Genomic DNA, 42458 nt, shown 5'->3' with positions numbered 1-42458 from the left:
GAGTCAAGCAATTTTTTGCTTTTTCTTTTCAGAATCTCTCGCTGCCGTTTCAGTGTTCACCGCGCTTTGCGTTGTCTTGTTCCCGGTCAGTGGATGCGCATTATAGGGAGTCAGAAAAATCTGGCAACCCCTTTTTTGCATTTTTCTTTCGTTCGCGTTTTTTTTAGCCAAAAAAGAAGTTATAAGCTAAATTGCCCCCGATGATTGACTATTTCAGCAGCAATTTGTCCTTTACTCACGTAATATAGATATCCAAGAAATAAGATTTGAGATGAATTATGGAATTAAGTAAGCAACAAACGGCTTCGCAAAAAAATCGTTCTTATATTATTGCAGAAAATCTGGGCCAACAGATTTTAACAAGCGCCTATTTGCCTGATTCCATTTTACCAAGTGAATTAGAGTTATCAGAAAAGTACCAAGCCAGCCGAACAGCAATAAGAGAAGCCATTAAAATATTAGCCGCTAAAGGCCTGGTATTAGCACGCCCCAAAATAGGGACTCGTGTTATGCCCTCATCAAATTGGAATTTTTTGGATCAAGATTTATTAACTTGGTGGGCAAATAGCGAAGAACAATCCGTTGTGATTAAACATTTCAAAATTGTTCGCCTCGCAATTGAACCCCAAGCTTGTTATCTTGCAGCTATACATGCAACACCCGAGCAGAAGCAATCTTTACAGCTTTTAGCGAATGAAATGTTGTTACTCGCAAAAGAGTTCGATAGAGAACGTTGGGTAAAAGTGGATTACTATTTTCATTTAACGATTTATAAAGCCTGCGCAAACCCTTTTCTAATCTCTTTTGCTAATTTATTTCGTTCTATTTATCAACGTTATTTTGATGTCATTACTGACAATGAAGTTATCGAAGTTGATATCCACCAGCAATTAGCGAATGCCATTATCCAAGGCCAAAGTACCAAAGCTCTCGATTTTTGCTATAAGCTATTAACAGTAAACGAAAAATAACCTAACAAGATAACTACCCCTAGCGGGCTTTAACTTTTTAGATAGGTACTCGATGTTCAAAACAGCCAAAAATATGTCTGGCCTTCCATGGATTGCGGCAATGGCCTTTTTCATGCAGGCGCTTGATGCCACTATTTTGAATACGGCTTTACCTGATATTGCGAAAAGCCTTCATCATTCTCCCCTTGCAATGCAATCTGCCGTTGTTAGCTATACATTGACGGTAGCATTGCTAATTCCTATTAGTGGATGGTTTGCTGATCGGTTTGGTACTCGCCGTATCTTTATTTTAGCCGTTTCATTATTTTCTTTCGGTTCTTTACTTTGCGCCCTTTCTCCATCATTGAATTTTTTAGTGACTTCTCGGGTTATTCAAGGAATTGGTGGCGCAATGATGATGCCCGTTGCTCGATTAGCGTTAATACGAGCGTATCCACGTAGTGAGTTATTACCGATATTAAACTTTGTGACCATCCCAGGATTAGTCGGACCAATATTAGGCCCACTGTTAGGTGGTATATTGGTTACTTATGCCACATGGCATTGGATATTCATTATTAATATTCCTATTGGCGTTTTAGGTATTTTTTATGCTCTAAAACACATGCCTGATTTTAAAATGCCAAAACGAAAATTTGATACGCTCGGATTTTTATTATTTGGTTTTGGTTTAGTCATGCTTTCCGTTAGCTTGGATTTATTTGGCGATAAAGCGCTACCTACTTCTATCCCCGCAGCGATTACTGTTGGCGGTTTTCTTTTCTTATTATTGTATGTTTTCCATGCAAGACGTATTAAGCATGCAATCATCCCATTAAATTTATTTAAAACTCGCACATTTTCGATTGGTATCAGTGGTAATGTTGCTACGCGTCTAGGTACAGGCAGTATTCCATTTTTAATGCCATTAATGCTACAAGTTGGATTTGGTTATGAAGCGGTTGTCGCTGGGATGATGATGGCCCCCTTGGCTATTGGCTCAATAACAGCAAAATCAGGGGTTACAAAAATTCTCACTAAATATGGGTACCGTAATACGTTATTTGTGATCACTGTAATTATTGGGTTTATGATTGCCCAGTTCTCATTGCAATCCCCAAGTATGTCTATTTATTTATTAATTGTGCCATTATTCATATTAGGAATGGTCATGTCAGTTCAGTTTACTGCGATGAATACCATTTGCTTGGCGGATTTAACAGACAATAATGCAAGCGCAGGAAATAGTATGTTAGCCGTCACCCAACAACTATCCATTAGTTTTGGCATTGCAGTGAGCGCCGCGATATTGAATTTCTATGATGGTCAACCTAATAGTAATACCGTGGATAATTTCCACTATACCTTTATTACTATTGGTTTGATTACACTGGTTTCCGCTTTTGTCTTCTTATTATTAAGTAAAACCGATGGTGATAACTTAATTAAAGGAAAAACCAAGAAAGCTAAGAATTCACCTTCTTAACAGACTGGCGCTCAATCAACTCAGGGGTGAGTACTAACACACTGGTCTCTGCCTCTGGGTTATCCATTCGATAAATCAGTTGATTAACCGCTTGTTGCCCTAACTCATCTTTTGGTTGATGAATGGTTGTTAATGGTGGGATCATATAAGAAGAAAGATCGATATCATCATAACCGACAATCGAAATATCATCCGGCACTTTCATTCCCTTCTGGAATATTGCCTGATAAGCCCCAACTGCCATGGCATCATTACCCGCGAAAATAGCTTGAGGTGGGATAGGTAATTCAAGTAATACATTCATTGACTCAAATCCACCAGCGAATTCAAAGTCACTGAAAATCAGATAATCTTCATTAATTTCAATACCAGAATCATTCATAGCCTGAATGAAACCTTGGTGACGGGCTCTTGCTGGTGATTTATCTTGCGGCCCTGCAATGCAAGCAATACGAGTGAACCCTGCATTAATTAGGTAACGAGTAGCCATTTCGCCCCCTAAAAATGAGTTATCTTGGATAACATCACCGCCAGATTCAAATGGCGACCAGTCCATCATTACCGTCGGTACCGCAGGATAACGAGCCAGTACCTCTTTTGATGGCCCTTGAACTTCAGTACACATGATCAATAACCCATCAACCCGCTTTTGTAGTAGGGTTTCTAAACTGTGATTCATCCGTTGAAGGTCACCTTCTGTGTTGCACAAAATCAAGCTATAACCACGCTCGTAGCAACTCCGTTCTACTCCTCGTACCACTTCCGCATAAAATGGGTTGTTGCTGGTTGTTAGCAACATTCCAATAGTATTCGTGCGATTCATTTTTAAGCTTCTCGCCAATGCCGAAGGGGCGTAATTTAGCTCTTCAATTGCATTTTTAACGCGCAGAGTAATACTCTCGCTAACGTAGCGATTTTGATTGATAACGTGAGAGACGGTGGATGTCGACACACCCGCAAGGCGAGCCACATCTTTCATTGTTGCCACAAGTTAATCCTATTGAGCTAAAAATTGATCAATTTCTTTACGCCATGGAACCGAAGGCTGAGCTCCTGGGCGCGTTACTGCTATCGCCGCCGCCGCATGGGCAAAAATAATGGCATCTTCATCAGCCTTACCTTCTAGTAAAGCGGTAACGTATGCCCCATTGAATGTATCACCTGCCGCAATAGTATCCACTGCTTTTACGCGAAACCCCGCAATTATTTTACCTTGTACGCCTTTTTCGCTATACCAAACCCCGCGAGCCCCCAAAGTAATCATCACTTTACTGATCCCTTTTTGGTGTAATACTTCTGCCGCGGCTTGGGCACCTTGGTCATCATTAACGGCAATTCCCGTTAAATGTTCCGCTTCCGTTTCATTCGGGGTGATAATATCCACCAGCGTTAGTAATGAGTCTGGTAATGATTGTGCTGGAGCGGGGTTTAAAATGACTTGAGTATTGTTTTTCTTTGCAATTTCAGCAGCCATCTGAACAGTTTCAATCGGTGATTCAAGCTGCATTAAGACGGCATCTGCTTCAATAATTTTTTGTTGATATTGCATGAGTCTCTGAGTTGTTAGTTGCGCATTGGCACCCGCATTGATACCAATGATGTTTTCCCCTTGTTGATTGACATAAATCAGAGCAACACCGGTCGTTTCCTCTTTAACTGCATCAATGCATTCCGTTTTAATATTATCGAGATGAAGCTGTTTTTTTATACTTGCACCGATATCGTCATCACCCACACAGGCTATAAAGGTTATGTCAGCACCACTACGACCAGCAGCTACAGCTTGGTTTGCCCCTTTTCCACCAAAGGCAACTTGGTAACTGTCGCCACGAACAGTTTCACCTGGCTGTGGGAATTGCTTAACATTCAAAATATGATCAGCATTAATACTACCTAGAACTACCAGTTTTGCTGTACCCATAACATTTATATCCTTTTCATTGTGACTTTATAACCACAAAACCAATAAACCGCCGCAAATGCTATCGCGGCGGTTATTTTATCTTATTGTTTTACCACTAATTCCAATTCAACAGGAACAGTTGCTTCAACTTTTTCGCCTTTTAAGACTTTATCGGCAATCTGCACGCCGACAATACCAATTTGATCAGGACGCTGTGCGATTGTTGCGCCTAATTTACCGCCTTCTACGGCTTTAATACCATCATTCGTACCATCGAATCCTACAACTAAAACATCAGTACGACCTGCAGTTTGCAGCGCTCTTAATGCTCCCAGTGCCATTTCGTCATTTTGAGCAAAGACGGCTTGAACCGCTGGATGTGCAGTAAGCAGGTTTTGCATGACGTTAAGGCCTTTGGTTCTGTCAAAGTCCGCAGGCTGACTCGCCAGTAAATTAAATTTGTGCTCTTTCGCACCCGTATTAAAGCCTTCACCACGTTCACGCGCGGCTGAAGTACCTGAAATCCCTTCTAGTTGAATAACTTTGGCTTCGCTGCCTGTTTTTTGTGCAATATAATCCGCCGCCATTTTACCGCCCATACGGTTATCTGAAGCAACGTGACTGACTACCTCACCTTTATTCGCAGCTCTATCTAAGGTAATAACAGGGATTTTTGCTTTGTTTGCCATTAAGATAGAGTTACCCACTGCATCAGAATCTGTTGGGTTGATTAGCATCAATTTAGTTCCACGAACCGTTAAGTCCTGGACGTTTGCCAATTCTTTGGCGGGATTATCTTGTGAATCTAAGACAATCAGCTCATAGCCCAGTCTGTCCGCTTCTTTTTGTGCACTATCTTTCATCGTGACAAAGAAAGGGTTGTTCAGTGTTGAAATCACTAACGCAATACTGTCTTTTGCCATCGCATTAACACTAACGGTTGCACTCAGTGCAACAGCTGATAACAATGTAGCTAATTTATTCAGTTTCATAATCGTTTTCCTGTAGGGTTATTTTTTATTATCAACAAGTACCGCAAGTAAGATGACGACTGCTTTGACAATCATCTGATAGTTAGACGAAATACCTAATAAGTTTAAGCCATTGTTTAAGAAACCAAGGATCAATGCACCAATCAACGTGCCAACAATACGCCCTTTTCCGCCTGCAAGGCTTGTACCACCGAGTACAACCGCTGCGATAGCATCCAATTCATACCCATTACCTGCCATGGGTTGAGCCGATGACAAACGTGCAACTTCAATCACACTTGCCAGTGCCGCCAGCAAACCACATAAGGCATACACAATAATTTTGATGCGATCGACGTTAATGCCTGATAAGCGAGTTGCCGCTTCATTGCCACCTAGCGCATAGATATAACGGCCTAATCGAGTGTGGTGCAACATGTACCATGCCGCAGCAAAAACAATGATCATTAACCAAACTGGGGTAGGAATACCTAATGGGCGACCAATACCAAACCAACCAAATAAATCTGCATTATCACTAAAACCTGTATTAATTGGGCTTCCATCGGTATACACACGAGTAACACCGCGCAATAAAAGCATCATCACTAATGTTGCAATAAAGGCTTGAACTTTCCCTTTCGCGACAATAACCCCAGTGCATGCACCAATTGCTGCGCCAAGTGTTAGAGCGCCAGCAACAGCAACTAAAGCATTAACTTCAGCGCCCACCATCGATGCGGCGACTGCGCCAGTCAGTGCAAGTAATGAGCCCACCGACAGGTCAATCCCTGACGTTAAGATAACCAACGTCATGCCTACCGCCATGATGGCGTTAACTGACGTTTGCTGCAAAATATTGAATAGGTTATTCACCGTAAAAAAATTAGGGCTTAATGTTGATACGATAGCAATTAAGACTAATAGCGCAATTAACGATTTTTGCTCCATCAGCCAAGCTTTGCTGAACCAGCGTTTTGATGATGCAGTTGTTGAACTCATACTGATAACTCCTGAACTGAGCCGTAATTTTTACCCACTGCGGCAGCCATTAAGGCTTCCTGAGTCGCGTCTTTGGCTGTGAACTCACCGCTGATATGACCTTCGTGCATCACCAAAATGCGGTCACTCATTCCAATCACTTCAGGCATTTCTGAAGACACTAAAATGATGCTCAGCCCTTCTTTCTTAAATTGGTTAATTAGCTGATAAATTTCTTTTTTTGCCCCGACATCAACACCACGCGTTGGTTCATCAAGGATCAATACCTTTGGCCTGGTCATCAACCCTCGGGCAATAGCCACTTTTTGTTGATTTCCACCAGAAAGGTTGCCAATGATTTGGTTCATCGATGGGGTTTTTATATTGAAAAGGCGAATAAAGTCGCTGACCGTTTGTTGCTCTTCACCGTGTTTAAGCGAGCCACCCACACGGCTGAAATAACGCAAAGCTGTCAACGACATGTTTTCTTTGACTGACATGCCTAACACTAATCCATCACGCTTACGGTCTTCTGAAATATACACAATGCCACTGTTTAGGCCATCTTGCGGGGTTTTCAAGTTGACAGGTTTGCCTTCCAGTTTTATCGTGCCTGATTTCTTAGTGGCTGCACCATAAATAATTTTCATCAGTTCGGTTCGCCCTGCGCCCATTAACCCTGAAACACCTAAAATTTCACCACTTTTTAAAGTGAAACTGGCGTTTGTTACTCCAGGACCTGAAACATTTTCGAGCTGTAAACGGGTACCACCTGCTTGAACATCTACACGTGGGTATTGGTCTTCAAGTTTTCTTCCCACCATCATTTCAATCAGTTTTTCTTCTTCTAATTCGCTAACGGGTTTTTCGCCAATAAACTGGCCATCACGAAACACTGTGACATCATCGCAAATTTCAAAAATTTCTTTTAAACGGTGAGAGATATAAACAATACCGCAGCCTTGTGCTTTTAAGTCTTCGATAACGCGGAATAATGATTCAGTTTCCGTATCAGTGAGGGCATCTGTCGGCTCATCCATGATGATCACTTGGGATTGAAAGCTGAGAACTTTAGCAATTTCGACCATTTGCTGCTCACCAATCGAAAGCTCGGCAATGGTTTGGTGGCTATCATAATCAAGGTTAAGACGTTTTAGCAGTTTGTCCGATTCACTGAACATTTTTTTCCAGTCTATTTTGCCAAACGCACTAACAAACTCGCGCCCAAGGAAAATGTTTTCTGCAATAGTCAGCTCAGGGATCAGGTTTAATTCTTGGTGAATAATACCAATACCCGCTTCTTGGGAACTTTTAGGCCCATTAAACGCCACTTCTTTGCCTAGAAAGCGAATTTTACCTGCGTCTTTTTGATAGATCCCCGTAAGCACTTTCATCATGGTTGACTTACCAGCCCCATTTTCCCCCACCAGCGCCATGACTTTTCCTGGGTAGACATTTAATGTCGCACCGCTGAGTGCTTTCACACCCGGAAATGATTTATCGATACCGATAAGTTCTAATAAAGGTTGCATAGTCACCTCAGAAAGTCACACCAGAACAGAGGATTACATTCGCAAATGGCGAACATTCCCCTGTTCTAATGACCGCTTTGCTGTCATGCGTCAGCTGTTTAAAGTGTTCATGACTACAATAGATAATTTCGATTTGATTGCCTTGCACAGTTTGTAGGTCGTTCAAATGCGTTAAAATTGCCGTTTTCATGGTGGGATTCATCGCGCTAATTTCTTCAGCAATAATGGCTTTTTCGACCTGCATTTCTTGCGTAACCACCCGTAAAACAGCCATGAAATCGGGTAACCCTTGCGTTATTGCTAAATCAATCCGCTCAGGTCCCGCTGAAATGGGCAAACCTGCATCTGCCAGTGTGATTTGGTCGGTATGACCTAATTTCGCAATCACTGAAGTAATATTGGCATTAAGCAGAACACCTTTTTTCATTTTTTCACCGCCATTTCTGATAAGCGAAACGTTTCGCTTATCTAATCATAGTTTAGATGAGTCACAACTCAATATTGATAATCGATATTTGTGATCGCTATCGAAACGTTTCGTTGACTCTGGAAAAGATTAAAAACAATAACTTATTGAATCACTTATAGCTGAATCGTTTTTTCTTGTTTTTTGGGGTACATCAAAGAAAAATGGAAAAAATGGTCGCAGTATGTAATAAAAGGAATTGATAGCCTTTATCAATAACTCTCCAATAGAAAGGAACTGTTATGCAACTTGCTGAGCGTATCGCCCAACTGAGTAATTACCTTGAAAGCGGTTTGTATGAACGCCAACAGGCAATACGCTTGTGTTTACTAGCCACACTCAGTGGTGAAAGTGTCTTTCTATTAGGCCCTCCAGGGATTGCTAAAAGCTTAATTGCGCGAAGAATGAAATATGCCTTCCGTCATGCCCATGCATTTGAGTATTTAATGACGCGCTTTTCGACCCCTGAAGAAATTTTCGGGCCGTTATCCATTCAAGCCTTAAAAGATGAAGGACGCTATGAACGCTTAACTAAAGGCTATTTACCTGATGCTGAAGTGGTTTTCTTGGATGAAATCTGGAAAGCTGGTCCAGCTATTCTCAATACACTATTAACGGCTATCAATGAGCGCAAATTCCGTAATGGTGATGAAGAAAAAGCTATCCCCATGCGTTTGCTCGTCACGGCTTCAAACGAATTGCCTGATGCAGATAATAGTTTAGAAGCTCTTTTTGACCGCATGTTAGTGCGTATCTGGCTTGATAAAGTACAGGAAAAACAAAACTTTCGTGCATTATTAACAGGAAAATCATCATTAGAAGAATCTCAAATCCCTGAGCATTTAAAAATCAGTGATGAAGAATATCAACAATGGCAACAAGAAATCCCCAAAATTACGCTGCCCGATCACTGTTTTGAGCTAGTCTACCAGCTGCGCCAGCAATTGGATGCTACTGACAAGCAAGTTTATGTCTCGGATAGACGTTGGAAAAAAGCCGTTTATTTATTACAAGCAAGTGCATTTTTTAATGGCCGTAGCAGTGTTTCTCCCCTTGATATTGTGCTTTTAAAAGATTGCCTGTGGCACGATATGCAATCCATGAATGCATTACCGCAGTTAATTCAATCACTTTTACAAGAAGAGGGTTGGCAGCAGCGTAAATTCACCCGTGAAATTGAGCAAATTTACCAACAGTGGATGTCATCTACGCAAGATCAAAACAGTCAAGATGCCTTTAAAGTAAATAAAAACAATGCGATGTTTGCCCGCAAGGCCTCATATGTGCTGCCTGAGCATGTTCAGGAAGGACGGATTACGCTGTTTTTACATCGTCCATTGCAATTGCATAATATGAAAGTGACATTTGTTACCACAGACAAAAAAGCACTCACTTTATTTTTAAATAAAGGTACGACGTTATCCGCACATCTAAATGGTATTGGTTTTGCACAAGAAATTGCCGCTGAGGTGAATAATTTAAATCAGGTACAGTTATTAGATATAAGCCATCAATCATCAACATTATATATCCAAGATAAAACAGCGGCACAACCCCCCACATCAAATAACCAAGAATGGTTAGATAAGCTGGATAACATTCAATCTGATATCCAAGGCGCTCGCTATCAATTTGAAAAACAGCAACCCAATCTTTTTATTGAACCCCATTGGTTGGCAGATATTGAGCAAAGTTTTCTACAACTTTCAGAGAAATTAACGCAATTACGTAACCAGATCACAGGGAAAGTGGCTGAATAATTATGATGAGTTTAGCCACTCTAGAGATGCTGCTTTCGGTTAATGAAAGCCAACTAATTGAAGAGATTATTATCTCGCTTCTTGCTACACCTCAATTAGCGGTGTTTTTTGAAAAACATCCTCGTTTAAAAAAAGCATTGTTAAAAGACTTGTCCAGTTGGAAAACAGACCTGAAACAACGCTTACAAGATGCGTTAGTTCCCGCACAACTTTCTGAAGAGTTTGAACTGTACCGACAATCCCTTGGTATCTCAACGGATGCTTTTTTTACGCGACTTCCTTCTGTAATAGAAAGACTTAACCAAATCGACTCGCCGTTTTACCGAGAAGCAAATCAATTACAAAGTGGTAAAATTGAAAATCGCAGTGCAAGGCAAGCTTTGTTTGTACAAAAGTGGCGAGTCAGCTTAATTTTACAAGTCACCACCCTGCATAAAGAGTTATTAGAGCAAGAAAAAGAGCAATTGCTGGCGGAATTGCAACGCAGGTTAGCCTTGAGTGGAAATTTAGAAGATATTTTGGGTGAAAATGAACGGGCAGCAGGACGTTTGTGGGATTTAAGCAAAGGGGTGAATATGACCTCCGCTTATAATGACCAGTTATTAAATCGCTACAGTGAATTTTTACGTCAGCAACCTGAACTCGAAAAAATAGCTCAATTATTAGGGCGCAGCCAAACAGCACAAGCTATTCCTGATGATAGTGTGGTGTTAGAGCCAATGACGATCATGGAAAAAGTGCCTGAAACAGTACCAGAGCAAGTTAATGGCTTAAACCAAAGCGATGATATTTTGCGTTTATTACCCGCGGAACTTGCGATGTTGGGTATTGAAGAAATTGAATTTGAATTTTATCGAAAATTACTGGAAAAACAGCTATTAACTTATCGATTACAGGGAGATAGCTGGCAAGAAAGAAAAGTACTACGCCCCATTACACATCACCATGATGAAGAGCAACCTAGAGGGCCATTTGTGGTGTGTATTGATACATCAGGCTCAATGGGCGGGTTAAATGAGCGTTGTGCAAAGGCATTTTGCCTTGCGCTAATGAAAATTGCGTTAGCCGATAACCGTGCGTGCCATGTGATGCTGTTTTCTACGGATATTGTGCATTACGATTTATTATCTGCAGATGGGCTGGAACAATGCATTCGGTTTTTACATCAAACATTTAAAGGCGGAACAGACCTCGCAGCATGTTTGCAAGAAACAACTGTCAAACTAGAGTCTAAGCAATGGATGGATGCCGATGCCGTGGTCATTTCTGATTTTGTAGCTCAACGTTTGCCCGATGAACTCATTCAAAAAATAAAAACGATGCAGAAGAAAGGGAAATACCGCTTCCATGCGGTATCGGTGTCAAATTATGGGAAACCCGGCATCATGAAGATCTTTGACCATATTTGGCGTTTTGACACCGGGTTAAAAAGCAGGCTTTTACGCCGCTTTAGTCGCTAATTACAGCATACCTTCAACAGATTCTTGCATGTCTGGCGCCCAAACACCGCATTGAACTTGGCCAATGTGCTGGCGTTGCAGAAGTAGCATCACTAAACGGGATTGGCCAATACCACCACCAATGGTTTGTGGCATTTCACCTTTAACTAGCGCTTGGTGCCACTCTAATTCCATCCGTTTTTCATCTTGTGTCAGGCTTAATTGACGTGTTAAGCATTCAGGGCTAACACGGATCCCCATGGAAGACAGCTCAAATGCGTCTTGTAATACAGGGTTCCACACAAGGATGTCACCGTTTAAACCACAAAAACCGTCTTCGTTTTCTGTTGTCCAGTCGTCATAGTCTGGTGCACGTACATCGTGTGATTCACCGCTGGATAACTTACCACCGATACCAATAAGGAAAACAGCACCAAGTTCCTTCGCGATTGCGCGCTCACGGCCTTTAGCATCAAGGTCAGGGTAGCGCTGTAACAGCTCTTCACTGTGGATAAAGTGAATTTGGTCTGGCAGGAACGGTGCCAGTCCAAACTCTTTACTTACGGCAGCTTCTGTTTCTTTTATTGCCTTATAGATTTTACCCACTGTCTGTTTCAAATAAGGAAGTGTACGTTCCTCATCTGCCATCACTTTTTCCCAATCCCACTGATCGACATAGACGGAGTGGATTGGGGTTAAGCGATCTTCGTCCGGACGTAACGCTTTCATATGCGTATAGAGTCCTTGGCCTTCACTGAAACCAAAACGACCTAACGTTTTACGTTTCCATTTAGCCAATGAGTGCACCACTTCAAAGGTCGCACCTGGGATTGATTTCACTTTTACTTGAACCGCTTTTTCACTGCCTGATAAGTTATCTTGTGTACCATCACCAAGACGACTCAGGATAGGCCCTTGAACTTCAATTAGACCGAGTTCTTTTTCAAGTAAACGTGAGAAATAGGATTTTACAAAACTAATTTGTTGCTGATGTTCAATGAATGACTTGTCCATAATTTTTTACCCATAATTTGTTTGCTGTATTAGCTGATGTATAGATTAAGCAACAAAATGAGGTATAAATTCAATATCCATCATTAAAAAAAGCCTTTACTATTTATTTTATTTAAAAAAATAGGTATAAAAATGAATAATCGTTAAAATAGAGGTGGAATAATGCCAGAAAATTATCAAATCGATAATCTCGATCGTGACATACTTCACGAATTAATGAGAAATGCACGTACGCCTTATGCAGAATTAGCCAAAAAATTTGCAGTAAGCCCTGGGACTATTCATGTCCGTGTCGAAAAAATGAAACAAGCAGGGATCATTAAAGGCACCCGTATTGATATAAACCCAAAACAGTTAGGTTTTGATGTCTGCTGCTTTATTGGCATTATTTTAAAAAGTGCAAAGGATTACCCAACAGCATTAAAAAAATTGGATGCCTTAGAAGAAGTGGTCGAAGTGTATTACACAACAGGTCAATACAGCATTTTCATTAAGGTCATGTGCAAATCAATTGATGCCCTGCAAGACGTACTTATCAACAAAATTCAAACAATTGATGAGATTCAATCTACGGAAACCCTGATCTCCTTACAGAACCCGATCTTACGTACAATCACCCCTTAGAAAAAAAAATGATATAACCACATTATCCACAGGTAGATCCCAGCTCATTCACAGCGTACAATAGCGCCCTATTATTGTGAAAGAGAATCACCATGACAAAAGTAACCTTAATAAGTGGCAGTACAATGGGCAGTGCAGAGTATGTTGCTGAGCACATGGCTGAGATTTTAGATGAACTTGGTTATGAAACAGATATTCAACATGGTCCAGAGCTTGATGATTTAACACTTGAAGGCATTTGGCTGGTGGTGAGTTCGACTCACGGAGCAGGTGATCTACCTGAAAGTATTCAACCGTTCTTTGATGCTATAGAAGAAAGCTCACCAGATCTCAGCCAAGTGATGTTCGGTGCTGTTGGGATCGGTAGCTCGGAATATGACACTTTCTGCGGTGCGATCCATAAACTAGATACCCTATTAAGCGAAAAAGGGGCTAAACGGATCGGTGAATGTTTTGAAATAGACATCCAAAAACACGAAATCCCAGAAGATCCCGCAGGGGAATGGGTTAAAATTTGGGCAAACGAACTATAGTTTGGTCAAAATAGCATCAGTCAGCTGTGGATAACTCAGGGTAGATCCCTTTATTAACCCGTAGTTATCCAGAGTATAAGTTTTAGGGTGACCAAGGCCTGTGCATAAGTACCCATTTTGATCCCAGCTTATACGCAATTGGATCACGGATCATTCACAGTATATGATCCTTTACACTTTTATGATCTTTAAAGTGAAAATCCACTTATCCACAGAAACCGATGATCCTAATAAAAGATCTAATAAAGAGATCTTTAAATAAAAAGATCTTAATATTATATAGGGGAGAAACCTAAGCTTGGTCTCTTCCTCAAACTTGAGTAGAATTCTCTCCTCAAATGCACATCAGCATTTTCTAACGTTTAAGGTTCACACATGTTTTATCCAGAGCAATTTGACGTCATCGTAATTGGTGGTGGTCATGCCGGTACTGAAGCAGCAATGGCAGCTGCACGTATGGGGCGTCAAACCCTATTACTGACTCACAATATTGATACATTGGGCCAGATGTCTTGCAACCCAGCCATCGGTGGGATCGGTAAGGGGCATCTGGTCAGAGAAATTGATGCTCTTGGTGGTTTAATGGCCACAGCAACTGACAAAGCTGGCATTCAATTTAGAACATTAAATGCCAGCAAAGGCCCTGCTGTTCGAGCTACTCGAGCACAAGCAGACCGCGTTCTCTACCGCCAAGCGGTTAGAACAGCTTTAGAAAATCAACCTAATCTAATGATTTTCCAACAACCTGTTGAAGATTTGATTGTTGAAAACAATCAAGTTACAGGAGCAGTTACTCGCATGGGCTTAAAATTTAAAGCCAAAGCAGTCGTCCTAACTGTTGGAACTTTCTTGGATGGAAAAATTCATATTGGGTTAGAAAACTACAGTGGCGGTCGTGCAGGTGATCCACCATCAATTTCCCTTTCTCAGCGTTTAAGGGAATTACCATTACGTGTTAACCGTTTAAAAACGGGAACACCACCACGTATTGATGCAAGAACGATTGATTTCAGTCAGTTAGCTCAACAGCTAGGTGACGACCCAATGCCCGTATTTTCATTCTTAGGTTCGCAAGATCAACATCCACAACAGATGCCTTGCCATATCACCTACACCAATGAAAAAACACATGATGTGATCAGAAATAACCTTGATCGTAGCCCAATGTATGCAGGGATCATCGAAGGGATCGGCCCTCGCTATTGCCCATCGATCGAAGACAAAGTGATGCGCTTTGCGGACAAAGACTCACACCAAATTTTCTTAGAGCCAGAAGGTTTAACGAGTAACGAAATCTATCCGAACGGGATTTCCACCAGCTTGCCTTTTGATGTTCAAATGCAGATCGTGCACTCAATGAAAGGGATGGAAAATGCAAGGATCATTCGTCCTGGTTATGCAATTGAGTATGATTTCTTTGACCCGCGCGATCTCAAACAAACTCTGGAAAGCAAATTTATTAATGGCTTGTTTTTGGCTGGCCAAATTAATGGGACAACAGGTTACGAAGAAGCGGGTGCTCAAGGGTTACTTGCAGGCTTAAATGCTGCACAACATGCCTTTGGCTTAGAAGGCTGGTTCCCACGCCGTGACCAAGCATATATGGGGGTTCTGGTTGACGATCTTTGTACACTCGGCACTAAAGAACCGTACCGTATGTTTACATCACGTGCAGAATACCGTTTGATGCTACGTGAAGATAACGCAGATTTACGTTTAACAGAAAAAGGCCGTGAGTTAGGCTTAGTCGATGATGTTCGTTGGGCTCATTTTAATAACAAAGTGGAACTGATTGAAAAAGAACGTCAACGTTTGAAAGACATTTGGGTTCATCCTAAATCGGATAACCATACAGAGATTGATGACATCTTAACAGTGCCTTTATCCAAAGAAGCTAACGGTGAAGATTTATTACGTCGTCCTGAAATGACTTACCAAATGTTAACTACGCTAAACTTATTTGCGCCTGCAATTGATGATCCTCAAGCCGCTGATCAAGTTGAGATTCAAGTTAAATACGAAGGTTACATTGCGCGTCAGAAAGAAGAGATCGAAAGACAACTGCGTAATGAAAACACCTTGTTACCTGTTGATCTTGATTACAAACAAGTGAAAGGCTTATCTAACGAGGTGATGGCAAAGCTAAACGATCACAAACCAACATCGATCGGTCAAGCTTCGCGTATTTCGGGGATTACCCCTGCCGCAATCTCTATTTTACTTGTATGGTTGAAAAAGCAAGGCATGCTACGCCGGAGCGCTTAACATGGATTTATTATCAAAACTCAATCAATTGCTTGCCAAAACAGATATCGATTTAACGGAAAAGCAAAAACAGCAGTTAGTTGATTACGTTGGGTTATTAGTTAAATGGAACAAAGCCTATAACTTGACCTCCGTGCGTGATCCACAACAAATGTTAATTCGTCATATCATGGATAGCATAGTGGTGAACGGTCAACTCAACGGGAAACGGTTTATTGATGTTGGAACGGGCCCTGGCTTACCAGGTGTTCCTTTGGCTATTGTTCGACCTGATGCCCATTTTGTTTTATTGGACAGCTTAGGGAAGCGTGTACGCTTTTTAAAACAGGTTCAACATGAGTTAGGACTAACTAACATCGAACCTGTTCAATCACGAGTTGAAGAGTACCCTGTTGGAAATGGTTTTGATGGTGTTATTAGCCGCGCATTTGCATCACTGAACGATATGCTAAGCTGGTGCAATCACTTACCGTCATTGGAAGGACGTTTTTACGCACTTAAAGGCATCATTCGTGATGATGAGATGGTTCTGCCAGAAGGGTTTGCTATCGAATCTATCACTGAACTTCAGGTACCTGAACTTGATGAACAACGCCATTTAGTTAAAATTTCGATGAAATAAAGTTGCTTTCTATCAAATTATTTTATCTTTTAGAGCGATAGCCGAATGTTGAAAAACGGGCGGCTATTTTTCGTTTTAAGCAAATAACAAAAACTCGAATTTTACGCATTATTTACACGGTAATAACGAATAAGTTTCAAAAATAATACGTTGAACGGAAAAAGTGAATGTAAATGCCTATTTTAACTTAATCGATTTAGCTAATAAAATAGTTAACAGTGAAATATTTGATTTATAGATTCATTATTTAGCTTAAAAAATGTATTTCTTAATTATTTGATTTACAGATTAAATCTAATTTTTTTTGTGAAGAAAGTTGAAGTAATAAATAAAGCGAATAAATCTAAATGTGATTAATGTCACAATTAAGTGAATGAATGTAGCAATTCATTAACTATTTATTAATTATTACAGCGACAATTCTGCGCTATCTCGAAAAAATTAAATATTTATTCACCTTTTCGCTACTTACTGATTGAATTCATTTCGCCTGCCCGTATAATTTGCACGTTTTTGTCTCTTGACACATTTACGCAAAGGCAGTTTTATACAACACTTAGCGTTTCTGAGGCTGAGAAGAGCTGGGAGTATACAAAAAGTTATGTCTGTATCCCTTTATGACAACAAGCATGCTGTAAAGCAGTTGTCTGTTCAGTTTATAACTTTAGTGATCCTCAGTGGGGCTTTCTGTGCAAATAGTATAGAATGGGGGGCCTCTGCTCTTGCTGGTGGGTTAGCATGCTGGTTACCAAATATCGTATTTATGCTGCTAGCACAATTTCAGAAAGCAAAAGAAGAGGATGAACCTGTCCGCATTGCCTGGTTCTTAGCATTAGGAGCAGGGCTAAAGGTTGTTACAACTATCGTTGTTTTAGTTGTTGCTTTCGGTGTGTTCAAAGCGTCATTAACACCACTGGGTTTGACCTATTTAGCGGTGCTAATTGTTCAGATTGTTGCACCAGCCGTTTTTAAACGGTAAGTATTTTTAAACTACAAAAGGGTAAGAGGCATCATGTCTGCATCAGGAGAAGTGATGACTACAGAGGATTACATAGGCCACCATCTGAGAAACCTTCAGTTGGACCTGAGTACCTTTAAGTTGGTCGATCCCCACGCTAGTCCAACATTTTGGACGTTGAACATTGACTCGCTTTTTTTCTCAGTAGTTCTCGGGGCTCTGTTCCTGTGGCTATTTAGAAGAGTTGCAGCCAATGCGACTAGTGGCGTACCCGGTAAGTTACAGACTGCAATAGAACTGATCATTGGTTTCGTTGATAACTCAGTCCGTGATATGTATCACGGTAAGAGCAAAGTTATTGCTCCTTTAGCATTAACGGTGTTCGTCTGGGTATTCTTAATGAACCTGATGGATTTACTCCCAATTGATTTCCTTCCGTATATTGCTGAGCATTATCTCGGGTTACCTGCACTACGTGCAGTACCAACCGCAGATGTTAGTGTCACTCTATCGATGGCTATTGGTGTGTTTATCCTAATCCTCTTTTACAGTATCAAGATGAAAGGAATTGGCGGATTTACTAAAGAGCTCACAATGCAGCCTTTTAATCATCCTGTCTTCATTCCAGTCAACTTGATTCTTGAAGGGGTAAGCCTGCTGTCAAAACCTGTATCACTCGGTCTGCGACTGTTTGGTAACATGTATGCAGGTGAATTGATCTTTATTCTTATCGCGGCTCTGCTTCCGTGGTGGTCACAGTGGTTGTTAAGCCTACCTTGGGCTATCTTCCACATACTGATTATTACGCTACAAGCCTTTATTTTTATGGTTCTGACTGTTGTCTATCTGTCGATGGCATCTGAAGAGCACTAATTTTATTAATCAATAATTGTATTAACTGAAACAAACTGGAGACTGTCATGGAAAACCTGAGTATGGATCTGCTGTACATGGCTGCCGCTGTGATGATGGGCTTAGCGGCGATCGGTGCTGCGATCGGTATCGGCATCCTAGGTGGTAAATTTTTAGAAGGTGCTGCTCGTCAGCCAGATTTAATTCCTCTGCTGCGTACACAGTTCTTTATCGTAATGGGTCTGGTCGATGCTATTCCGATGATTGCTGTTGGTCTGGGCTTGTATGTAATGTTCGCTGTTGCCTAATTAACGTAGAACATTAATTCACTAATGAATAAGAGGTATTGTCTGTGAATCTAAATGCAACAATCCTCGGCCAGGCTATCGCGTTTGTCCTGTTTGTTTGGTTCTGTATGAAGTATGTATGGCCACCGATTATGGCGGCCATTGAAAAACGTCAAAAAGAAATTGCTGACGGCTTGTCTTCTGCAGAACGTGCTAAAAAGAACCTGGAACTGGCGCAAACCGACGCAACCGACCGACTGAAAAAAGCGAAAGCTGAAGCTCAAGTCATCATTGAACAAGCGAACAAACAGCGTGTTCAAATGATTGATGAAGCAAAAGCAGAAGCAGAAGCAGAACGTGCAAAAATCGTCGCACAAGCGCAAGCTGAAATTGATGCTGAGCGTAAACGTGCACGTGAAGAGTTACGTAAACAGGTTGCGATGCTTGCTATCGCAGGTGCCGAGAAGATCATCGAACGTTCCGTGGATGAAGCTGCTAACAGCGACATCGTTGATAAACTAGTCGCTGAACTGTAAGGAGGGAGGGGCATGTCTGAAATCGCTACTGTAGCTCGCCCCTACGCCAAAGCAGCTTTTGACTTTGCTGTGGAAAACCAAGTTGTCGAAAAATGGCAGAATATGCTGGCCTTCACCTCACTGGTGACGCGCAACGAACAGGTTGGTGAGCTGCTTTCTGGTTCTATTGCACCAGAAACATTAGCTAAAACGTTTATCTCTGTTTGTGGAGATGAAATTGACGAGCATGTTCAGAATCTGATTCGTGTTATGGCAGACAACGGGCGTTTAACGACGCTGCCAGAAGTATTAACCCAATTTATTCAATTGCGTGATGCTCTGGAGTCAACCATTGAGGTTGATGTTATTTCTGCTAACGAACTGAGTGAACAGCAGTCAGCTAAAATTTCTGCAGCGATGGAAAAACGTCTGTCACGCAAAGTTAAGCTGAATTGCAAAATTGATAAGTCTGTTATTGCTGGAGTGATCATTCGTGCTGGAGACCTTGTCATTGACGGGAGTATCCGCGGTCGCTTAGAGCGTTTAACTGACGTCTTGCAGTCTTAAGGGGACTGGAGCATATGCAACTGAATTCCACCGAAATCAGCGAACTGATCAAACAGCGTATTGCTCAGTTCGATGTTGTGAGTGAAGCTCACAATGAAGGTACGATTGTATCCGTTAACGACGGTATCATTCGTATTCACGGTTTAGCCGAAGTCATGCAGGGTGAGATGATCGCACTGCCTGGCAACCGTTACGCTATCGCATTGAACTTAGAGCGTGACTCTGTTGGTGCGGTCGTCATGGGTCCTTATGCCGACTTGGCAGAAGGCATGAAAGTTAAATGTACTGGTCGTATTCTTGAAGTTCCAGTAGGCCGTGGCCTGTTAGGACGTGTTGTGAATACACTGGGTCAACCAATTGATGGTAAAGGTCCTGTTGATAACGATGGCTTCTCACCTGTAGAAGTTATTGCACCAGGCGTTATCGATCGTCAATCCGTTGATCAACCTGTACAGACTGGTTATAAATCAGTCGATGCGATGATTCCAATTGGTCGTGGTCAGCGTGAGCTTGTCATCGGTGACCGTCAAACAGGTAAAACTGCTTTGGCAATCGATGCAATCATCAACCAACGCGACTCAGGTATCAAATGTGTGTACGTGGCTATCGGCCAGAAAGCGTCTACTGTTTCTAACGTAGTTCGTAAACTGGAAGAGCACGGCGCACTGCAAAACACTATCGTTGTTGTTGCTACAGCATCTGAATCAGCTGCTCTGCAATACTTAGCACCATATGCTGGTTGCGCGATGGGCGAATATTTCCGTGACCGCGGTGAAGATGCACTGATCGTATACGATGACCTGTCTAAACAGGCTGTTGCATACCGTCAAATTTCACTGTTGTTACGTCGTCCACCAGGACGTGAAGCTTACCCAGGTGATGTTTTCTATCTGCACTCACGTTTACTTGAGCGTGCTGCTCGCGTTAACGCTGAATACGTAGAAAACTTTACGAAAGGTGAAGTTAAAGGTCAAACAGGTTCACTGACGGCTCTGCCTATCATTGAAACCCAAGCTGGTGACGTTTCTGCATTCGTACCGACAAACGTAATTTCGATTACAGATGGTCAGATCTTCCTGGAATCTAACCTGTTTAACTCTGGTATTCGTCCAGCGGTTAACCCAGGTATTTCAGTATCTCGTGTTGGTGGTGCTGCTCAGACTAAAATCATTAAGAAACTGTCTGGTGGTATCCGTACTGCACTTGCTCAGTATCGTGAACTTGCAGCGTTTGCTCAGTTTGCTTCCGACCTCGATGACGCGACTCGTAAACAGTTAAGTCATGGTCAAAAAGTTACTGAACTGCTGAAACAGAAACAGTATGCACCAATGTCAGTAGCAGAGCAGGCACTGTCTCTGTTCGCGGCAGAACGTGGATTCTTGGATGATGTTGAGTTAGCGAAAATTGGTGCGTTTGAAGCTGCTTTAGTTTCTTTTGCACAGCGCGAGCATGCTGACCTTATGAACGAAATTGGCCCGGCTGGTAGCTATAACGATGATATCGAAGGCAAGTTGAAAAAACTGCTCGAATCATTTAAAGCAACTCAGTCCTGGTAATACTATTCGGCCCGAATTTTTAGGGCCGTCTGGTTAATAAGGAGAAGCAGAAATGGCCGGCGCAAAAGAGATACGTTCCAAGATCGGAAGTGTACAAAATACACAAAAGATCACTAAAGCGATGGAAATGGTCGCTGCGTCCAAAATGCGTAAAACGCAGGAACGCATGGCGGCCAGCCGTCCTTATGCAGAAACCATGCGCAGTGTGATTGGTCACCTAGCGTTAGGTAATCTGGAATATAAACACCCATATCTCGAAGAGCGTGAAGTTAAGCGTGTCGGGTATCTGGTTGTTTCAACAGACCGCGGTCTGTGTGGTGGCTTGAACATTAACTTGTTCAAAAAACTACTTGCGGACATGAAGTCATGGTCTGAGAAAAACGTTCAGGTTGATTTGGCTTTAATCGGTTCTAAAGCGGTTTCATTCTTCGGTTCTGTGGGCGGTAACGTCGTAACACAAGTCACCGGAATGGGGGATAACCCAACGCTTTCGGATTTGATTGGTCCAGTTAACACTATGCTACAAGCCTATGATGAAGGGCGTTTGGATAAACTGTATGTGGTGACTAACAAGTTCATCAATACAATGTCTCAGGAGCCAACTATTCTTCAATTACTGCCATTGCCTGCAAGCAATGACGAAACATTGAAGAAGAAGTCTTGGGATTATATATACGAACCCGATCCTAAGGCGTTGCTGGATACCCTGCTACGTCGTTATATCGAGTCGCAGGTTTATCAGGGCGTCGTTGAAAACCTGGCTAGTGAGCAGGCCGCACGAATGGTAGCGATGAAAGCCGCTACTGATAATGGTGGAAACCTGATCAAAGAGTTGCAGTTGGTTTACAACAAAGCTCGTCAGGCCAGCATTACTCAGGAGCTTACCGAAATCGTTTCGGGTGCTTCCGCGGTTTAACAGCTAGGTTTACGAATTACGTAGAGGATTCAAGATGGCTACTGGAAAGATTATCCAGGTAATCGGCGCCGTTGTGGACGTCGAGTTCCCTCAAGATGACGTACCAAAAGTGTACGACGCTCTTGAGGTTGTTAACGGTAAAGAAAAACTGGTGTTGGAAGTTCAACAACAGTTAGGCGGTGGTGTTGTCCGTTGTATCGCAATGGGGACATCTGATGGCCTGAGCCGTGGTTTACAAGTAGTAAACTTAGAGCACCCAATCGAAGTACCAGTAGGTAAAGCAACCTTAGGACGTATCATGAACGTTCTGGGTCAGCCTATTGATATGAAAGGTGATATCGGCGAAGAAGAGCGCTGGTCAATTCACCGTGCTGCACCAAGCTACGAAGAGTTAGCTAACTCAACAGAACTGCTGGAAACCGGTATCAAAGTAATGGACTTAATCTGTCCGTTCGCGAAAGGTGGTAAAGTTGGTCTGTTCGGTGGTGCGGGTGTTGGTAAAACAGTAAACATGATGGAACTGATCCGTAACATCGCGATTGAGCACTCAGGTTACTCTGTGTTCGCGGGTGTTGGTGAGCGTACTCGTGAAGGGAACGACTTCTATCATGAAATGACCGATTCAAACGTTCTGGATAAAGTATCACTGGTTTATGGCCAGATGAATGAGCCACCAGGAAACCGTCTGCGCGTTGCGTTGACTGGTTTGACTATGGCTGAAAAATTCCGTGACGAAGGTCGTGACGTACTGCTGTTCGTTGACAACATTTATCGTTACACCTTAGCAGGTACTGAAGTATCAGCACTGTTAGGTCGTATGCCATCAGCGGTAGGTTATCAGCCAACGCTGGCGGAAGAGATGGGTGTTCTGCAAGAACGTATAACCTCAACTCAAACGGGTTCTATCACATCCGTACAAGCAGTTTACGTTCCTGCGGATGACTTGACTGACCCATCACCAGCAACAACCTTTGCTCACTTAGACGCAACGGTAGTTCTGAGCCGTCAAATCGCATCTCTGGGTATCTACCCAGCGGTTGACCCTCTGGATTCTACTAGCCGTCAGTTAGACCCACTCGTCGTTGGTCAAGAGCACTATGATGTTGCACGTGGCGTTCAGTCTATTCTGCAACGTTACCAAGAACTGAAAGATATCATTGCAATTCTGGGTATGGATGAACTGTCTGAAGAAGACAAACTGGTTGTTGCTCGTGCTCGTAAGATCCAGCGCTTCCTGTCTCAACCATTCTTCGTTGCTGAAGTATTTACCGGTTCACCAGGTAAGTTCGTTTCCCTGAAAGACACTATCCGTGGCTTCGGCGGTATCCTGAACGGTGATTACGACCACCTGCCAGAACAAGCGTTCTATATGGTTGGTACCATTGAAGAAGCTGTGGAAAAAGCGAAAAAGCTTTAATCCAGCTGACAGGAGGTTGATATGGTAGCTGCAATGACATACCACCTGACTGTAGTAAGTGCTGAAAAACAAATGTTTGAAGGCCTAGTACAGAAAATTCAGGTGACAGGTAGTGAAGGTGAGCTGGGGATTTATCCACAGCATACCCCGCTGCTGACTGCCATAAAACCGGGCATGGTACGTATTACCAAGCAGTTTGGTGAAGAAGAACTAATTTACCTCTCTGGCGGTATTTTAGAAGTTCAACCAAACGGTGTTATCGTACTCGCTGATACAGCGATCCGTGGTAAAGATTTAGACGAAGCTCGTGCAGTGGAGTCTAAACGCAAAGCGGAAGAACACGTCCGTAAAGCACACGGCGATGTTGATTATGCTCAGGCATCGGCAGAACTTGCAAAAGCAATAGCGAAACTTCGAGTCATCGAGTTAACTAAAAAGCTAATGTAATGATAGCGGTATAGTAAAAAAAGCCAGTTGGTTAATCCTAACTGGCTTTTTTATTTGAGCGAAATATGTAGTATTTTAGATAGGAAATAGGTTTACTTTCATCCCAAAGTTGGAGTTTCAGGAAAAATGACTGTGCAAAGAAAAAGTGTCGTAATTTTAGCTGCCGGTAAAGGCACACGGATGTATTCAGATTTGCCTAAAGTTTTGCATTTACTTGCGGGCAAACCAATGGTTCAGCACGTAATTGATACTGCAAAATCAATTGGTGCATCAGATATTCATCTGGTATATGGGCATGGCGGTGATTTACTGAAAGAAAAACTGGGTGAGCAGAATTTAAATTGGGTTCTGCAAGCAGAACAGCTCGGTACTGGGCATGCAATGCAACAGGCGGCACCAAGTTTCCAAGATGATGAAGATGTGGTCATGCTGTATGGCGATGTGCCTTTGATTGCGAAAGACACGTTAGATCGCCTGATTGAAGTTAAGCCCCAAGGCGGCATTGGCTTACTGACCGTGATTTTAGATAACCCAACGGGTTACGGGCGTATCATCCGTGAAAATAATGAAGTTGTCGGTATTATTGAGCAAAAAGATGCGACTGAAGAGCAACGTAAAATCCAAGAGATTAATACTGGGATCATGGTTGCAAGCGGTAAAGATTTCAAACGTTGGTTGGCTCAATTGAACAACGATAATGCGCAAGGCGAATACTACATCACGGATATTATTGCTCTTGCTCATAAAGAAGGTAATAAAGTGGCGACTGTTCACCCAAGCCGTTTAAGTGAAATGGAAGGGGTTAATAACCGTCTGCAACTGGCCGCACTTGAGCGTGTTTACCAGAAAGAACAAGCAGAAAAATTGCTACTTGCGGGGGTGATGCTAATCGACCCTGAGCGTTTTGATATACGCGGCACACTGACCCATGGGCGTGACATTATTATCGATACCAATGTCATTATCGAAGGGAATGTGACGCTCGGTAACAATGTACAAATTCAGTCTGGTTGTATTTTAAGGGACTGCGTTATTGGTGATAACTCAATTATTAGCCCATATTCAGTCATAGAAAACTCTGAATTATCATCAGAATGTACGGTTGGTCCTTTTGCTCGTTTGCGCCCAGGTGCTAAATTAGCGGCTAAAGCGCATGTGGGTAATTTCGTTGAAATGAAGAATGCCACTTTAGGTTTAGGCTCAAAAGCGGGGCATTTAAGTTACCTTGGCGATGCGCAAATTGGTGATAACGTGAATATCGGCGCAGGAACCATCACTTGTAACTATGATGGCGCGAATAAACATAAAACCATTATTGGTGATGATGTGTTTGTCGGCTCTGATACTCAATTAGTTGCGCCTGTTTCTGTAGCAAAAGGCGCCACCATCGGTGCTGGCACGACAGTCACTCGTGATGTCAACGAAGACGAATTAGTGGTTAGCCGCGTTAAGCAAATGCACATTAAAAACTGGCAGCGTCCAGTAAAGAAAAAATAAGTGAATTTTGATAAGGGGCCGATTGCCCCTTTGAATATAAAAAGCAGTAAATTATAAAATAGCTACCTAAGGTGGCATAAAAATATCTCCCCATTTTCTACAAGGCTGGGGAACAGCGAAAGCTGAAAAGCAATTAGGTTACGACAAATGAAGGTTTCTAAAGAAAGGAACCTTTTGTCTAGGAATCAATAAAATATGTGTGGAATTGTAGGTGCTGTTGCACAACGTGATATCGCAGAAATTCTGTTAGAAGGTCTTCGTCGTCTTGAATATCGTGGTTATGACTCAGCGGGTATGGCTGTCGTTGACCACGAAGGTCATTTACAACGCTTACGTGAAGTGGGCAAAGTACAAATGCTGGCGGAAGAAGCAGAGAAAACCCCAGTATCTGGCGGAACGGGAATTGCACATACCCGTTGGGCGACACATGGTATTCCAAGTGAACGTAATGCGCATCCGCATACGTCTGGTTATATTGCTGTTGTTCATAATGGCATTATCGAAAATTATTTAGAATTGAAAGAAGAACTGAAAAAACTTGGTTATGTTTTCAGTTCAGAAACTGACACTGAAGTGATTGCGCACCTTGTTCACCATGAACAACAAAAAGGTGGCACGCTGGTGGAAGTAGTTCAACGTGTTATCCCTCAGTTGCGCGGCGCTTATGGCACCGTGATTATGGATAGCCGTATTCCTGAATTATTAGTCGCTGCACGCTCTGGTAGCCCATTGGTTATCGGTCTGGGGGTGGGCGAAAACTTCTTAGCATCTGACCAACTGGCATTGTTACCCGTGACTCGCCGTTTCATCTACCTTGAAGAAGGGGATGTGGCTGAAGTTACTCGCCGTACTGTGCGTATTTTTGATAACAGCGGTGCGCCAGTTGAGCGCGAACAAATTGAATCGAATGTTCAATATGATGCAGGCGATAAAGGCGTGTATCGCCATTACATGCAAAAAGAAATTTACGAACAGCCGATGGCCATTAAAAATACCCTTGAAGGGCGTTTTGATAAAGACAATGGTATCGATTTAAGTGAGTTAGGGCCGAAAGCGAACGAAATTCTTTCCCAAGTTGAGCATATCCAAATCGTTGCTTGTGGAACTTCTTACAACGCAGGGATGGTTGCACGTTACTGGTTTGAATCCTTAGCGGGCATTCCATGTGACGTGGAAATTGCTTCAGAGTATCGCTATCGTAACCCAGCGCATCGCAAAAATAGCTTGATGATTACCCTTTCTCAATCAGGAGAAACAGCGGATACATTGGCTGCGCTGCGTTTATCAAAAGAGTTAGGCTACTTGACCTCGTTAGCTGTTTGTAACGTCGCGGGTTCTTCATTGGTGCGTGAGTCTGAATTTGCACTGATGACAAAAGCAGGCGCAGAAATTGGTGTGGCATCAACCAAAGCGTTCACTACCCAATTAACTGTTCTACTGATGTTAGTGGCGTATATGGGCCGTTTAAAAGGCGCAAACCCTGAGTTAGAAGAAAGTATTTCTCATGCATTACATGCGCTTCCTGCACGTATTGAAAGCATGCTATCACAAGATAAAGTCATCGAAGCATTAGCCGAGGATTTCTCTGACAAGCACCATGCCTTGTTCTTAGGCCGTGGCGATCAATTCCCTATCGCAGTTGAAGGGGCATTGAAATTAAAAGAGATTTCGTACATCCACGCTGAAGCTTATGCCGCGGGTGAATTAAAACACGGCCCATTAGCGTTAATTGACGCCGATATGCCAGTTATCATCATCGCACCTAACAATGAATTATTGGAAAAACTGAAATCCAATATTGAAGAAGTACGTGCTCGTGGCGGTCTGCTGTATGTGTTTGCTGACCAAGACGCTGGTTTTGTCGCAAGTGAAAACATGAAAATTGTTTCGCTGCCACATGTTGAAGAATTGATCGCACCGATTTTCTACACTGTTCCACTGCAACTGTTGTCTTACCATGTTGCATTAATTAAAGGAACAGACGTTGACCAACCACGTAACCTAGCGAAATCAGTGACGGTTGAGTAATTAGTATCAACTGATTTAGATTACAGCCGGTATAACTATAATTAATTAGGTTATACCGGCTTTTTTTCAATATAAGTCGTAATTTTCGTTTTTTTAGAAATGACGAGTTCTTCTCCGACTCTAACGTATTAAAAACTTTCATAAACTCGTCATTTGCTGTTGTTATTTCATTGGTCTGCATATTTTATTTTTGATGGATTAAAAAATAAAATTGAGGGCGTATCAAATCATCTTTTTGAACAATAATAAAAACCAATAGAAGGCGACGTGGATGGAAGAGATAGAATGGCTGAGTGCGGTTGTTATCGCAATTACAATTGGGTTTTGGGCAACAGGGAAACTCCCTGAATACTTGGTGGCATTACTGTTTTTAGCCGCAGCAGCATGTTTACATTTAGCCCCGACTAATGTGATTTTCTCTGGATTCACTTCAGAAGCTTTTTGGCTTGTGTTAAGTGGTTTTATCCTCGGCTTTGCGATTAATAAAGTTGGGCTAGCAGAGCGTATTGCTCAACATATTTCAGGGCGTTTTACGAGTTCATGGTTAAAGCTGATTACAGGTGTGGTACTCCTCGCTTATGGGTTGGCTTTTATCATGCCATCGAACATGGGGCGGATTGCACTATTGATGCCGATTGTGATGGCGATAGCCGATAAAGTCAGATTAGAAAGTGGTAGCCGAGGCCGTATAGGGTTAGCACTGGCAGTTGGATTTGGTACATTCCAACTTTCAGCCACGATATTACCTGCCAACGTACCGAATTTAGTGATGGCTGGTGCAATAGAAACTACCTATGGGATAAAGCTGTCTTATTTAAATTACCTATTTCTCCATATGCCTATTTTGGGGCTAATCAAAGGTCTTTTAGTTGTTCTGAGTATCTATTTTCTATTTCCGGCCAAATTGCAGCCGATGGCTGAACAAAAAAAATTACCGCCGATGAGCCGTAATGAGAAAAAATTAGGCATTCTTTTGGCAATAACCTTACTTTTTTGGATAACAGATACCACTCATGGTATTTCTCCTGCATGGGTTGGTTTAGTAGCGGCGTGTTTATGTTTGCTACCGAAAGTGGGTTTTGTGACCAATGATGAATTTGTTCAAGCGGTAAATATTCGCACCTGTATTTATGTTGCGGGGATTTTAAGCCTAGCAACATTAGTGAGTTATTCTAATGTCGGAATGGTTGTTGGCACTTACCTTCAAAAATTATTGCCATTGGATCCTAATAGCCCATTTATGGATTTTGGTAGCTTAGTTGGGTTGACCAGTGGGTTAAACTTTGTCGTAACGGCTAATGGTGTTCCAGCATTATATACGCCGTTGGCTGAATCTCTCTCCAGTGCAACTGGATTACCCATGGTTGCTGTGCTGATGGTACAGGTTATTGGTTATTCAACACCATTATTGCCTTATCAGGCATCACCAATAGTTGTGGCTATGGGGATGGGCAAAGTACCATTAATGGATGGTGTTAGATTATGTATTGTATTATTTATACTGACTTTTCTCTTGCTAGTTCCTCTGGATTATTTTTGGTTTAGATTGCTGGGAGTGATCCCCTCTTAGTTTTTATCAAAAGAGGAAATTTTTTCAACGGTTGTCTTACCATATTGCGTTAGTCAAAGGTTCATTATTTTATCGTAATGAACCTTTTTTATTATCTAAAAATATAGTTTCTATTTTTTGTTTTTTTTAATATAAAATCATAAAAAAACAAGGAAATAAAATATGGAAATTATATTTATTGATGTAATTAATAAAGAATATGAATATTTTTGCCAATTATATTGGCAAGTTAATGAAAATGGTCGTTTTTCATATTCAATGCTTAAATTAGAAGAAAAAACACAGTTAAAAACGAAAGAAATAAAAGAAATAGTTGCTAAAAGCTGTAAAGCTTATTGTTTAAAATTACAATGTGTTTCCTGTGGCGAAATGGAACCATTAAAAGATAGAAGCCATTTTAGTCATTTAAGTAATTTAGAACATATATGTATTGATTGTATTCATGTTGAAAATGAAAAAGAGCGGTTAGAAAAGGTAGAGTATATTGAGTTAATGATGCTTTTTAAAAAAGAAAAAGCAATAAGTATCAACGATATCTCATTTGAAAACTGTGTTTATTTACTTGCGCTGATACGCCATAGTGCAGATGAAAACCTAATGTATTTAGAAAGCCTTGAAAGTCAGAAGTGTAAAAAACTGACGCCGAGTTACGAATTTGACAAGCATGTTATCGAAAAACTCTATACTGAAGGTGTGCTGGCTATTAGCTCGGTAACTAATTTAGAACTGTTAAAGGCGAGTGAAGATGCTATTAGTTTTAATATAATATCGATGTGCTGGGAGGTTATTATTTCAGAAACAGATAACTTATCAGCTATAATTGATTTACTAGAAGATAAATTATCAAACATTCATTTCCTCAATGAAAATAAAGATGTATTAATCTCATTATGTAAAGAAAATAATTTATTTGAGTGTTTTTTTTATCTTAACCATGAAATGTCTGAATATGGTTTTACTTCTTTTCAAATTGGTGAAAAAACAACGAAAAATATTACTAATTTACTCGAAAACGTATCTGTTGGGCAGGTGTTCCATATTATCACTAAGACGGTTACTGATGCTTTTATCTATCACCAAAAAAAATCGAATAAAATCAATAAGGGGCAAGCGGCTAATTCTGTTGTCGATGCAATGAAAAGAATGTATGAGAGATACCTTGCAAATGGGTGGCAGATATATTCAAAATATCGACCAAGAGATTATCCTCAATCAGTACTTTGTCAGATTTTATTTGTATTTATTTTGCATACCGATGATGGTGGTATTCATAAGCCATTGAATCAAATTATAATTGAGGATGAAAGAGGTATTTTTCGGCTCATTAAGTAGCATTAAAGTGCATATTTTTAAATGATGAGTCTGTTATTGGTTTTGATAGCTCATTCACCAAAGTAAACTGGTATTCTCATCGAGAATACCAGAAAAATAATCTTACTTATTAGGTAAAAGGTTTTCTATTTCAGAATAATAGAGTGGTTTTTTTTCGTTAGCGCCAAGTGGGTTTTTAATAAATCTATTTTTATAGATTTTACGTATATTTAGTGTCCCTAGTGAGGGATAACGTTTTAATTCAGTAGGCTGCGCTATAAGGTCGGCATCAATTACATATTTTTTCCCATTATCATCCACTTTAACATTGCCATTGGAATTATAATCAAAAATGATATAACCTTTTTGCTTAACAAAGTCATAAGCAGCATTATCGTTAATATTTTTTCCAGAAATATATCTTGAAATCAAAACATCTTTTCCATTACTCAGCGTTATTGCCCTTGAAAAGCTAGCATTTCTGTTTAATTTATTAAGTAGCGAGGAGCAGCGGTTTACATCGCTATGGGGATTTATTTTATAGGCATCATAAAAAGGAACTTTAATCACAAAATTTCCAACTCGATAGGCTGTTCCATAAGCACCATGACCTAAACAATTGGTACTATCAAGGTATAACGCTGTGGGTTTTCCCTTAGTTACTGTATTTAGGAAACCTTGATGAATATCGCCTCTATTATCTTTTGCTATATAACAAACATTTTCTTCTTTTATTCTTCTAACGAAAGAGTCGATAGTTTTGATATCTTCAAGTTTGGTTCTACTTACTGGGAGTACTGATTTTTGTTTTTCTACTATGGGCGTGGATTTTTTTTCTTTTGATGCAAGATAGGGGATATCAACATTGAATTTATATTCTTTTTTACAGTTAGGTTTGTTAAACCTATCATTATTATTTGATTTTATGCTTTTTATGTTATCTAAAATGAAATTTTTATTCGTTCTATGAGGTTGATAATGGTAGTTATGGCTTGGAATCGCAGGGGTAATTATTTTTCTCATAATAATATCCTTTTTAGTATGTAATCCAATAATATTGGATTAGGATATTATTTATTTAAAAAAATGATGCTATTAATGATTTTTCAATAAACTTTCTAGATCACTAAATATAGATTGCCACTCATTATCATCGATTTCCATTAACCCCATATAACGCAGCATAAAAGCCCCTTCCGTAGCCAGAAATACCATGCGAGCTAATTTACCTTTTTCTGTTGATGTGTCGAGGTTTTCAATGCGTTCCCGATACCAAATACGGGTGCTTTCGAGGTATTCAGGCGTTTGTAGTAGTGATGCCATTAATGACGCGCCTTTTGCCATGGCGATTTTATCGTGCTGGTGGGTAGCTTGCATGTGTGCCAAAACTTGCCCTTCTGGGGAGTTATCTCGCTCTATCGCTTGATTAAAAATTTCATCATAAGACTGCCCCCATCGCTCAAACATGGCGTCGATTAAAGCATCTTTATTGCCAAAACAGTATTGAACGCCCCCTTTGGAGATGCCCATCGCTTTCGCAACTGCATCGATCGTCAGAGACGCAGCACCTTGATGAATAACAATATCTTCAGCAGCATCAAGTAGCTTTTCTCTGTCGATAGTTCGTTGACGTCCCATTTAGGAAAACCTCTTTTCAATACGTACGTATGGATTTATATTATAGCACGATCACCAATAAATGATGATCAAATAAACTCATTGAGAGAATGTTATGTTAACCGATTACAAGCGCTGGATAGTGCTTCTGTTAGTTTCAAGTGTGTTGTTTCTTATCGTTATTGATGTCACGGTGCTTTATACCGCATTACCCAAATTGACGCACGATTTAGGGGCGACATCATCCGAAAAACTGTGGATTATGAATGCTTACCCGCTGGTGGTTGCTGGGTTATTGCCTGCTGCGGGGATGTTGAGTGATAAAGTCGGCCATAAAAGAATGTTTTTATTGGGGCTACCATTATTTGGTATTGCTTCTTTGTGTGCGGCATTTTCACCGACAGCAATGAGCTTAATTTTATCACGTGGTTTTCTTGCTATTGGTGCTGCAGTGAGTATGCCTGCCACACTTGCCATTGTAAGACATGTTTTTTTAGATCCAAAAGAAAGGGCGCTGGCGATTGGTATATGGTCTGCTGTGGCATCAGGAGGCGCGGCAATCGGCCCTTTAATTGGCGGAATATTGCTTAATCATTTTTGGTGGGGGTCTGTTTTCCTGATTAATGTTCCCGTTGTGTTACTGGTTATCCCTTTTGCCTATTTCTTGATCCCGCAGTGTGGTGGGCAAAGTGATAAAAAAATCGATATTTTAGGTTCTGTTTTAGTGCTGGTTGGCTTAATTAGTTCAATTTATGCATTAAAAGAGCTTGGCAAACCTTATATTGATTGGATGAATGTAGTGGTTGCAGGGGGGATTGGGGTTTTCTTTTTGGTGGTATTCAAACGCCGGCAGATGGCGTCTGAATCGCCAATGATTGATTTTGCTTTATTGAAAAACCCTAAGTTTAGCGCGGGTATCATGATGGCAATTTTATCTATCGTGGTTATCGTAGGTGTTGAATTATTGCTTAGCCAGCGCTTACAGCTCGTATTAGGTTATAGCCCATTTGTCGCGGCGTTGTATATCATCCCTATTCCATTGGCTTCTGTGATAGCAGCGCCATTGGCGGGCATGTATCTGCATAAATTTGGTGAAGTAAAACTGACCCTGTTTGGTTTTATATGTACATTAGCGGGTGTTGTCGGTTTAACGATGGTGTACCAAACCTCAACAGGTATTCTGTTACTTTCATTCCTCTTTTTGATTGGTTTTGGTTTGGGCGCTATTTTTACGACGGCTTCGACCACGGTGATGTTAAACGCACCTGATGAAAAAGCAGGTATGGCAGCTTCAATTGAAGAGGTTGCTTACGAAATAGGTAGTGTGCTTGGCGTGACATTTATGGGCGGGCTGATGAGCGCGATTTATACGTTAAAGCTCTCTTTGCCCGAAGGTGTAGCGGTTAGTGATAAAGTGTATGACAGTATTGATGAGGCTTTACTTGTTGCGGAGAAGTTACCACAAAAAACAGCCAACTTATTGGTTAATCAGGCAAATATTGCCTTTGATCATGCGTTTTTAGCGGTCATGGTGGCAACAATATTTGTTTTGCTAATTAGTATTATCGTTTTGCCTGCATTCTTGCGGTCAAAAAAGGCGTCATCAGCCTATTAGTAAAGAGGGAGCAATAAGCTCCCTTCTTTTTACTTCACTTTTCGGATCAAGAAGATAGCTAGCAAAGGGCTAAGCGCGAAGAGGGAAAATAACCAAATTGACGCTTGCTGTGCGCCCACAATTCCTCCAGGGCTCATTAACCCGCTATTGTTCACGACCACACCAACCAAAGCAGCAGAAAGGGCAGTTGCATACAACTGGATTGTAATGATGGATGAAGAGGCTAAATTTTCTTCACCTTCTGGTGCGGCATTGAAAACGCGCAGAACTAGGTGAGGCCAACACACACCAATCCCGAGCCCCACACCCGCCATTGCGACTAAATACACAATAAATAGCGGTAATGATTCAATAAGTTGCTGATTATGGGTTAAAACAGCGAGAATAATGAGGGAAATAGATATGATGACAGGACCTGTTCTGATAATTTTTAATACAATTTTTCCTGTTTTATTGGCGCTAAATAATGCGCCAACCGTCCACCCTGCTGCCATGATTGCCGTTAAATACCCAGCGGTTAATGGTGAAAAGTGATGGATCGTTTGTAAGAAATAAGGCACATAAATTTCAGTTGTCATACCGCCAACGAGTAAACACATGGTTAAGAAAATGACACCAAGTGGATTTTTCAGCGAATAAGCGCCTGTCGGTAACAGTCGCTTTCCATTTTTACCGTCTAAACGTGCCATTGTAATTAGGGTGCTAATACCAACAACTAAACCGATAAGATTTATCAATAGCTTGTCAGATAGGCTACCAATGGAAATTGCCAGCACTGAATTGACTAATAATGAAATCGCCAAGAAGGGTATTTTATGTTTTTGTGGCGTTTGAGCTTGTTTTTTCGGTAATTGGTTCATGACGATAATAGCAAGAAACACAGCTACAGGGAGTAGTGCCCAAAATGCCCATCGCCAGTGGCCGCCTTGTGCGAAAATACCTCCAATGGCAGGGCCGCATAATGTCGCAATCCCCCACATTCCAGAGACTACCCCCATGGCTCGAGACCATAAGTTTTCGGTAAAGACGATGCGGATCAGGGCATAACTGAGTGCAAATAAAATACCCCCGCCGAGTCCTTGTAATGCACGTCCTCCCAGTAAAATTAACATTGATGGGGAAGCCGCACACCAAATGGATCCTAGTGAAAAGAGGGTGAGGGCGATTAAATACGCCAACTTTGGCCCAAAGTGGTCGAGCACTTTGCTTGAGAGTGCAGACCCAATAATCGAGGTAGCTACAAATAAGGTGGTATTCCATGCATAATATTCGAGGCCGCCGATATCATTAACGACACTGGGTAAGATTGTGGTGACGATATAAATATTGATAGCATGTAGTGCAACGCCCCCAGTAAGGGCAATAGTCAGTAATGCATTGGTGCCGCTGAGTAAATCAGCCCACTTAGCCTGTGGTAAGGTCGATGTTTCATTGCTCATAGAGAGACCCGCTAGACGGAATAGAGAAAAAAGAGGTATTATCCAAGTAGTAACTTGGATAATAGAGTCGCATAATGATTAATGCAAGTAATTACTTTGATAATTTAAATCTAACACAAGCCGTCGATAAAGTGCTTTTTTGTATTAAAACCAAAGGGCCGATTTCGACGTCAGTGATTGCTAACGATTTAAATATGACAGGGGAAGCCGCAAGGCAACATATTCAAAAACTGACTTCGATGGGGTTAGTTGAAGGGGCTCAGTGTTTATCACAAACAGGGGCTGGCCGGCCACGGCAAAATTGGGTGTTAACTGAATTGGGGCATCAGCGTTTCCCTGACACTCACGCTCAGCTTGCATTGCAGCTGATTGATTCTGTCCGAACTATTTTTGGCGATGATGGCTTGGAAAAGCTTATTCACCAAAGAGAGATTGAAAGCCATGAAAAATATATTGCCCGCTGCCAAAATTTACCGTTAGCTGAGTGCCTTGCCGCATTAGCCGAAGTGCGTAGCGAAGAAGGCTATATGGCAAAAGTTGAGCAAGAGGGTGAAGATTGGCTCTTTATTGAGAACCATTGCCCTATTTGCGCCGCCGCAACGGCTTGCCAAAATTTTTGCCGCTCAGAGTTAGCACTTTTTCAAGAAGTGATAGGCAGCGAGGCGAGTATTGAACGTGAACAGTATTTGTTAGAGGGTGCTGGGCGTTGTGTTTACCGTATTTCAGTGGGTTGACGGTTTTTTTCCCTTTTGTTGATCAACCAAGCAAACAAAATACCCGATAACGCGCCCGCAATATGGGATTCTGTCGAAATATATTGATGAACGGGTAATAAGCCAGTCGCCATTGCACCGAAATAAAATAAGACTAACAATGCGATGGCGATATCAGCGAGTTTACGGCGCAAAAAAACTTGGGCAATCAACAACCCCCACAACCCAAAAATCCAACCACTCGCGCCAACATGTACGGCATTACGGCCTACTAGCCATACCATCAGCCCGCCAACAACAATAATGAATAGTGAAGCAACGAGATAAAACTTGATGGTGCGATGGAGTAATAGGGCACTGAGTATAATCAGTGGCGGAAGATTACTGAATAAGTGATCCCAACTTCCGTGAATAAAAGGGGCAAACAAAATCCCTATCAACCCACTAAGAGTACGAGGGACAATACCAAAATGAATAAGCTCACCCGCCGTTAGGCTATTAATCAACTGAATGCTACTTAATAGAGCAACTAAAGCGACTAATAGTGTCACGCGGGGGTATTTCATTCGGCTTTACCTAATGCTTGAACACTTTCGACTAAAGAGGCGAGTTGGACAACCACTCGGTCACCAATATCGGTATTATCACCGCCAAGGGCTTTATTCCGCATAAAGTCTTTCTTGATTTGTTGCCAGCGTGCGGCTTCTTTTTCGGTTAGTGTTCCTCGTAACTCTGCGAGTTTTAATAAATTTTCCTCTGCACCCGTGGTGAGCAATTGCGCTTCACCGAGGTAGTGATCATCTAATAGCCGCTCCAGCTCTTCATCATTCATAACAGAAGAGACTTTTTCACTGAGTTTATTCATATTTCGGTAACTACCTTGTAAGCGAAATGCAGGTTCAGTGCGGTATTTGTCCGATTGAGCTGCGCTGGCAATATATTGCTGATTGACCTTTAACACAATGTCGCGAAGTTTAACTAATTGTTTGATGACTAAAACTATTTCGTTTATTTCGGCGTCAGAGTAAGGGTAACTCAGTGTATTGGTTGAAACCGATTTCCCCATGGCTTTATCCACAAGGAGATATAAGTCATTGAGATCTCTGAGTGCCAAAGGGGCTAAAACGGGGTTAGAGGTCAAGCTATTTTCGATATAGCTTAATGCGAAAGCCTCATCCATCCCACCTAATACTTCCCCGAGGTTATAGATATCGGCACGGTTAGCTAACATATCAGGGATACGGAACACTTCGCCAGATTCGGTATAGGGGTTCCCTGCCATCACCACACAGAATTTTTTGCCGCGCATATCATAGGTTTTGGTTTTGTTTTTCCAAACCCCTTCAATACGCCGTGTTCCATCACACAGGGAAATGAATTTCTGTAAGAATTCAGGGTGTGTATGTTGGATGTCATCCACATACAGCATGACGTTATTTCCCATTTCAAGGGCTAAATTCAGTTTTTCTAGCTCTTGCCTCGCGGTAGCATTCGGTGCCTGTGCAGGGTCAAGGGAAAGCACATCATGACCCAGAGCAGGACCATTTACTTTCATGAAAATCAGCCCCAAGCGATCAGCGGCGTATTCCATTAAGGTAGTTTTACCGTAACCAGGTGGGGAGATCATTAACAGTAGCCCCATTAAGTCGGTACGTTTTCCTTCACCGAGTGCGCCGATTTGCTTCGCCATGTTATCGCCAATAATGGGTAAGTAGACATCATTAATCAGCTTGTTACGTACGAAAGAGCTCAATGGCTTAGCTTTGAACTCATGTAATTTTAAGCGGCTACGTTCCTCTGTTACGATGCGTTGTCGCAAAGCTTGGTATTGGCGGAATTCAGGTATAAAGCGTTTTCGCTGGCCACGCATCCGGCTAAAGTAATTATCTAAGCTGAGTGATAGCGTTTGGTTTTCAATGGTTGGGTGTTCTCCCAGTAAACCACTGACTTTAAAGTAAAGATCAGCTTCGCTGTAACGGACAGAAGCCACTTTATCTAAAATAATAATGGCAATTGCACCAGGTATGTAAGGTACTAGATGTGCGAATTCAGGGGTTGAGCACAGCCCTTGCAGCCAATTTTGAATAAGTGACCAACGTTGGGCGTAGCGTGTGCCTAAATTTTGTTGGGAACGATTGAAGTCGAGCCACATGTGAGCTTCTTCTAAGCGCTCTTGTAACGCTAGAACGAGTTCTTTTGCATATTTACTGTAGACCAGTTCGATAGGCGTTCGTGCTAATGCAAAGCTCAGATATTCCGCAGCTTGTGTTTGCTCATAACTTTGGCATTGAATAGGATTATCTTGTAAAAACAAACTGATATTAGCTTCAATTTCCGCTTGTAGGTCGAGTAAGGCATTATCATTATGGAACAGTTGATGAATGTTCATCGCTGTTCTAGCACGTTCAGGCCAAAGAGCGGGGAACTCTTCGTTTTGGGCTATTTCCCAGTAAATCGCTGCAATTGCACGCGCAGTCGGGTTATAACGAAGAAGATCGGCACTCTCCCCGACAGGGATTAATTTTTTTAAGATTGCAATGGCATCGTGGTCGTGAATCCCTTTTTCATAGCCTTCTTTGTAGCGTGGGCCTGCAAAATCGCGCACGATTTTTTCCAGCTTTTCAGGGGAGGTTAACGCGCTGGTTAACAACGCCATGTTGAGTTCGTCTTGGCGTTTAGCGGCAGAATAAATAATCGAATAAGCAAGGTATTCAGCGCGATAAACTGTCTCTGACTCAGATTCTAAGGTTGCCGTCCAATAAGGCTGTAGCTGCGTGAGCTCTTCATTTTCAATCGGTTCCTGAAAATCCGTACCCGTGAGATATACCCAGAGTTGGTTATTTTTAGGCAAGATAGTGAGGTCTAGCTCTTGCGTGTTAACGCTAAATCGATGGCGACCCAATTTGATGATATTACCGCCATCTTCAAAAATATCGGTTTTATCACGCAGAATGCGAATAGCTTGGTCACGAGATGCTTTTAAGCGAGCATCGATATCATCGGCTTTAACATTGTCGTTAATCTCTCTCAGTTTTTCGATGATTTCTCGCGTTTTTAACGCAAGGGGGTCTGAGGCAAAAAATGCATTTAGCTCATCTTGAGATTGCAGGCGGGTGGTTCTGCGTTGCAAGCTATCGAGTAAGCGGTCAGCGGCAGTTAACAGATTTTGTGCACGGCGCTGGCGGTCATCAATGAGAATTTGTTTATGAGATTCAAAGGTTTCAAGTAACTCTTCGCGCTTGGCTAAGATATCATCAAGAAACTCATCGTGGCCACTAAACTGGCTTTCCAGTTCTTCTAATTGAACCAGTAATCTTGATAGCTGATCATCACAACGCTCAGGGTCTGTCGCAAGGGACAATGCATTGGTGATCCCTTGGCTAAATAAACGAAATTGTGCGCCAAACTGCGCCACGGTTTCAACGCTGGTTTGGGACTTTCGTTTCTGTTGTAAGCGAGCCCGTGACTGATTCAGCTGTGCATAAATTTGTGAGATAGAATCAATGATGTGGGTTTGTTGTGTCACATCATTGAATGACAGTGAAGCCATTAAATTAGATAGCATATCCAAATCTGCTGACATTTTTTCCATGTCATTCATTGGGATATCTAATTGGGCGCTGTTTTGTGCTTTTTCGGTTTGTTCTTCAAAAACGGTTAATTGTGCTTTGAAAGGTTGTAGCGCTTTATCGCTAGCCAGAAAAACGGCGGTTTCTTGGGAGACATATTGTTGATTTTTTTCAATTTCGCCTTCCATTTCACTCAGTTTTTCTAAATCCATATAGCGAAATTCACGCAGCGAAATCAAGTGCCCGCGTTGTGCGTTTAGGGCATTTAAACCATCAACAAATTGCTGAATATCATCCCAGCTATCGGGTAATGTTAGCGATAATAGTGATTTCTGGCGGCTAATGGCTTCATTCATCGATTTAGCCGACTGCTGGCGGATGCTTTCTACCTTTTCATATTCATCAAGCACTAATTCACTGGTTTGCGTGATTTCTTTCAGTAACTTACCAATTTCTAAGCATTGCTCATCGCTAAACCAATAGTATAAATCCAATAAATTTTTAGGTTGCTGGCTGAGCTGCTCATAGCGGGCGATAGAAACATGATTGCCTTCAATCTCTTTGGCAACATGCAATATTTCAGAAATGCCACGGACTAAATCTGCGTTACCAATTCGGCCAAAAAAGCCCCCTCGAGTAGGTTGCTTATCCGCAAATTCATCAGAATAAAAAGGTGTTTGCCACACTTGCATTGGATGGACGCGAGTGGCTTCTTCCCCTTCACCTTCGAACAGAACCATTTTGCCATCTTCAAGCATGGCATAACCGTGCCCAATCAATGGAACAGACAGGGTGCGTTCAATTAGGTTGTAGTTAAAAAGTGCAATACGGCCTTGATTGGGGGAGTAAAACACATATAAAACGTCCTCCCCATTTGGTGAGCGACGTAAGCGGCGAAAACGCATGCCATCCATTGGCTGCTCAAAGGTTTTATATTCCCCACTTTGTAGGTAATACCCCCCTGGGAAAATAATACCGTGATCTTCAGGGAGCTGAACGCAAGCCTGCCCAATGGCATCAATGCGTTGTACAGACTGGGTCAGTGTGTTGTAAACCAGATAGCGCCAGCTTTCTTCCCGATAAGGTAAAATCTTTAAAATAATCAGGCTGCCCGTTTGGGCATATTCAATTTGCGCATCGTCGAGGGACTGGTTTTTATCCAGTACTGCTTCACGATAAATCCCCAAACCATCTTCTGTGTTATTTTCACACTTAATGGTTAAGTCGCCACCGATAGTTTCAACAAATACGGTATCGAGGATATTAATGTGAGGGTAACGGCCATTTACGGTGTCTTCGCGCGTGGTTTTTTGCCACTCAAAGTCATAAGCAGGGGGAAGGGCGATATCGCGTTCCCCTCGATTATCAATGTATTCAATACGTTGTTTGTCACTTGAGATTGACCAACGAAAAACGCGGACATCGGTAATGCGGTCGCCGATTTGAAAGCTAGCCAGCAGTTTGCCATCACGCTCTACAAGTTGCAGTAATTGGGTGTTTTTATAATAGGTATAGAGCTCAGTAAAATCCTGAATAAACCGAGTATCATTTAAAAAGGTATCTTCATTATCGACGGCTTCAACATCAAATTCGCCTTCATTTTCAATCAATCGATACAATGAAAATACATCATTGAGGTGCGTTTCTTTTTTTAATCCAAGGAAAACGTTATAGCCAAATAACAACCATTCACCCACTCGAACAATATCTCGGGCTTGGCAGTTATTTTCAGTACGAATACGAATACGCCCAATAATATCCATTTGGCTTTGACCAAATTCTTCTAGGCGTTTTTCATTGAGCTGTATGGCTTTTTGGTGAAGTTGCTGGCCTTGTTCGGTCAGCCGCTTACGTAAAATGTCATAAGCGCCCCCTTCTGCAACAGCGCTATCGAGTATTTCTTGCTCGCGATCCGTTTCCTGAAAATCTGACATGGTGCAGCGAATTCCCTTAAAGTGGATGAAAAAAAAGGCAATAGGGGCAAAAATGCCCCTGAGGTTGTTGACAAAGCAGGATAAAAGCGTGGTTTTTCCTGCTTTGTGTTATCAGCCGAAAATCAATAAATTGATTTTCCTTGTCTATTTTCAAAACCAATCCAACCTGCTGCCAAACCTAATCAGTTTGTCAGCAGTCTGAAGGGCAAAAAATGCCCCTCAGATTTTGATTAACTAAAGTTGGTCATCAGCGGGTGGAACGGGTTTTGCCGTTACGGTTTTTGCTAATTGTCCAGCGCCTTTTGCAGCCATAAAGCCATTGATTAGGTCTTGAACTTCAGGGTTTTTCAGTAAAGCGGCAATATCGATTTTTTTATCTTCCTTACTGCGGTTAATCAGTTTTTCCACATTTTCTTTGGCGAAGCTGCTTTTATCCATAAAGCCATCGACAGCCTTACCTAAGCTAAGTGCTTTAGAGAAGGTGTTGAAGAAGTTACCATCGCCGCCCACAATTTCGATATTGGTTTTGCTAAGCGCTGCAGCCAAGACATCCGCTTGCTCACGAGCGATTTCTTTATTGGCATCGATAGATGCCATAGCTTGTTCAAATTCTTTCTCAAGGCGCATACGGAATTCTTCATGGGAACGTGCGGTATCGCTGAGGTGATCCATGGATTTGAATTTGTCAGTTAAGCCGTCTGCTTCAGCTTTCAGGCGCTGACGAATAACTTCCGCTTGTGCTGAACCTAACTGGCCTTCACCTCGAGCTTGTGCTGCCAGTTTCTCTTCAAGGACTTTTGCATCCGCTAAACCTAATTTTTCTTTTGCGTTGGCTTGTTGTTCTTCACCACGCGCTTGCGCTGCTAATTTCTCTTCGAGGATTTTGGCTTCAGCAAGCCCTTGTTGTTGCTCTGCTTTCGCTTTGGCTTCCATGACTTGTGCTTCGGTTAAACCTTTTTCTTTCAAGCCACGTGCTTCTGCTAACAGTTTTTCGGCGGTAATATTGGCTAGTACTAAACCTTCTTTTTCTTCTGCTTCAGCAGTCGCTTGGCGAACGCGGGCTTCTGCTAAACCTAACGCAGCGTGTTCAGCTTCAATCCCTTC

Annotated in this window: 36 protein-coding genes (1 of these 36 cut by a window edge); 23 read left to right on the top strand and 13 right to left on the bottom strand. The window is 41.8% G+C overall.

The features are described from left to right. Positions 1–278: 278 nt before the first annotated feature. Both KDJ85_RS15870 and mdtD read left to right on the top strand, forming a co-directional pair. Complete coding sequence (locus tag KDJ85_RS15870; RefSeq protein ID WP_225820475.1) at positions 279–971, top strand: FadR/GntR family transcriptional regulator; 693 nt, start codon at positions 279–281, stop codon at positions 969–971. Between the two features lie 52 nt (positions 972–1023). Beyond that, complete coding sequence (gene mdtD, locus KDJ85_RS15865) at positions 1024–2436, top strand: multidrug transporter subunit MdtD (RefSeq protein WP_225820474.1); 1413 nt, start codon at positions 1024–1026, stop codon at positions 2434–2436. Here mdtD and rbsR read toward each other — a convergent pair. The 6 genes from rbsR to rbsD all read right to left on the bottom strand — a co-directional run bounded on the left by rbsR (position 2417) and on the right by rbsD (position 8250). Beyond that, entirely contained in the window at positions 2417–3424 is a 1008-nt protein-coding gene (rbsR, locus tag KDJ85_RS15860) for a ribose operon transcriptional repressor RbsR (RefSeq protein WP_369511353.1), read from the bottom strand. The two genes, mdtD and rbsR, sit on opposite strands and share 20 nt — an antisense overlap. Before the next feature lie 9 nt (positions 3425–3433). Beyond that, positions 3434–4357, bottom strand: a complete 924-nt coding sequence (rbsK, locus tag KDJ85_RS15855) for a ribokinase (protein ID WP_225820473.1) — start codon at positions 4355–4357, stop codon at positions 3434–3436. A gap of 83 nt (positions 4358–4440) precedes the next feature. Then, complete coding sequence (gene rbsB, locus KDJ85_RS15850; RefSeq protein ID WP_206085485.1) at positions 4441–5331, bottom strand: ribose ABC transporter substrate-binding protein RbsB; 891 nt, start codon at positions 5329–5331, stop codon at positions 4441–4443. 18 nt (positions 5332–5349) lie between these two features. After that, positions 5350–6312 (bottom strand): ribose ABC transporter permease, encoded by a 963-nt coding sequence (gene rbsC / locus KDJ85_RS15845; protein WP_225820472.1) that lies wholly within the window; start codon positions 6310–6312, stop codon positions 5350–5352. Continuing rightward, positions 6309–7823 (bottom strand): ribose ABC transporter ATP-binding protein RbsA, encoded by a 1515-nt coding sequence (gene rbsA / locus KDJ85_RS15840; protein ID WP_225820471.1) that lies wholly within the window; start codon positions 7821–7823, stop codon positions 6309–6311. Before rbsA ends, rbsC begins: the two co-directional genes overlap by 4 nt. Positions 7824–7830: 7 nt before the next feature. Next, the gene (rbsD, locus tag KDJ85_RS15835; RefSeq protein WP_225820470.1) at positions 7831–8250 is read right to left on the bottom strand and encodes a D-ribose pyranase; all 420 of its coding nucleotides are present in this window, start codon (positions 8248–8250) and stop codon (positions 7831–7833) included. A 281-nt stretch (positions 8251–8531) separates the two neighbouring features. On the opposite strand from rbsD, the gene ravA reads away from it, so the two are divergent. Next, positions 8532–10049, top strand: a complete 1518-nt coding sequence (ravA, locus tag KDJ85_RS15830) for an ATPase RavA (protein WP_225820469.1) — start codon at positions 8532–8534, stop codon at positions 10047–10049. 2 nt (positions 10050–10051) lie between these two features. Continuing rightward, entirely contained in the window at positions 10052–11509 is a 1458-nt protein-coding gene (gene viaA / locus KDJ85_RS15825; protein WP_225820468.1) for an ATPase RavA stimulator ViaA, read from the top strand. Here viaA and asnA read toward each other — a convergent pair whose 3' ends face one another. Further along, positions 11510–12502, bottom strand: a complete 993-nt coding sequence (gene asnA / locus KDJ85_RS15820) for an aspartate--ammonia ligase (protein ID WP_206085511.1) — start codon at positions 12500–12502, stop codon at positions 11510–11512. A gap of 162 nt (positions 12503–12664) precedes the next feature. Between asnA and asnC the strand changes: the two genes are divergently transcribed. The 17 genes from asnC (at position 12665) to KDJ85_RS15735 (ending at position 30488) form a co-directional block, all read left to right on the top strand. Then, a complete protein-coding gene (gene asnC / locus KDJ85_RS15815) occupies positions 12665–13126 on the top strand; it encodes a transcriptional regulator AsnC (protein ID WP_225820467.1) in 462 nt (153 codons plus the stop codon). Between the two features lie 92 nt (positions 13127–13218). Then, positions 13219–13659: an FMN-binding protein MioC gene (gene mioC / locus KDJ85_RS15810; RefSeq protein ID WP_225820466.1), complete on the top strand. Its 441-nt coding sequence runs from the start codon at positions 13219–13221 to the stop codon at positions 13657–13659. A 375-nt stretch (positions 13660–14034) separates the two neighbouring features. After that, positions 14035–15924, top strand: coding sequence for a tRNA uridine-5-carboxymethylaminomethyl(34) synthesis enzyme MnmG (gene mnmG, locus KDJ85_RS15805; protein ID WP_225820465.1), 1890 nt, complete (start codon positions 14035–14037; stop codon positions 15922–15924). Position 15925: 1 nt separating this feature from the next. Further along, positions 15926–16546 (top strand): 16S rRNA (guanine(527)-N(7))-methyltransferase RsmG, encoded by a 621-nt coding sequence (gene rsmG / locus KDJ85_RS15800; protein WP_225820464.1) that lies wholly within the window; start codon positions 15926–15928, stop codon positions 16544–16546. 601 nt (positions 16547–17147) lie between these two features. Then, on the top strand, positions 17148–17525 hold the full coding sequence (gene atpI, locus KDJ85_RS15795; RefSeq protein ID WP_206085521.1) for a F0F1 ATP synthase subunit I: 378 nt from the start codon (positions 17148–17150) through the stop codon (positions 17523–17525). A gap of 33 nt (positions 17526–17558) precedes the next feature. Continuing rightward, positions 17559–18377, top strand: coding sequence for a F0F1 ATP synthase subunit A (gene atpB, locus KDJ85_RS15790; protein WP_042846803.1), 819 nt, complete (start codon positions 17559–17561; stop codon positions 18375–18377). 47 nt (positions 18378–18424) lie between these two features. After that, the gene (gene atpE, locus KDJ85_RS15785) at positions 18425–18664 is read left to right on the top strand and encodes a F0F1 ATP synthase subunit C (RefSeq protein ID WP_004093904.1); all 240 of its coding nucleotides are present in this window, start codon (positions 18425–18427) and stop codon (positions 18662–18664) included. 44 nt (positions 18665–18708) lie between these two features. Next, positions 18709–19179 (top strand): F0F1 ATP synthase subunit B, encoded by a 471-nt coding sequence (atpF, locus tag KDJ85_RS15780; RefSeq protein WP_004906301.1) that lies wholly within the window; start codon positions 18709–18711, stop codon positions 19177–19179. A 12-nt stretch (positions 19180–19191) separates the two neighbouring features. Further along, positions 19192–19725 (top strand): F0F1 ATP synthase subunit delta, encoded by a 534-nt coding sequence (gene atpH / locus KDJ85_RS15775; RefSeq protein WP_225820463.1) that lies wholly within the window; start codon positions 19192–19194, stop codon positions 19723–19725. 14 nt (positions 19726–19739) lie between these two features. Next, positions 19740–21281, top strand: a complete 1542-nt coding sequence (gene atpA / locus KDJ85_RS15770; protein ID WP_206085531.1) for a F0F1 ATP synthase subunit alpha — start codon at positions 19740–19742, stop codon at positions 21279–21281. Positions 21282–21333: 52 nt separating this feature from the next. Beyond that, positions 21334–22197, top strand: coding sequence for a F0F1 ATP synthase subunit gamma (gene atpG / locus KDJ85_RS15765; RefSeq protein WP_004906741.1), 864 nt, complete (start codon positions 21334–21336; stop codon positions 22195–22197). 34 nt (positions 22198–22231) lie between these two features. Next, positions 22232–23614 (top strand): F0F1 ATP synthase subunit beta, encoded by a 1383-nt coding sequence (atpD, locus tag KDJ85_RS15760; RefSeq protein WP_206085533.1) that lies wholly within the window; start codon positions 22232–22234, stop codon positions 23612–23614. A 21-nt stretch (positions 23615–23635) separates the two neighbouring features. After that, entirely contained in the window at positions 23636–24061 is a 426-nt protein-coding gene (locus KDJ85_RS15755; protein WP_042846797.1) for a F0F1 ATP synthase subunit epsilon, read from the top strand. A 126-nt stretch (positions 24062–24187) separates the two neighbouring features. Beyond that, a complete protein-coding gene (gene glmU / locus KDJ85_RS15750; RefSeq protein ID WP_225820462.1) occupies positions 24188–25558 on the top strand; it encodes a bifunctional UDP-N-acetylglucosamine diphosphorylase/glucosamine-1-phosphate N-acetyltransferase GlmU in 1371 nt (456 codons plus the stop codon). Between the two features lie 195 nt (positions 25559–25753). Further along, positions 25754–27586: a glutamine--fructose-6-phosphate transaminase (isomerizing) gene (glmS, locus tag KDJ85_RS15745; protein WP_225820461.1), complete on the top strand. Its 1833-nt coding sequence runs from the start codon at positions 25754–25756 to the stop codon at positions 27584–27586. Positions 27587–27857: 271 nt separating this feature from the next. Then, entirely contained in the window at positions 27858–29156 is a 1299-nt protein-coding gene (locus KDJ85_RS15740) for an SLC13 family permease (protein ID WP_225820460.1), read from the top strand. A gap of 162 nt (positions 29157–29318) precedes the next feature. Further along, on the top strand, positions 29319–30488 hold the full coding sequence (locus KDJ85_RS15735) for a hypothetical protein (RefSeq protein WP_225820459.1): 1170 nt from the start codon (positions 29319–29321) through the stop codon (positions 30486–30488). 102 nt (positions 30489–30590) lie between these two features. Here the strand turns inward: KDJ85_RS15735 and KDJ85_RS15730 are convergent, their stop codons facing one another. After that, positions 30591–31490 (bottom strand): hypothetical protein, encoded by a 900-nt coding sequence (locus KDJ85_RS15730; protein WP_225820458.1) that lies wholly within the window; start codon positions 31488–31490, stop codon positions 30591–30593. Between the two features lie 72 nt (positions 31491–31562). Next, positions 31563–32105 (bottom strand): TetR/AcrR family transcriptional regulator, encoded by a 543-nt coding sequence (locus KDJ85_RS15725; RefSeq protein WP_225820457.1) that lies wholly within the window; start codon positions 32103–32105, stop codon positions 31563–31565. Positions 32106–32199: 94 nt separating this feature from the next. Here KDJ85_RS15725 and KDJ85_RS15720 point away from each other — a divergent pair, with 94 nt between their 5' ends. Then, positions 32200–33699 carry an MFS transporter gene (locus tag KDJ85_RS15720; protein WP_225820456.1) on the top strand — a complete coding sequence of 500 codons (1500 nt, stop codon included), beginning with the start codon at positions 32200–32202 and terminating at the stop codon, positions 33697–33699. Positions 33700–33728: 29 nt separating this feature from the next. Here KDJ85_RS15720 and KDJ85_RS15715 read toward each other — a convergent pair whose 3' ends face one another. After that, positions 33729–35138: an MFS transporter gene (locus KDJ85_RS15715; RefSeq protein ID WP_225820455.1), complete on the bottom strand. Its 1410-nt coding sequence runs from the start codon at positions 35136–35138 to the stop codon at positions 33729–33731. A 74-nt stretch (positions 35139–35212) separates the two neighbouring features. On the opposite strand from KDJ85_RS15715, the gene KDJ85_RS15710 reads away from it, so the two are divergent. Then, positions 35213–35872: a helix-turn-helix transcriptional regulator gene (locus KDJ85_RS15710; RefSeq protein WP_225820454.1), complete on the top strand. Its 660-nt coding sequence runs from the start codon at positions 35213–35215 to the stop codon at positions 35870–35872. On the opposite strand, the gene KDJ85_RS15705 is transcribed toward KDJ85_RS15710, so the two are convergent. The 3 genes from KDJ85_RS15705 to KDJ85_RS15695 all read right to left on the bottom strand — a co-directional run. Next, positions 35851–36417: a rhomboid family intramembrane serine protease gene (locus tag KDJ85_RS15705; protein WP_225820453.1), complete on the bottom strand. Its 567-nt coding sequence runs from the start codon at positions 36415–36417 to the stop codon at positions 35851–35853. The two genes, KDJ85_RS15710 and KDJ85_RS15705, sit on opposite strands and share 22 nt — an antisense overlap. Continuing rightward, complete coding sequence (locus KDJ85_RS15700; protein ID WP_225820452.1) at positions 36414–41354, bottom strand: DNA repair ATPase; 4941 nt, start codon at positions 41352–41354, stop codon at positions 36414–36416. Before KDJ85_RS15700 ends, KDJ85_RS15705 begins: the two co-directional genes overlap by 4 nt. Positions 41355–41588: 234 nt before the next feature. Continuing rightward, positions 41589–42458, bottom strand: the 3' portion of a protein-coding gene (locus KDJ85_RS15695; protein ID WP_225820451.1) for a flotillin family protein. The gene runs 1332 nt beyond the window's last position; 870 of the gene's 2202 nt are visible here — the last part of the coding sequence; its start codon lies beyond the right edge, outside the window; it ends in the stop codon at positions 41589–41591.

The sequence above is a fragment of the Providencia vermicola genome, from assembly GCF_020381325.1.
In the GTDB taxonomy this organism is placed as follows: domain Bacteria; phylum Pseudomonadota; class Gammaproteobacteria; order Enterobacterales; family Enterobacteriaceae; genus Providencia; species Providencia vermicola.
This window is presented reverse-complemented; position numbering and strand designations above follow the sequence as displayed.

What these genes read in the sequence shown, in the direction of transcription:
- KDJ85_RS15870 (WP_225820475.1), top strand. Translation starts at nt 279, where the DNA reads ATGGAATTAAGTAAGCAACAAACGGCTTCGCAAAAAAATCGTTCTTAT.
- mdtD (WP_225820474.1), top strand. Translation starts at nt 1,024, where the DNA reads ATGTTCAAAACAGCCAAAAATATGTCTGGCCTTCCATGGATTGCGGCA.
- rbsK (WP_225820473.1), bottom strand. Translation starts at nt 4,357, where the DNA reads ATGGGTACAGCAAAACTGGTAGTTCTAGGTAGTATTAATGCTGATCAT.
- rbsB (WP_206085485.1), bottom strand. Translation starts at nt 5,331, where the DNA reads ATGAAACTGAATAAATTAGCTACATTGTTATCAGCTGTTGCACTGAGT.
- rbsC (WP_225820472.1), bottom strand. Translation starts at nt 6,312, where the DNA reads ATGAGTTCAACAACTGCATCATCAAAACGCTGGTTCAGCAAAGCTTGG.
- rbsA (WP_225820471.1), bottom strand. Translation starts at nt 7,823, where the DNA reads ATGCAACCTTTATTAGAACTTATCGGTATCGATAAATCATTTCCGGGT.
- rbsD (WP_225820470.1), bottom strand. Translation starts at nt 8,250, where the DNA reads ATGAAAAAAGGTGTTCTGCTTAATGCCAATATTACTTCAGTGATTGCG.
- ravA (WP_225820469.1), top strand. Translation starts at nt 8,532, where the DNA reads ATGCAACTTGCTGAGCGTATCGCCCAACTGAGTAATTACCTTGAAAGC.
- viaA (WP_225820468.1), top strand. Translation starts at nt 10,052, where the DNA reads ATGATGAGTTTAGCCACTCTAGAGATGCTGCTTTCGGTTAATGAAAGC.
- asnA (WP_206085511.1), bottom strand. Translation starts at nt 12,502, where the DNA reads ATGGACAAGTCATTCATTGAACATCAGCAACAAATTAGTTTTGTAAAA.
- asnC (WP_225820467.1), top strand. Translation starts at nt 12,665, where the DNA reads ATGCCAGAAAATTATCAAATCGATAATCTCGATCGTGACATACTTCAC.
- mioC (WP_225820466.1), top strand. Translation starts at nt 13,219, where the DNA reads ATGACAAAAGTAACCTTAATAAGTGGCAGTACAATGGGCAGTGCAGAG.
- mnmG (WP_225820465.1), top strand. Translation starts at nt 14,035, where the DNA reads ATGTTTTATCCAGAGCAATTTGACGTCATCGTAATTGGTGGTGGTCAT.
- rsmG (WP_225820464.1), top strand. Translation starts at nt 15,926, where the DNA reads ATGGATTTATTATCAAAACTCAATCAATTGCTTGCCAAAACAGATATC.
- atpI (WP_206085521.1), top strand. Translation starts at nt 17,148, where the DNA reads ATGTCTGTATCCCTTTATGACAACAAGCATGCTGTAAAGCAGTTGTCT.
- atpB (WP_042846803.1), top strand. Translation starts at nt 17,559, where the DNA reads ATGTCTGCATCAGGAGAAGTGATGACTACAGAGGATTACATAGGCCAC.
- atpE (WP_004093904.1), top strand. Translation starts at nt 18,425, where the DNA reads ATGGAAAACCTGAGTATGGATCTGCTGTACATGGCTGCCGCTGTGATG.
- atpH (WP_225820463.1), top strand. Translation starts at nt 19,192, where the DNA reads ATGTCTGAAATCGCTACTGTAGCTCGCCCCTACGCCAAAGCAGCTTTT.
- atpA (WP_206085531.1), top strand. Translation starts at nt 19,740, where the DNA reads ATGCAACTGAATTCCACCGAAATCAGCGAACTGATCAAACAGCGTATT.
- atpG (WP_004906741.1), top strand. Translation starts at nt 21,334, where the DNA reads ATGGCCGGCGCAAAAGAGATACGTTCCAAGATCGGAAGTGTACAAAAT.
- atpD (WP_206085533.1), top strand. Translation starts at nt 22,232, where the DNA reads ATGGCTACTGGAAAGATTATCCAGGTAATCGGCGCCGTTGTGGACGTC.
- KDJ85_RS15755 (WP_042846797.1), top strand. Translation starts at nt 23,636, where the DNA reads ATGGTAGCTGCAATGACATACCACCTGACTGTAGTAAGTGCTGAAAAA.
- glmU (WP_225820462.1), top strand. Translation starts at nt 24,188, where the DNA reads ATGACTGTGCAAAGAAAAAGTGTCGTAATTTTAGCTGCCGGTAAAGGC.
- glmS (WP_225820461.1), top strand. Translation starts at nt 25,754, where the DNA reads ATGTGTGGAATTGTAGGTGCTGTTGCACAACGTGATATCGCAGAAATT.
- KDJ85_RS15740 (WP_225820460.1), top strand. Translation starts at nt 27,858, where the DNA reads ATGGAAGAGATAGAATGGCTGAGTGCGGTTGTTATCGCAATTACAATT.
- KDJ85_RS15735 (WP_225820459.1), top strand. Translation starts at nt 29,319, where the DNA reads ATGGAAATTATATTTATTGATGTAATTAATAAAGAATATGAATATTTT.
- KDJ85_RS15730 (WP_225820458.1), bottom strand. Translation starts at nt 31,490, where the DNA reads ATGAGAAAAATAATTACCCCTGCGATTCCAAGCCATAACTACCATTAT.
- KDJ85_RS15725 (WP_225820457.1), bottom strand. Translation starts at nt 32,105, where the DNA reads ATGGGACGTCAACGAACTATCGACAGAGAAAAGCTACTTGATGCTGCT.
- KDJ85_RS15720 (WP_225820456.1), top strand. Translation starts at nt 32,200, where the DNA reads ATGTTAACCGATTACAAGCGCTGGATAGTGCTTCTGTTAGTTTCAAGT.
- KDJ85_RS15715 (WP_225820455.1), bottom strand. Translation starts at nt 35,138, where the DNA reads ATGAGCAATGAAACATCGACCTTACCACAGGCTAAGTGGGCTGATTTA.
- KDJ85_RS15710 (WP_225820454.1), top strand. Translation starts at nt 35,213, where the DNA reads ATGATTAATGCAAGTAATTACTTTGATAATTTAAATCTAACACAAGCC.
- KDJ85_RS15705 (WP_225820453.1), bottom strand. Translation starts at nt 36,417, where the DNA reads ATGAAATACCCCCGCGTGACACTATTAGTCGCTTTAGTTGCTCTATTA.
- KDJ85_RS15700 (WP_225820452.1), bottom strand. Translation starts at nt 41,354, where the DNA reads ATGTCAGATTTTCAGGAAACGGATCGCGAGCAAGAAATACTCGATAGC.